The following is a 56946-nucleotide window of genomic DNA, read 5'->3' on the forward strand; positions in this document are numbered from 1 at the left end:
CGTCTCGACGACCGGCCCCGACGCCATGGCCGGAACATGCGTCGAGCCGCTGCGGGAATGCAGCAGAACGCCCGCCTCGCCGAGCGTGATCAGCGCCGTGCCGACACCCCTGGCGAGGAAGGCGTCGCCCGCCGCCCGCGCGCTGGCGAGATCGGTCACGGCGATGCCGGTGAGCAGCGAGGCCTCGCTCTCATTCGGCGTCACATAGTCGCAGAGCGCGTAGATCGCGTCGTCGACCGGCTCGGCCGGGGCGGGGTTGAAGATCGTGACGACGCCGGTGGCGCGCGCGATCTCGAGGCCGCGCCGGGCCGCCGCCACGGGCTGCTCGAGCTGGGTGATGAAGACGGCGGCGCCGCGGATCGCGTCCGCCGCCGCCTCGACGTCGGCGGCGCCGATGGTCGCCGCCGCGCCGGGCACGACGATGATGGCGTTCTCGCCGCTCGCCTCGTTCACATAGATGAAGGCGGCGCCGGTCGGCTGGTCGTCGAGCTCCGCGACGCGCGCGGTGATGCCCTCGGCCCGCCAGGTGTCGAGCGCGATCGCGCCGAAGGCGTCGCGTCCGACTTTCGAGATGAAGGTCACCGGGGCGCCGGCGCGGGCCGCCGCGACGGCCTGATTGGAGCCCTTGCCGCCCGGGCCCATCTTGAAGCCCGAGCCGGCGATGGTTTCGCCGATGCCCGGCATGCGGCCCGCCCGGAAGGCGAGGTCGGCCACGAAGATGCCGAGAATGGCAACGCCCTGTCGCGTGTCAGCCATGCTGCGTCTCCGGCTCAGCGCGCGTCAGGCGGGATCACGCCCTTCTTCAGGACGAAGCAGCCATAGAAGCGGCGCTCGCCGGTCTGGATGACGCAATAGGCGTTCTTGGCGCGCTCGTAGAAGGCGAAGCGCTCGATCGAGCCCATCGGCCAGGAGCGGCCCTCGGCGGCGTCGATCTCGGCCTGGACCTCGGTCTGCACGGGCGGAAGCGTCGCTCCGTCGCCGACGATCTCCATGCGCAGCGCCGGCTGGTCGACGAAGCTGTCGAGTGGCATGACCGAGAGGATGGCGCGCGCCGCCTCGGCGGCCGTGACGTTGTCGATGCGCAGCAGCTTGCCGAGCACGGTCTGCCGGGCGACGGAATCGGCCGGGAAATTGGTGTCGCAGATGATGAGGTCGTCGCCGTGGCCCATCGCCCTCAGGGCGTGGAGAACATCCGCGTTGAGGAGCGGGTCGATCGATTTCAGCATGAATTCCTCCGTTGATCATGCGTCCGCTTGGTGCGGATCTTGGCATGGCGCCCGATCAGCATTCCGACGCGGGCGGCAGTCTAGCGTGACAATCGTCGCGGCGTGAATGGGGCGCGCGTCGGTGGCGTGATTTCGTCCTCAGGCGCGTTCGTCGATGCGCTGATAGCGCGACGCGGCGAGCTGGTCCGAGATCTGGGTCGTCGCCTCGCGCAGGCTGGCGATCAGGCGCGGCCGGATCTCGTCGGTGACCCGCCGCTCCGGCGCGGAGACGCTGATCGCGGCGACCGGATAGCCGGTCTCGTCGAGGATGGCGGCGCCGATGCACATTGTGCCTTCCTCGTTCTCGCCGATCTCGATCGCGACACCGTTCGCCACGGCGTCGGCGAGTTGTCTTTCGATCGTCTTCAGCTGGGTGATGGTGCGCAGCGTGCGCTGCGGCAGCGCATCCGACAGCAACTGCGTCCGTTCGTCGGCCGGCAGCCGCGCCAGGATCGCCTTGCCGAGCGCGGTCGAATGGACGGGATCGCGGCTGCCGATCCGCGCCTGCATGCGCAGCGCGCGGGTCGATTCGATGATGTCGATATAGACGACGTGGTTGTCGGCCAGCACGGCGAGATTGGTCGTCTCGTTGAACTCGCGATTGATCTCGGTGAGCGCGGGCAGCGCGCAGTCGCGCAGGCGCTGGATGCTCTTGTCGGCGGTGGCGAGCGCCCGGAAGCGGATGCCGACGCTGTAGCGGTCGGTGCCGGCGTCATAGGTCAGGAAGCCCGCCGCGCTCAGCGTGCGCAGATAGCGGAACACGCTCGTCTTCGGCAGGTCCAGCTCGCTGGCGATCGTCGTCAGCGAGGCGGGATGTCCCTTCTGCGCGATGGCGTCGAGCACCTTCAGCGCCTTCAGCACCGGTCCGACGATGTAGCGGTCGTCCGCGGTCGTGGCCATTCGCGACTTCCTCCTGCTTTGCTCGCGGGAAACTAGCTTTTTTCCGCCGGACGAAACAAGCATCCGTTTACATGAAACGGGGCTTCTGGCTTGGTTTGGGGAAAGCCAAGCAGAGGAGTTCGCGTTGAGCATCCACAATCCGGCGACGGCCGGCCAGTCGTCCAAGTCGTTGACCTTCGATCGTTCCGTCGAGGAGATCCGCCGCAATTCCCAGTGGATCGCGGGCGGCGTCAACAGCAACTTCCGTCTCAACATCTCGCCGACGCCGCTCGTCTTCGAGAAGGCCGAGGGACCCTATCTGTTCGACGTCGATGGCAACCGGCTGATCGACTACTATCTCGGCATGGGGCCGATGATCCTCGGCCACAATCCGAAGGCCCTGACCGACGCCGTCACCGAGCAGATGAAACACGGCATCCTGTTCGGCGGCCAGTCGAAGGTCGAGACCGAGGCGGCCCGCCTCGTCTGCGAGATGGTGCCCTGCGCCGAGCGGATCCGGTTCGCCTCGTCCGGCTCCGAGGCCGACCAGGCCGCGCTGCGCCTCGCCCGCGCCGCCACCGGCCGCCAGGTCATCATCAAGTTCGAGGGCCATTATCACGGCTGGTTCGACAACGTGCTATGGTCGACGGCGCCTGCGCTCGACGCGGCCGGTCCCGCCGACAAGCCCGTGCCGGTCGCCGGCAGCAAGGGCCAGCTGCCGCAGTCGGCGGAGGGCCTCGAGGTCCTGCCGTGGAACAACCTGGCACTTCTCCAGGCCCGTCTCGCCAAGGGTGACGTCGCCGGCGTGATCATGGAAGCGACCATGTGCAACGCGGGCGCGATCCATCCGGCGCCCGGCTATCTCGAAGGCGTCCGCGAGGCCTGCACCAAGGCCGGCACCATCCTGATCTTCGATGAGGTGATCACCGGCTTCCGCCTCGGCGCCGGCGGCGCGCAGGCGCATTTCGGCGTCACGCCCGACCTCGCGACCTTCGGCAAGGCGATCGCCAACGGCTTCCCGGTGGCGGCACTCGCCGGTCGCGCCGACCTGCTCGACATGTTCGTTTCGGGCGGCGTCGTGCATGGCGGCACCTACAATTCGCAGCCGCTCTCGATGGCCGCGACCGTCGCCTCGCTGAAGTCGCTGACGCCGGAGCTCTACGCCACGATCGGCGTGAACGGCACACGTCTGATGGACGGCATGCGCGCCATCTTCGACAAGGCCGGCGTCAAGGCGGTCGTCACCGGCTATCCGCAGATCTTCCACGTCGCCTTCGGCCTCGATGCGCCGGCGGTCGACTATCGCGACCTCGCCCGTTCCGACAAGAAGGCCTATGTCGCCTTCACGACGGCGCTGCTGCGGCGGGGCGTCCGGGCGCTCGAGCGCGGCGCCTGGTTCATGTCGATCACGCATGACGAGGCGGTCGTCGACGCCACGCTGGCGGCGGTCGAGGGCGCCGTCGGCGAGCTCAAGGCTGGCGGCATTCTGTAGTTCGCAATTATAAATAATTCCGTGCAGTGAAGCGCGCCCGACTTGCCAGGATCGACATGGCGAGAGACGGTGTGTGCAACGCGAACAGATCCGCCGCGCCGATTACCGGAAAAAAAGCCGGAACGGCGCGGCGCGAAGCCAGGGAACAGAGCCGTTGCCGTCGCATTGCGCGGCGTGCGGCCTGAGCACGGACGGTGGATTTCATCGTCGAGAAGAGGGGAAGACCATGCGCGCTACCGCATTGAAATTCGCAGCCGGCCTCGGCGCCGTGACGCTCGCCATGTCGATGGCGCAGCCGGCCTTCGCCGGCAAGCTCCAGGACGTGCTGAGCCGGGGCAAGCTGATCGTCGGCACGGGCAGCACCAATCCGCCGTGGCATTTCCGCGATGAATCGGGCGAGCTCGTCGGCTTCGACATCGACGTCGCCAAGATCATCGCCAAGGGCCTGTTCGACGACGAGACCAAGATCGAGTTCGTCAACCAGGCGTCGGACGCCCGCATCCCGAACATCGTCACCGACAAGGTTGACATCACCTGCCAGTTCGTCACCGTGACGGCGGCGCGCGCCCAGCAGGTTGCCTTCACCGTCCCGTATTATCGCGAGGGCGTCAGCCTGATGATGCCGGCCGGCGGCAAGTATGCCGACTATGCGGCGCTGAAGGCGGCCGGCGGCGACGTGACCGTCTCCGTGCTCCAGAACGTCTTCGCCGAGGGCATGGTCAAGGCGGCGCTTCCCGACGCCAAGGTCGACCAGTTCGAGAGCGTCGACCTGATGTACCAGGCGCTGAACTCGGGCCGCGCCGACGCGGCCGCGACCGACTCGTCCTCGCTGCGCTACTACATGAAGCAGAACGAGGGCCGCTATGTGGACTCGGGCTACAGCTGGAACCCGCAGACCTATGCCTGCATCGTCAAGCAGGGCGATCCGGACTGGCTGAACTTCGTCAACGTCGCGCTGCGCGAGTCGATGACCGGCACGATGTTCCCGACCTACAAGGCGGCCTATGAGCGCTGGTTCGGTGAATCGCCGAGCGAGCCGAAGATCGGGTTCCCGGCCGAATTCCGCTAACAGCCGGCGAACGCCAACGTGAACTATACGCTGCATTTCGGTGCCGTATGGGCGAGCTTCGATCAGCTTCTGATCGGGCTCGCCATCGGCCTCGGGCTGGCGGTCGCCGCCGTGGCGATCGGAACCCTGATCGGCCTGCTGTCGGCCTTCGCCAGCGTGTCGCATTCACGCATCCTGCGCGGCATCAGCTGGATCTACGTCCTGCTGATCCGCAACATCCCGCTGCTCGTCCTGGTGCTGCTCGCCTATTTTGCGCTGCCCCAGGTCGGCATCCGGCTCGACAAATATGAGAGCTTCATCGCCTCGCTGGCGCTCTATGCCGGCGCCTATCTGACCGAGGTGTTCCGGGCCGGCCTGCTGTCGGTGCCGAAGGGCATCGTCGAGGCGGCGCGGGCGATCGGCCTGACGCGGCTGCAGACCAATCTCTTCGTGGTCGCGCCGGTGATGCTGCGCAATGCGCTGCCCTCGCTCGGCAACACCTTCATCGGCATGTTCAAGGACAGCTCGATCGCGGCCGCCATCGCGGTGCCGGAGCTGACCTTCGAGGCGCGCAAGATCAACGTCGACACGTTCCGCGTGGTCGAGACATGGACGGTCGCCAGCGGCCTCTATATCGCGACCTGCTTCACGATCGCCGCGTTGCTGCGCCGGCTCGAACGCCGCTTCCCCAAGTTCTGATCGGGCATGGTCATGGATGCATTCCTCGCCCAGCTCTGGATCGCACGGTGGCCGCTCTTCGACGGCTTCCTGATGACCATCGGCATCTCGGTCGGCGCGATCGTGTTCGGCACGATCCTCGGCTGCATCGTCGGGATCCAGCTCGTCTTCGGCTCGTTCCTGGTCAAGCTTCCCTTCCGCCTCTATGTCGACGTGATGCGCGGCACGCCGCTGCTCGTGCTGATCCTGGCGGCGTTCTACATCCCCGCGGTGATGGGGCTGTCGCTCAGCGCCTCGCAGGCGGGCACGCTGGCGCTTGGCCTCTTCGCCGGCGCCCATATCGGCGAGCTGGTGCGCGGTTCGCTGCAGGCGATCCCGCCCGGGCAGATCGAGGCGGGGCGCGCCATCGGGCTGCGGTTTCCGCAGATCCTGGCCAATGTGCTGCTGCCGCAGGCGCTCCGTTCGGCGCTACCGCCCTGGATCAACACCGGGGTCGAGCTGATCAAGGGCTCGAGCCTGCTCTCGATGATCGGCGTCGGCGAACTGCTCCTGAAGACCCAGGAGGTGATCGGCCGGACCTTCATGACCATTGAATTCTACGTGTTCGCCGGCATTCTCTACCTGATCGTCAACATCACCCTGGACGTGCTCGGCAAGTCGCTGGAACGCCGCCTCGGAGCCCGCCTATGATCCCAGACGAAAACGCGCGCCCGCTGCTGGAAATCCGCGACCTCCGCAAGAATTTCGGCGCGGTGGAGATCCTGAAGGGCGTCGATCTCTCGCTCCGGCCGAAGGAGGTCGTGTCGATCATCGGCTCGAGCGGCTCCGGCAAGACGACGCTGTTGCGTTGCGTCAACCTGCTGGAGGAGTTCCAGGGCGGCGACATCGTGCTCGACGGCGAGACGATCGGCTACAGGACGTCGGGCGGCAAGCGCGTCCGGCTCCGCGACGCGGAGCTGTCGCGCCAGCGTGCCATGACCGGCATGGTGTTCCAGAGCTTCAACCTGTTTCCGCACCTGACGGCCGCCGGCAACGTCATGCTTGGCCTGCGCAAGGTGAAGAAGCTCGGCAAGGAAGAGGCCTTCGCCATCGCCGAGAAGTGGCTCGGCCGGGTCGGCCTCGGCACCCGCCTCAACCATTATCCGAGCCAGCTTTCCGGCGGCCAGCAGCAGCGCGTCGCGATCGCCCGCGCGCTTGCCATGAACCCGAAGCTGGTGCTGCTCGACGAGGTGACCTCGGCGCTCGATCCGGAGCTGGTGCAGGAGGTGCTGACCACCGTCAAGGGCATCGCTGACGACGGCGCCACGCTCCTGATCGTCACGCACGAGATGCGGTTCGCCCGCGAAGTGTCCGACCGCATCGTGTTCATGGAGCAGGGCCGCATCGCCGAGCAGGGCACGCCGGAGGAGATCTTCGGCGAGGGCCGCAGCGAGCGCCTGAACGCCTTCCTGAAGAGTTCGCGGCACTGAGCCCTTGTCCGGCGCCGTGCGCGCCGGTCATGATCCGATTGGAAGCGAGGTTCGGGAACGAGCCTCGCTTTTCGTTCGTCTGGCCGAAGCGGCGCGGGGTGCCTCGCGGCGGATCGCGTGCTAGGCCTTTTCGACGCGCCGCGAACCGGCGCCGCATGGTGGACTTTGACGGAGATCGAGATGACGAAGGTAGCGTTCCTGGGCCTCGGCGTGATGGGCTATCCGATGGCGCGGCATCTGCAGGCTGGCGGTCACGAGGTGACCGTCTACAACCGCAACGCTGCCAAGTCCGCGAAATGGGTGGCCGAGTTCGGCGGCCGCAGCGCCGCGACGCCGAAGGAAGCGGCCGTCGGCCAGGACATCGTCTTCGCCTGCGTCGGCAATGACGACGACCTGCGCTCGGTCACGATCGGCCCGGACGGCGCCTTTGCCGGCATGGCGAAGGGGGCCGTGTTCGTCGATCACACCACGGCTTCGGCTGAGGTCGCGCGCGAGCTCCATGCCGAGGCGGCCAAGCTTGGCTTCGACTTCGTCGACGCCCCGGTCTCGGGCGGCCAGGCCGGCGCCGAGAACGGCGTGCTGACGGTGATGTGCGGCGGCGACGCGGCGGCCTTCGCCAAGGCCGAGCCGGTGATCCAGAGCTATGCCCGCGCCTGCCGGCTGCTTGGTCCGGTCGGTTCCGGCCAGCTCGCCAAGATGATGAACCAGATCTGCATCGCCGGCATCGTCCAGGGCCTGGCCGAGGCGCTGCATTTCGGCAAGCGCGCCGGCCTCGACGTCGAGGCGGTGGTCGACGTGATCTCCAAGGGCGCGGCGCAATCCTGGCAGATGGAGAACCGCTACAAGTCGATGAATTCAGGCAATTTCGAGTTCGGCTTCGCCGTCGACTGGATGCGCAAGGACCTCGGCATCTGCCTCGACGAGGCGCGCAACAACGGCGCCCGGCTGCCGCTGACCGCGCTGGTCGACCAGTTCTATGGCGACGTCCAGCAGATGGGCGGCAATCGCTGGGACACGTCGAGCCTGATCGCCCGGCTGGAGAAGTAAGCCCGGAACGACGGGTTAACGCGCCTCCGGCGCGTTAACCTCCCGTTAGCCATCCGTCGTCCCGGGACGCGCCCGGGGCGACGGCGAGCACGCCGCGCCTCAGACGCGGGCGTAGATGTCCTCGATGCGGACGATGTCGTCCTCGCCGAGATAGGAGCCGGTCTGCACCTCGATCAGCTCGAGCGGGATCTTGCCGGGGTTGGAGACGCGGTGGATGGCGCCGAGCGGCAGGTAGATCGACTCGTTCTCGTTCACCGTCCGGATCGTGTCGTTCAGCGTCACCTCGGCGGTGCCGCGGACCACGACCCAGTGCTCGGCGCGGTGGTGGTGCTTCTGCAGCGACAGCTTGGCGCCCGGCTCGACGACGATCTTCTTCACATGGAAGCGGTCGCCCCGGCAGATCGTCTGGTAGGTGCCCCAGGGTCGGTGGATCTTGATGTGCTCGTTGGCCTCGTTGCGCTTCTCCGCCTTCAGGCTGGCGACGAGGTTCTTGACGTCCTGGCTGCGGTCGGACGGCATGATCAGGATCGCGTCCTCGGAGGCGACGACGGTCAGGTTGTCGAGGCCGATGCCGGTGACGAGCGGGCCTTCGGAATGGACGAAGGCGTTGTGGCTGTCGATCAGCGCCACCGGTCCGGTGGTGACGTTGCCGTGCTCGCCCGGCGTGCGGCTGTCGCGCACCGCGTCCCAGCTGCCGATGTCGGACCACGAGAAGCGGCCCTCCATGACGGCGGCGCGGTCGGTCCGCTCCAGCACGGCATAGTCGATCGACTTCGCCGGGATCGCCGAGAAGCTCTGATCGTCGAGGCGGAGGAAGCCGAGGTCCTCATGCGCGCCCTTGATGGCGGCCTCGGCGCCGGCGACGATCTCGGGCTCGTATTTGGCGGCTTCCGACAGCATCAGCGCGGCCGGGAAGATGAAGTTGCCGGAGTTCCAGAGGAAGCCCTCGGCGACATAGCGCTCGGCGGTCTCGCGGTCGGGCTTCTCGACGAAGGAGGTCACCGCGAAGGCGCCCGGCGTCGTCAGCGGCTTGCCCGGCTTGATGTAGCCATAGCTGGTGCGCGGCTCGGTCGGCGTGATGCCGAAGGTGACGATGTGGCCTTCCTCGGCCGCGGCGGCGGCGGCGAGGCAGGCGTCCTGGAACAGCTTGACGTCGGGCACGAGATGGTCGGCGGCGAGCGCCAGCACCAGGCAGTCGTCGCCGTAGAGCTTCTGCGCATAGCGCGCCGCGACGATCAGCGCGGCGGCGGAATCGCGCCGCGCCGGCTCGAGGATGATGGTCGCGTTCATGCCGATCTCGGCCGCCTGGCGGCGGGCGAAGAAGCGGAAGGCGTCCGCCGTGATGACGATCGGATCGGTGCCGCCGGCGCTCTTCGACGGCAGGCGCATCAGCGTGTCCTGGTAGAAGGTGCGCTCGGAGCCGAGCGCCAGGAACTGCTTCGGCATGCTGTCGCGCGAAATCGGCCAGAGGCGCGTTCCAGATCCGCCCGCCAGGATTACCGGAACAATCTTCGAACCTGCCATAGTCATAGCCTCACATGCGCTTCTTCGCTCGGATGGATCGCTCGGCGACTGATGTCGCATGGCGAAGGTTACCAATTCAACGCGGAGCGCGGTTAACAGTTCGCGCCGGCCGGAAAACTGGGATGCGGCGGTCGTCTATTGCGGGGCGCCGTCGCCCTGAGCCGTCGTTTTGGCGCCGGATTGGCCACGCGGGCGCCGGTCCGGCCGGACGGGGCGGGCGCCTGCCGCCGGCGGCGCGGGCGCGGCCGGGCCCGGCGCGGGCGCGGCCGGATCGCGCCGGCGGCGCGCCCGGCGCGGCACGGCGCCCGCGACGCGGTTGAGCGCCAGCCAGAGATGCGCCGTGCCCCGGCCGTTGCGGGCGAGCGCCTTGAAGGCGGCGCCGACGTCACGCGCCGGCGTGGCGCTGTCGACGACCATCAGGACGTCGTCGGCATGCGGGATCAGAAGCAGCGTGTCGACCGCCGCCAGCACCGGCGGGCTGTCGATCACGACATGGTCGAAATTCCGCCTGGCGTCGTGCAGCAGCTGGTCGAGCCGGTTCGATTGCAGCAGCGTGTCGAGGTTGAGGCGGGGGTCGGCCGGGCCGGAGGCGATGGCGAGGTTGGGCGCGACGTCGTCGATCGTCAGCCCGGCGCCGCCGATGCCGCGTCCGGCGAGATAGTCGGCGACGCTGTGGCGGGGCGAGAGGCCGAGCTCGGTATGGATCGAGGGACGGCGCAGGTCGCCGTCGATCAGCAGCGTGCGGCGGCCGGAGACGCCGAGCGAGCGGGCGAGCGCGATCGCGGTCAGCGTCGCGCCTTCGCCTGGCGTCGCCGCGGTGACCAGCAGCACGCGCCCGGGGCGGGTGCCGCGCGCGCCGCGCTCGAGGCCGAGCTTCAGGCGCCGGATGGCCTCGCCATAGGGACCGTGCGGATGGGCGAGCGTCTCGGTCGCCGGCCCGTCGCCGGGCCGGTCGGCGCGGACGGGGATCGTCGGCAGCGCCGCGAGGACGGGAACGCCGGTGAACTGTTCCAGCGCCGCCTCGTCGGCGAAGCCGCCGGTGGCACCGTCGCGCAGGGCCGCCGCGCCGATGCCGAGCGCCAGCGCCAACAGGCCGGCGAGCGTCAGGATCAGCGGCTTGTTGGGCGAGGCGGGCGTGGCGGGGACGAGCGCGGCCGAGACGATGCGGCTGTCCGGCAGCTGCAGGTCGATCTCGGCCATGGCGGTGGTCGAGCTCGACGTCAGCTTGTCGACGACCTGGCGCAGCGCGGCGGCGTCGCCCTCGGCCTCGCGGAAATGCAGCACGATGTCGGCCGGCACGTCGCTGCCGGCCAGCCGCCGGCTCAGCCGGGCGCGCAGCTCCGTCTCGCTTTCGCGCGCCAGCACGGCCTCGGCGGCGATCCGGTCGATGACCGCCTGCGCTTCCTTGTCGATCTGGCGGTCGAGCTGGGTGAGCTTGGCCATCGTCGCCGTACCGGCGCCGTCCCCGTTGGTGCCGAGCTGCCGGCGGATCGCCGCGTGCTCGGCATTGAGGCGGACGAGGCGGTCCGAGTTCAGTTCGGCGATCAGCGCGTCCCATTCGCGCTTGCGGGCCCGCTCGCGCGACCGGCCGGCGAGCGCGTCGTAGCGCAGTCGCGTCGTCGCCTGCTCGGTGATGGCGGCGCGCAACTCGCCGAGCTCGGCCCGGAGCTCCGGATCCTGGATCGAGACGATGCTGTCGTCGAGGAAGCTGTCAAGCTTGCGCTCCATCTCGCGCAGCCCGACGCGCGTCGTCTCGAGCTGCTGCGCCAGGCGCTGCTGGACACTGGCGGCGAAGGCGACCTTGGCCTCGATCTGCGCGTCGATATAGGCGGCGGCGGTGGCGTTGGCGATCTCGGCCGCCTTCGCCGGATCGGCGGAGCGCGCCGTCACCGCGATGACATGGGTGGCGCCGCGGCGGGCGACGGTGATGGCTTGCTCGAGCCGCTTCAGCGTCGCCTGTTCGGCCTCGGTCTTGCCGAGCGGCGCCGGGGCCAGGCCGATCCAGGCGCCGAGCCGCGCCGGCAGGGACGGCCGCGCCGCGAATTCCGGGTCGTCGCCCAGGCCGAGCTTGGTCTGCACGGCGAGCAGCACGGCCGGCGAGCGCAGGATCTCGACCTCGCTCTCGATGCGGGCGCCGTCGGTCGGGCGGGGGGCGTCGTCCGCGTCCGTATCGAGCATGCTGCGCTGCCAGGGATCGACGATCACCAGCGCGGAGGTCTTGTAGATCGGCGTCAGCTGGCCGAGCAGCAGCAGGGTCAGCAGCATCACGGCGGCGACGACCGCGACGACCGTCCAGGCCTGGCGGCGGATCAGCCGGAACAGGCGCCAGGGATCGAGGGTGGGGGGGGGCGGGCGCAGCCGGTCCGCCGCGTTGCGATCCTGCGGGGCGCCGTGGCCATTGGCGTGCCGGTCGGCGCGCGAGGAGCCGGAAGGCCCGGCGATGTCGCCATCGTCATCGGCGGCGAGACGAATGCTTCTTCCGTCCAACATCCTGGCTCCCCCCCGGTTGCCGATCCGCTTCATGACGGTCGCGAGCGCTTGCGGGCGCCTTGGCGAGGGTGACGCAAGGGCAGGGGCGAGTCAACGCGGGCGGCCGCTGCGACACCCATCCGCGTTGCGAACAAAACGGGAAACATGCTCCAATCCGGGACGCTCCCGCTTTGATTCGACGGACGAACGATCCTCCATGACGGCTGCCCATCTCGCCCGGCTCAACACCGACCAGCGCCGCGCCGTCGAATTCGGCATCACCACGCCCGAGCGCGGGCCGCTGCTCGTCATCGCCGGCGCCGGTTCCGGCAAGACCAACACGCTGGCGCACCGCGTCGCGCACCTGATCCTGAACGGCGCCGATCCGCGCCGCATCCTGCTGATGACCTTCTCGCGCCGCGCGGCGAGCGAGATGGCGCGCCGCGTCGAACGGATCGCGGCCGCCGCGCTCGGCGACAAGGCGGGGATCATGGCCGACGCGCTCGCCTGGTCCGGCACTTTCCACGGCGTCGGCGCCAAGATCCTGCGCGAACACGCGCAGTGGATCGGCCTCGATCCGGCCTTCACCATTCACGACCGCGAGGATTCGGCCGACCTGATGAACCTAGTCCGCCACGAGCGCGGCCTGTCGAAGAAGGAAAGCCGCTTCCCCGCCAAGGGAACCTGCCTCGCCATCTATTCGCGCGTCGTCAACGCCGAGACGACGCTGGACGAGGTGCTGGTCCGGGTGTTCCCGTGGTGCGCCATGTGGAAGGACGAGCTGAAGGCGCTGTTCGCCGCCTATGTCGAGGCGAAGCAGACGCAGAACGTGCTCGATTACGACGACCTGCTGCTCTACTGGGCGCATCTGATGGCGGAGCCGTCGATCGCAGGCGAGATCGCCGAGCGCTTCGACCATGTGCTGGTTGACGAATACCAGGACACCAACCGCCTGCAGGCCTCCGTCCTGCTCGGGCTGAAGCCGAAGGGGGAGGGGCTGACGGTCGTCGGCGACGACGCGCAGTCGATCTATTCCTTCCGCGCCGCGACGGTGCGCAACATCCTCGATTTTCCCGCCCACTTCACGCCGCCGGCCGAGATCGTCACGCTGGAGCGCAATTACCGCTCGACCCAGCCGATTCTCGCCGCCGCCAACGGCGTCATCGGGCTGGCGACGGAACGCTTCACCAAGAACCTCTGGACCGAGCGCGACAGCGGCGCCAAACCGCAGCTCGTCACCGTGCGCGGCGAGGCCGAGCAGGCGCGCTATGTCGTCGAGACGGTGCTGGAGGCGCGCGAGCGCGGCGTGGCGCTGAAGGAACAGGCGGTGATGTTCCGCGCCGCGCATCATTCCGGCCCGCTCGAATTCGAGCTGACCCGGCGCAACATCCCCTTCGTCAAGTTCGGCGGCCTGAAGTTCCTCGACGCGGCGCATGTGAAGGATCTGCTCGCGGTCCTGCGCTTCGTCGAGAACCCGCGCGACCGCGTCGCCGGCTTTCGCGTCGCGCAATTGCTGCCCGGCGTCGGGCCGGGCACGGCCGGCAAGATGCTGGATGCGATGGCCGGCGCCGTCGATCCGGTCGCCGCGCTTTCCGACTTCAAGCCGCCGCAAAAGACGGCGGCCGACTGGCCGCCCTTCGTCGAGCTGATCGACGCGCTGAGGGGCCGCGGCATGGGCTGGCCGGCCGAGATCGAGGCGGTTCGGAACTGGTACGAGCCGCATCTGGAGCGCATCCACGAGGACGCGACGGTGCGGCTCGCCGATCTCGTGCAGCTGGAGCAGATCGCCGGCGGCTATGCCTCGCGCGAGCGCTTCCTTACCGAGCTGACGCTCGACCCGCCCGACGCGACGAGCGGCGAGGCCGGCGTGCCGCTGCTCGACGAGGATTATTTGATCCTCTCCACGGTGCATTCCGCCAAGGGGCAGGAATGGAAATCGGCCTTCGTCCTGAACGTCGTCGACGGCTGCATGCCGATCGATCTCTCGACCGGCACGGCGGAAGAAATCGAGGAGGAGCGGCGGCTGCTCTATGTCGCGATGACGCGGGCGAAGGACGAGCTGCATCTCGTCATGCCGCAGCGCTTCTTCGTCACCCAGCAGACGCGCGGCGGCGACCGCCATGTCTATGCGACCCGCACCCGCTTCATCCCGTCGTCGATCCTCTCGCTGTTCGAGCAGGTGATCTGGCCGCCCGTGGCGGCGGAAGCGCCGGGCGCCCCGGCCCAGCCGCGCGTGCCCGTCGACATCGCCGCCCGGATGCGCGGGATGTGGAAGTAGGGCCTACGCTCATGCTGGTGCAAGCTGCCCGTCCCGCATCATCCTGAGTGTCTGGCCCCCCCCCTCGCCACGCCGCCTTCCCTTCACCTCTCCCTGAGGGAGAGGTCGGAGCGAAGCTCCGGGTGAGGGTTTAGGAAACCATCCGGTGAGGCCGTAAACCCTCACCCGCCGGCCTTCGGCCGTCGACCTCTCCCTCAGGGAGAGGTGAAAGTAGAGTGTCCCCTGCATTTCGGGCCAGACACTGAGGAGGCCCGAAGGGCCGTCTCGAAGGACGCAGAGCGGCAGCGCCACGACCTCTTCACCTCTCTCATGGGGAGAGGTCGGAGCGAAGCTCCGGGTGAGGGGCTAGGGAACTCGCCGATGAGGCCTCACCCCCACCCGCCGGGCTTCGGCCGTCGACCCAGAGCCGACCGGCGCCGTCGGCTCCCTCTCCCGCGCGCGGGAGAGGGCCGGGGGAGGGTCTACGCCGCCTCCTCGGCCAGGAAGCCGCCCGACTGGCGCCGCCAGAGCGAGGCGTAGTGGCCGTCGAGCGCCAAGAGCTCCTCATGCGTGCCGCTCTCGATGATGCGGCCATGATCGAGAATGATCAGCCGGTCCATGCGGGCGATGGTCGAGAGCCGGTGGGCGATCGCGATCACCGTCTTGTCGGCCATCAGGCTTTCGAACTGCTCCTGGATCGCCGCCTCGACCTCGGAATCGAGCGCCGAGGTCGCCTCGTCGAGGATCAGGATCGGCGCGTTCTTCAGGATGACGCGGGCGATCGCGATGCGCTGGCGCTGGCCGCCGGAGAGCTTGATGCCGCGCTCGCCGACATGCGCCTCGTAGCCGGTGCGGCCGCGCCAGTCCTCGAGATTGCCGATGAACTCGTGCGCATGCGCCCGCCGCGCCGCCTCCTCGACGCCGTTCAGCGTCACATGCGACTGGCCGTAGCGGATGTTGTCGAGGATCGAGCGATGCAGCAGCGAGGTGTCCTGGGTGACGACCGAGATCTGCTCGCGCAGGCTTTCCTGCGTCACGGTGGCGATGTCCTGGCCGTCGATCAGGATGCGGCCGCCCTCGAGGTCGAAGAAGCGCAGCAGGAGGTTGACCAGCGTCGACTTGCCGGCGCCGGAACGGCCGACCAGGCCGATCTTCTCGCCCGGCTTGATGGTCAGCGACAGGTCCTCGATGATGCCGCCGGAGCGGCCATAGTTGAAGTTGATGTTGTCGAAGACGATGCCGCCCCTGGCGACCTTGAGCTCCTCCGCGCCGGGGCGGTCGGTCAGCCGCAGCGGCTTGGCGATCGACATCATGCCTTCCTGAACGGCGCCGATATTCTCGAAGATCGCGGTGACCTGCTGGGCGACGAAGCCGGCGATGTTGGCGATCTGCCAGGTCAAGGGCAGCACCATGGCGACGACGCCGACCTCGACCAGGCCGAGCGACCAGAGCCTGACCGCGATGGCACCGGTCGAGACGACGAGGACGGCGTTGTTGAGCGCCAGCGCCAGGCCGAACAGGGTGATCAGGCGCAATTGCCCGCGGAAGACGCTGGTGTGATAGTCGACCGCCTCGCGGACATAGTCGTCTTCCTCGCGGGCGCGGCCGAACAGCTTCACCGTGATGATGTTGGTGTAGCTGTCGACGATGCGGCCGGTGATCAGCGAGCGCGCCTCCGACATCTCGACCGAGCGGCCCTTCAGCCGAGGCACGAACACGCGCAGCAGCGTCGCGTAGCAGACGAACCAGACCAGTGTCGGCAGCATCAGCCATAGGTCGTTGTGGCCGAGCAGGACCAGCGCGCTGGTGCCGTAGACGGCGATGTACCAGACGGCGTTGATCGACGAGACGGCGCTGTCGCGCACCGACACGCCGGTCTGCATGACGCGGGTGGCGATGCGGCCGGCGAAATCATGCTGGAAGAACGACCAGCTTTGCCGCACCACGTGCCAGTGGCTCTGCCAGCGGATCAGGTTGGTGAAGCCCGAGGCGATGATCTGGTTGGTGATCAGGTTCTGCGCGAAGATCGCGGCCGGCCGCACCATCAGCATGAACAGCGCCATGCCGGCGAGGATGTGCCAGTGGTCGCTGAGCAGCGCCTGCGGCGAGACCTCGCTCAGAAGCGTGACGAGCTTGCCGATGAAGAAGGGAATCGCCGCATCGAGCAGCGCCACCGTCAGCCCGGCGACGAGCAGGGCGGCGAAATACCAGCGCACCTGGCGGATGAAAAACCAGTAGAAGGCGGCGAGCGTATCGGGCGGTTCGCCGGGCATGCCACGGGTGGTGGCCGGAATCCGTTCTTCGAAATAGCGGAACATGATGATCTCGACGGCAGGCGGGTGAGCGCGAAGGGAAGCGAACGTCGCGCCGCGGGGAGCGGGCGATGAACGCGTCCGGGCCGGAGAGCGCCCGGGCGTCGTCGAGAAGCCATGCTAGCCCGCTTTGTGGTGATTCTTAAGCGGATTTGCGGGATTTTTGGCGCGCTGGTGGCAAAATCAACTGTTGACGTTAGGTTATGGTGCATTAAGGTGTGTGTGCAACTTTAAGTTGCAAAAGTGGAGCTGTTTTCGCCCTGATGAGGTAGCTGATGGCTGCAATCTTTGATGTGCTCGGTTATGCGCGCCGCCTTATGGAGCACGGTGTCGGGCGCCGGCGGGCGATCCACCATGTGATTGCCGCACAGGCGTTGCTGGCTATGGTTGGCGTGGCCCAAAAGAGAGATCTGGATCGTCATCTGGTGGCGGTCCGCGCCGATATGGATCGGTTGCGGGCTGAAATTGACGCGAAGATCGAGAGGTCGAGCTTGCGGACACTGGTTCAGCTTGGTCTCGGAATGGTTGCCTGCTTCACGGTCATGACCGGCCTTCTGGCGCTCGTCCTGAAGTAGGGACGGGCTGATCGTTGGCTGTGTCCCTGTTCCTTGGCAAGGGCATCGCCGGCAGCGGTCTGGGCAAAGCTCTCCGTCCTCATTGACTCTTGTCCGGTTTGGAGTCGTATTAGAACAAATAGAGAACAAAGGCATGGATCGGATAGCGACGGACGGCGATGAGCACGGCGAAGGCGACCCTTTCCGCATTGCGGCAGCGCATTGCGGCGATCGAGGCGACGGCGGAGGGGGCCGGCGACGGCCTGGCCGTGGCCGGACCGGGCCGCATCGCGCTCGACCGTGATCAAGTCGACGCGGCGCTCGGCGGCGGGCTGGTGCGCGGCGCGCTGCACGAGATCCACGCCGCGACCGGCGCCGACAACATCGCCGCGAGCGGCTTCTCGCTGGCCCTGGCGCTCGCCGCCGCTCCCGCCGGGCGGCCGATCGTCTGGGTAAGGCAGGATTATGCCGCGCAGGAGGGCGGCGGGCTCCATGGCGATGGCCTCGCCGCGCTAGGGCTCGACCCGGCTGCGCTGATCCTGGTCAAGCTGCGCGATCCGCTCGCGGTGCTCCGCGCCGGCGGCGAGGCGGCCCGCTGCGGCGCGCTTGGCGCCGTCATCGTCGAGCCCTGGGGCGAGCCGAAGGCGCTCGACCTGACGGTACAGCGCCGTTTCCAGCTCGCCGCCGAGGCGTCGGGCGTGACGGTCTTCCTGCTTCGGCCCGGCGCGCGGCCGAAGCCCGACGGGGCGGAAACGCGCTGGCAGGTCGCTTCCGGCCCGGCCGCGCCGCTTGCGATGAACGCGCCCGGCCACCCGACCTTCGACCTGACCTTGTTGCGCCATCGCCACGGCCCCCCCGGCGGCCCGTGGCGGGTGGAGTGGAACCGCGATGCAAAGCTCTTCAAACCCCCGGCGCTATTGCGCGATCCGGCTGCCGTTCCTCGCCTCGAACCGGCTGCGCCGCCGGCCGAACGCGCCCTATTCCGGCTTGCCGGCTGAGCAGCCGCTCGTCATCGTCGAGAAGGCGAAGGGCGCGCTGGTGATCGCCGCGCCCGATGCGGCGGCGATCGACTTGGGCCTCGCCCCCGGCCTGTCGCTGGCCGAGGCGCGGGCGCGGCTCTCCGATCTCGTCGTCGCCGAGCACGACCCCGCCGCCGACGACGCGCTGGTCGAGGCGATCGCCGACTGGTGCGATCGCTACACGCCGCTCGTCGCCCGCCATGGCGCGCGCGGCCTGATGCTCGACATCACCGGCGTCGCCCATCTCTTCAAGGGCGAGGCGGCGCTGCTCGACGATCTCCTGACCCGCCTCGACGGGCTCGGCCTGACCGCCTTCGGGGCGATCGCCGGCGCCCCGGCGACGGCCCGCGCGCTCGCCCGCTCGCCGCGCCGCACCGTGGTCGAGCCGGGTCGCGAGGCCTCGGCCGTGCGGCCGCTGCCGATCACCGCGCTCGGGCTCGATCCGGCCCGGCTGCAGGCGCTGGCGCGCGCCGGGCTGAAGACGGTCGGCGACCTGATCGACCGGCCGCGCGCGCCGCTCGCCGCCCGCTTCGGCGCCGATTGCGTCGAACGACTGGAGCGGCTCGCGGGAATTTCCGAGCATCCGATCTCGCCGCGCCGGCCGGTGCCGGTGGCGCTCGCCGAGCGCATCTTCTTCCAGCCGATCGCGCTCGCCTCCGACATCGAGGCGACGCTCGCCCGCCTCGCCGCCGATGTCGCCTCGCTGCTCGAGACGCGCGGTGAGGGCGGCCGCTCCTTCGAGGCGAGTTTCTACCGCGTCGACGGCGACGTCCGCCGCATCACGGTCGCCACCGCCCGCCCGAACCGTGCGCCCAAGGCCATCGCGCGGCTGTTTCACGAGAAACTGGACGCGCTTTCCGATCCGCTCGAGGCCGGTTTCGGCTTCGATTTGATCCGGCTCGGCGCCTTCCGCACCGAGCCCTTCGTCGCCGCGCAGGCGAGCCTCGACGGCCACGCGCTCGACGACGAGGCGGTCGCCGACCTGGTCGATAGGCTCGGCGCCCGCTTCGGGCCGGAGCGCGTGCTCGGCTTCGTGCCCGAGGACACGCATATCCCCGAGCGGCGGACGCGTATGGTTCCCGTCTTCACGCTCGGTGGGGAGGGGCGCGCCAGTTGGGACGAGCTGCCGGCGGCCGGCGAGCCGCCGCTCCGGCCCCTGAGCCTGTTCGATCCGCCCGAGCCGGTCGAGGCGCTCGGCGAGGTGCCGGACGGGCCGCCGCTCTCCTTCCGCTGGCGCCGCGTGCTGCACCAGGTGGCCCGCGCCGAGGGGCCGGAACGGATCGCGCCGGAATGGTGGCGCGACGGCGCCGGCGGCCTCGACCGCGACTATTTCCGCGTCGAGGACCGCAAGGGCTGCCGCTTCTGGCTCTATCGCGAAGGCTTCTACGCCGCCGACCGGCCGCAGCCGCGCTGGTTCCTGCATGGGCTGTTCGCATGAGGATTTGGGTCCGGAAGGCGCGCTCCTATCCCCTCTCCCTGAGGGAGAGGTCGGCGGCCGCAGGCCGGCGGGTGAGGGTTTACGGCCTCGCGGACAAGTTTTCTCCGTCGTCCCGCCCGCTCGCCGTCATCCCGGGCAAGCGTAGCGCGACCCGGGATCCATTTCAGCCGCCGGCGGCAGACGGATGGATGGATCCCGGCTTTCGCCGGGATGACGGCGGAGGGGGCGTGTGCCGAGGATAGAAGCCAAATGAGCGCCTATGCCGAGCTCGCCGCTATGTCGAATTTCTCCTTCCTGGAGGGCGGCTCGCACGCGGCCGAGCTGATCGTCGAGGCGCATGCGCTGGGGCTGAAGGGGCTCGGGATCGCCGACCGCAACACCTTCGCCGGCATCGTCCGCGCGCATGATGCCTGGAGCAGCGAGGACTATGGCAACGCGTGCGCCGGCGGCTTCCGCCTCGTCGTCGGGGTCCGGCTCGTGTTTCGCGATCGGACCCCGGATATCCTCGCCTATCCGGCCGATCTTGCCGCCTATGGCCGGCTCTGCCAGTTGCTCAGCCTCGGCAAGCGGCGGGCGCCGAAGGGCGAATGCCACATCGATTTTTCCGACCTCGCGGCGCATGCCGAGGGCTCGCTCTTCATCCTGATGCCGCCGGCGCGGCTCGCCTCGGACAAGGGGGAGCTCGCCGCCGCGCTCGGCCGGCTCGCCGCGCTGGCGCCGGGGCGGACCTGGCTCGCCGCCGTGCTCTATCGCCGGGGCGACGACCGGCGCCGGCTCGCGAGCCTCTCGGCGCTCGCCTGGGATCACCGCGTCCGGATGCTCGCCGTCAACGACGTGCTCTACCACGCGGCCGAGCGACGGCCGCTGCAGGATGTTTTGACCTGCATTCGCGCGAAGACGACGATCGAGCAGGCGGGACGGATTCTGGCGATGAACGCCGAGCGGCACCTGAAGCCGGGCGTCGAGATGGAGCGCCTGTTCCGCGATTTTCCCGGCGCCGTGGCGGAGACGGCGCGCTTCCTCGCTGAGATCCGCTTCACCCTCGACGAGATCCAATACGAATACCCGCACGAGACCGTGCCGGACGGGATGACGCCGCAGGCGCATCTGGAGGCGCTGGCGCGGGCCGGAGCGGTGAAGCGCTATCCGGGCGGCGTGCCGGCGTCGGTCACGGCGACGCTCGACAAGGAACTCGCCATGATCGGGGCGCTCGGCTACGCGCCCTATTTCCTGACCGTGCACGACATCGTGGCCTTCGCCACCGGGCGCGGCATCCTCTGCCAGGGCCGCGGTTCCGCCGCCAATTCCGCCGTCTGCTATTGTTTGGGCGTCACCTCGGTCGATCCGAACGAGTACCAGCTGCTGTTCGAGCGCTTCCTCTCGCCCGAGCGCAGGGAGCCGCCCGACATCGACGTCGATTTCGAGCATGAGCGGCGTGAGGAGGTGATCCAGTACATCTACGAGCGCTATGGCCGCGACCGCGCCGCCATCTGCGGCACGGTGATCGCCTACCGGACGAAGAGCGCGATCCGCGAGGTCGGCAAGGCGATGGGCCTGTCGGAGGACGTCATTTTGGCGCTCGGCGGCACGGTCTGGGGCGGCGGCTGGGGCTCGGCCATGCAGGACAAGCATATTCGCGACGCGGGCCTCGACCCGCGCAATCCGATGATCGAGCGCGTGGTCCGCCTCGCGATGGCGCTGCGCGGCTTCCCGCGCCACCTTTCGCAGCATGTCGGCGGCTTCGTGCTGACCGAAAAGCTGTTGAACGACCTCGTGCCGAGCGGCCCGGCGGTGATGAAGGACCGAAGCTTCATCGAATGGGACAAGGACGACATCGACACGGTGAAGATGATGAAGGTCGATATCCTGGCGCTCGGCATGCTGACCTGCATCCGCAAGGCGTTCGACCTGATCGAGGAAGCGGGTGGCGCGCGCCACGCGCTGCACACCATCCCCTGGGAGGATCCGGCCGTCTACGACATGCTCTGCACGGGCGACTCGATCGGCGTGTTCCAGGTCGAGAGCCGGGCGCAGATGAACATGCTGCCGCGCCTCAGGCCGCGCGAGTTCTACGACCTCGTCATCCAGGTGGCGATCGTCCGGCCCGGGCCGATCCAGGGCGACATGGTGCATCCCTATCTGCGCCGCCGGCAGGGGATCGAGGACGTCACCTTCCCGTCGCCATCGCCGGAGCATGGCCCGGCCGACGAACTGAAGCAGGTGCTCGGGCGGACGCTCGGCGTGCCGCTGTTCCAGGAGCAGGCGATGAGCCTCGCCATGGTGGCGGCGCGCTTCTCGCCGGCCGACGCCAACGGGCTGCGCCGCGCCATGGCGACGTTCCGCCATCTCGGCACCATGCACAAATATGAGAGCATGATGGTCGAGGGCATGGTGCGGCGCGGCTATGAGCGCGATTTCGCCGAGCGCTGCTTCAACCAGATCAAGGGTTTTGGTGAGTACGGCTTCCCGGAGAGCCACGCCGCGAGCTTCGCCCGCCTCGTCTATGTCTCGGCCTGGATCAAGTGCCACCACCCGGCCGCCTTCGCCGCGGCACTCCTGAACTCGCAGCCGATGGGTTTCTATGCGCCGGCGCAGATCGTGCGCGATGCCGCCGATCACGGCGTGCCGATCCGGCCCGTCGATATCAATGCGAGCGAATGGGACAACACGCTGGAGCCGACGGAAAAGGGGCTGGCGCTGCGGCTCGGCTTCCGCCAGATCGACGGCTTTCGCGAGGATTGGGCGGTGCGGATCGCGGCAAGGCGCGGCGCCGGCTTCGCGGCGATGGACGATCTCGTCCGCTACACGGGGCTCGAACGGCGCGCCTATGAAAAACTCGCCGATGCCGATGCGCTGCGTTCGCTCGGGCTCGACCGGCGGCAGGGGCTCTGGGAGGTGCGCCGGCTGCCGGGTTCCGACGCGCTGCCGCTCTTCGCCGCCGCCGACGCGGCCGAGCTCGGCCGCGAGCAGGACGCGCCGCTGCCCGCCATGCCGCTCTCCGAGCATGTCGTCGCCGACTACCAGACGCTCCGCCTCTCCCTGAAGGCGCATCCGATGAGCTTTTTGCGCACGCGCTATGGCGGGGCGGGCATCCTCTCGGCCGCCGAGATCGGCGCGCTTTCCGACGGTGCCTTCGCGAAAACGGCCGGCGTCGTGCTGGTGCGGCAGCGGCCGGGCAAGGGCAATGTCGTGTTCATGACGCTCGAGGACGAGACCGGCATCGTCAACGTCGTCGTCTGGACGCGCCTGTTCGACACCTTCCGCCGCACCATCATCGGCGCCAAGCTGGTGCTGGTCGAGGGCAACATCCAGAGGAGCCCCGAGGGGATCATCCATCTCGTGGCGCGAAAGCTGGTCGACAGGACGGCCGACCTCGACCATCTGGCCGAGGACCGCCGGCCGAAACTCGACCCCGCCCGCGCCGACGAATTCGCCCACCCGAGCCGCCCGAGCCATCCCGGCAGCCACCCGCGCAACGTCCGCATCATCCCGAAATCGCGCGATTTTCACTGAGGGGGGAGGCTTCACTTCTCCCTCCCCCCTGTGGGGAGGGCCGGGGTGGGGGTACCGGCGCGGACTGGGGCTGGAACGCTCTGAGCGACGTGGATACCGGCTCGCGTGTAGAAAACGCGAGCCAACAAAGGGTGGCAGGCGGACCATCCTGAAGCAGCGAGGCGGTACCCCTCCCTGACCCTCCCCGCAAGGGGGAGGGGATGCACTTCATCCGGCAAGGTTCATGGACATTGAGGGAGAATACGCCTGCCTCAATGCTCCAGGTCGTAGACGAAAATGCCGTCCGTGCCGCCTTGTGCCGCGGCGACGATGGCGGCGCCGACCTTGGCGTGCTCGTCGTCGGCGAGGTAGCGGTCGCGCGCCGCGCCGTCGCGGAAGGTGACGATGAAGCCTTCCGAAAAGCCCTTGTCGAGGCCCTCGGGGCTCGTGTTGTTGCCGACCATGATGTTGATCAGCCCGTCGATGCGGGGCCTGAGCGCGAGCAGACCGTCGAGGATCGCCAGCTTCGCCTGGGGCGTGGTGTCGTCGCGGTAATTGATGAAGACGCAGTGGGTGATCATGATTCTGGAAAACCTCCGGCTCGCCGCAGCATAGGTGGGGCCGGCGCCGGCCGCCACCCGGCCGGGCAAGAGGCGAAGCAAGACCCTCTCCCGCGTGCGGGAGAGGGTTGGGGTGAGGGCCGGGACCCGGAGCTATTCCGCCGCGATGCGCATCTCGGAGGGGAGCGCCGCCGCGGGCGGGCCTTGCCGCTTGTCGTCGGGATGGTCCTCGTCGACCTCGTTGGGGGCGAAGAGGCGGTGGAACAGGCGGCCGACCAGGTGCGAGAGGTCGTCCATGATCGTGTAGACCGACGGGATGAAGACGAGCGACAGCAGCGTCGACAGGAACAGCCCGCCCATCACCGCGATCGCCATCGGCGCGCGGAACTCGCCGCCCTCGCCGAAGGCCAGCGCCGCCGGCAGCATGCCGGCGCCCATGGCGATGGTCGTCATGACGATCGGCCGCGCCCGCTTGCGGCCGGCGTCGATGATCGCCTCCTTGCGGTCCATGCCGTGCTTGACCTGCTCGACGGCGAAATCGACCAGCATGATCGAGTTCTTGGTGACGATGCCCATCAGCATCAGTAAGCCGATGATGACCGGCATCGAGAACGCGTTGTTGGTCAAAAGCAGCGCCGCCACCACGCCGCCAATCGAGAGCGGCAGCGAGGCGAGGATGGTCAGCGGCTGGAACACGCTGTTGAACAGCACGATCAGCACGACGAAGACGAGCAGGATGCCGGAGCCCATGGCGACGCCGAAGGCGGAGAACACCTCGGCCTGGGCCTCGGCATCGCCCGTCTCCTGCAGGCGCACGCCGGCGGGGAAGTTCTTGACGACATCCATCGTCTTGATCCGCTCGGTGCCCTGGCCCGACGTGTAGCCATGCGCCATGTCGGTGCCGACTTTGACCAGGCGCTCCCGGTCGTAGCGCTCGATCGTCGCCGGCCCCTGGCCGAAGCCGACATCGGCGACGGTCGAAAGCGGCACGGATCCGCCGGCCGCCAGCGGCACGCGCAGCGCCGACAGGATGGAGAGGTCCGAGCGGGCGATCCGGTCGAGCTCGACGCGGATCGGCACCTGGCGGCCGTCGACCGTGAACTTGGCGAGATTGGCGTCGGCGTCGCCCGTCGTGGCGACCCGGATGGTCTCCGAGATGCGGTCCGGCGCGATGCCGAGCGCCGAGGCTTCGTCGAGCTTCGGCACGATCCGGATCTCGGGTCGCGCGAAGGAGGAGAGGGCGACCGGATTCAGGAACATCGGGTCGGCCTTCATCGCCGCTTCGAGGTCGCCTGACGCCTTGGCCACGGCGTCGCCGTCGGGGCCGGTGACGGCGATCGTGGTGGCGCGGTCGCCGCGCTCGTTGACGACGTAGAAGCGAATGTCGGGAATGCCGGCAAGCGCTTCGGCGACGAGTGGCTTCATGTCCGTCTGGCTGACCGTGCGGTCGGCCTTCGGCACAAGCTCGAGGATGACGGCGGCGCGCCGCGTCTCCAGCGTGCCGGTCGGCGAGGTGCCGCCCATGACGAAGACGCTGCGGACCTGCGGCAGCGTCCGGAGCGCCGCCGTAATCTTGTCGGTGGTCGCGCCGGTCTGGTCGAGGCCCGTTCCGGGCGGCAGTTCGACCGAGATGGCGAGACGACTCTCGTCGCCCTCGGGGATGAATTCCGACGGCAGGAAGCCCATGGCCCAGATCGAGATGGCGAAGGTGGCGATGCCGGCGGCGAGCGTCACCCAGCGCATGCCACGGGCGAGCGTGCCCTTGAGCAACCCGGTATAGAGCCGCATGATCAGGCCGTCGTGCTCCTCCGCCGGGTGCGGCTGGCCGAGCCAGGCGCGCACGAGCGCGAAGCCGACCGCGACCGCCAGCGCGCCGAGCGCGATCTTGGTCCAGCCGATCGCCGCGACCCGTTCCGACAGCGTGCCGAGCAGCGGCACGCCGACGAGCGCCTCGGCCGTGATCTGCAGCACGAGCGCGCCGAGGCCGATCACCACCGCGAGCGGGATCAGCGCGCGGATGCGGCGGCCGAGATCGTTCAGGAAGCCGGCATAGACGGGCTGGCCGTCCGTGCCGTCGCCGAGATAGGGCGCGCGCATGAAATAGGCGGCCATCATCGGCGTGATCAGGCGCGCGACGAGCAGCGAGAAGAACACAGCGATCGCCACCGTCAGGCCGAACTGCTTGAAATACTGGCCGGCGATGCCGCCCATGAACGAGACAGGCGCGAAGATCGCCATGATCGTCGTCGAGATGGCGATGACGGCGAGGCCGATCTCGTCGGCCGCCTCCAGCGCCGCGCGGTAGGGCTTCTTGCCCATCCGGGTATGGCGGACGATGTTCTCGATCTCGACGATGGCGTCGTCGACGAGGATGCCCGTCACCAGCGTGATGCCGAGCAGGCTGACGAGGTTGAGCGAGAAGCCCAGCATCGACAGCGCCCAGAAGGTCGGGATCGCCGAGAGCGGCAGCGCGACCGCCGCGACCAGCGTCGCGCGCCAGTCGCGCAGGAACAGCAGCACCACGAGGATGGCGAGGATCGCGCCCTCGTAGAGCGTGTCCATCGCGCTCTCGTAGTTGCCGTAGGTGTAGTGGACGGTGTTGTCGATGATCGAGAAGGAGACGTCCGGGTTGGCGGCGTCGATCTCGGCGATCTTGGCGTTGACGACGTCGGCGACGGAGGCGTCGCTGGCGCCCTTGGCGCGGTAGACGGCGAGCGCCACGACGGGCTTGCCGTCGAGGCGGGCGAAGGATCTCGGCTCCTCCCAGTGATCCTCGATGGTGCCGAGATTGCCGAGCCGGACCTCGCGGCCGCCGGAGATCGCGATCCGCGCATTGGCGAGGTCGTCGATCGACTTGGCGCCGGCGAGCGTGCGGATGGTCTGTTCCTGGTTACCGACCTCGCTCTTGCCGCCGGCGAGATCGACATTGGTGATCTGGAGCTGGCGGTTGACGTCGGCCGCCGTGACGCCGAGCGCCATCAGCCGGTCGGGATCGAGGCGGATCTGGATTTCGCGCGTGACGCCGCCCATGCGCTCGACCCGGCCGACGCCCTTCAGCGCCTGCAGGTCGCGGATGACCTGGTCGTCGATGAACCAGGAGAGCTGCTCCGGCGAGAGCGTCGGCGCCAGCGCGCCATAGGTCATGATCGACTGCGCCTCGACGTCGATGCGCTGGATGATCGGCTCGTCGACGGTGCGCGGCAGGTCGCCCCGGACCTTGGCGATGGCGTCCTTGACGTCGTTGAGCGCGCGGTCGGTGTTGACCTCGAGGCGGAATTCGATCGCGGTCGAGGACTGGCCGTCCGTGATCGTCGAGCTGACATGCTTGACGCCGGTGATCGAGGCGACGGCGTCCTCGACCTTCTTGGTGACCTGCGTCTCCAGTTCGGCCGGCGCCGTGCCGGCGTCGGTGACGGTGACCGAGATCAGCGGCACGTCGATGTTCGGGAACCGCGTGATCGGCAGGTTCATGAACGAGACGATGCCGAAAGCGCACAGCACGACGAACAGCAGGATGGGCGGAACCGGGTTGCGGATCGCCCAGGCGGAGAAGTTCCAGCTCATCCCTTCGCTCCCTCGCTCTCGGCGCCGCGACCGGATCCGCTCTTTGCCTCGTCCTTGGCCTGGTCCTTGCCGTGATCCTTGGCTTCGGTTTGGGGCTCGACGGCGGTGACGGCGTCGCCGTCGCGCACGAAGGTGCCGGCGCGCAGCACCACGGCTTCGCCGGGGGCGATGCCGTCCAGGATCTCGACCAGGCCGCGGCCGGAAATGCCGGTCTGGATCGGGCGGGTCTGGATCCTGCCGTCGACGACCACCTGGGCCGTCACCTCGTCGCCGCTGGTCACGACGGCGGAGACCGGAATGCTCAGGCTTTCGCGCCGCGCGAGCTCGACCGTGCCGCGCGCGAAGGCGCCGGCGCTGACCTTGACGCCGGCGGGAAGCGCCACGCGCAGGCGGCCGAGGCGGCTCGCATCGTCGATCTTCGGCGCCACCAGGCGGACCGTGCCCGGAATTCCCTCGGGAACGCCCTGGACGGTGACCTTGACCGGCTGGCCGACGGCGATCTGCGCCAGCTCCGCCTCCGGCACCTGGGCCTCCAGCTCGATCGCGCCATCGGCGGCCAGGCGGAACAGCGGCTCGCCGCCGCCCGAGACGATGGCGCCGATGCGGGCTGAGCGCGACAGCACCAGGCCATCGGCTGGCGCCTTGATCTCGGTCTTGGCGACGCGCAGCAGCATTTCGCGGCGTAGCGCCTCGGTCAGTGCCTTGTCGGCCTCGGCCAGCGCCAGGCCCTGCTCGGCGGCGGCGCGGCGCGCGGCCGCGGTCTTGGCGGTCGAGTCGCGGACGTCGAGCGCGTCCTGGGCCACGATACCCTTTTGCTTCAGCGACAGGCCGCGATCGAGCGCGGCATTGGCCTGCGCCTCGATCGCCGAGGCCTCGGCGATCTGGCTCTTCGCCTGGGCGATCGCCGCGTCGTTGCGGGCGAGCGACGAGGCGTTCTGCGCCAGCTGCACGTCGAGCATGTCGGTCGAGAGCCGGGCGAGGACCTGGTCCTTCCTCACTCGGTCGCCTTCCTCTGCCAGGAGCTCCGTCAGCCGGTAGCCGTCGAGATCGACGCCGACGAGCACCTCCTCGCGCGGCACCAGCGAGCCGACGACGATCGCCGACTGGACGATCTCGCGGCTGGCGGCGGGAATGACGGTGATGGCCGGCGGCTTCGGCGCCGCGGCGGCCGGCGCCGGCTCCTCGGCCACGGCCGAGAACATCGAATCCGGCAGCGCGAGGGCGCCGGCGGCGATGGCGGCGACGAAAGCGGCCGAGGCCGCGAAACGGGTCATGCGCTTCATTGTTGTTTCGGCCGCGGGGGCGGCCGCCTCTGGTCGGTTGGGCCGGGGCGGTCTCTCGCCACCCTCGGGCCGTTCAGGCTTTCATTCCGAGCACGCCGGCGACGAGCCGCCGCAGCAGCGGCTCGACGCGGGCGAGGGTCAGGTCGGGGTCGTTGATCTGGCGCAGCGCGATGCCGTCGACGGCCGCCTGCAGCATGCTGATCGTCGCGTCGAGATCGGCGATCGGCGGCATCTCTCCCGCCTGGATCGCTGCCTCGAACACCTCGCGCATGATGTCGCGCACGCTGTCGTCGATCGCGGCGAAACGCTTGCCGATCTCGGAATTGCGCAGGCTCTCGGCGCTGATCTCGGCCATCAGCTCGCAGGCGCCGGGATCGCGCATATAGCCGAAATAACCCATGGCGCAGCCGACCAGCCGGTCGAGCAGCGGGCCGGGGCCGCGCATGGCGTGGACGATCTCGGCCGCGCCGCAGCGCTCTTCCTGCGCGATCGCCTCGATGATGGATTCCTTGGAGGGAAAATAGCGGTAGAGCCCGCCGGGGCTCATCCGCGCTTCGGCGCAGATCTCCTGCATCGAGGCGCCGCGAAATCCCGATCGCGCGAAGCAGGTGCGCGCGGCGTCTAGGATCTGCTGCCGGCGCGCGTCCTGCGCGCTCTCCCGCGTGGCGGAATCGGTCGGAACGGGGTGGACGATGCTGGCCATGGGCACCCGGTTTGCGATGCGAATGAATGTTCGCTCGCAGCAGATGCGGATGGGGTGCCGCTAAGTCAATCCGGAGATGGGGAGGGCTTCCGGATTTTTCCGCCCGTCGCTGTCGATTTTTCCGGAAGGACGGCCGATTGCGGCAAATGCGCAACAGGCGATGGGGTCCGCTGTTCCAGAATCCGGGTGGCCGGCTGTGCTTTCGCGATGCATTCCGGGCTCAAATGACCTAGACAGGAGCCCGTTCCGGCCGCCCTGGCCGGCCGGAGCGGGGGAGTGGGAGCCCGGGGAGGCACGAATGGATACGATCGACCGCGAGCTGGCGGCGTGGCTGGTGCATGCCGGTCTTGTGGAGGAGGGCGCGGCCATCCGGGCGGAGCCGCTGACCGGGGGCGTCGCCTCCGACATCTGGCGGGTCGAGGCCGGTGGCCGCCGCTTCGCCGTGAAGCGGGCGCTGGCGAAGCTGAAGGTGGCGCGCGACTGGCGCGCCCCGGTTTCGCGCAACGGCAACGAGGTCGAGTGGCTGCTCGAAGCCGGGCGGATCGTGCCCGACGCCGTGCCGCGCGTCCTGGCGCATGACGCCGCCGTCGGCGCCTTCGCCATGGATTTCCTGCGCCCGGAGGATCATCCGGTCTGGAAGAACGAGCTCAGGGCGGGCCGCGCCGATCCGGCCTTCGCCGCCGCCGTCGGCCGGGCGATTGCCGCCATCCATGGCGCGACCGCGCATTCCGCCACCCTCGCGGCGCGCTTCGATACCGACGCGATCTTCCATTCGATCCGCCTCGAGCCCTATCTCGAGGCGACGGCCGAGGCGCATCCCGATCTCGCGGACAAGCTGATGGCGCTGTCGCGCGACACGCTCGCGACGAAGATCGCGCTGGTGCATGGCGACGTCAGCCCGAAGAACATCCTGGTCGGGCCGAAGGGGCCGGTCTTCCTCGACGCCGAATGCGCCTGGTATGGCGATCCGGCCTTCGACCTCGCCTTCTGCCTGAACCACATGCTCCTGAAGTGCCTCTGGGTTCCGGAGGCCCGCGCCGCCTATCTCGCGTCGTTCGACGCGCTCGCGACGGCCTATCTCGAGGCCGTCGACTGGGAGCCGCGGGAAAAAATCGAGGCCCGTGTCGCGCGCCTGCTGCCGGGCCTGTTCCTGGCCCGCGTCGACGGCAAGTCGCCGGCCGAATACATCACCACCGACGCCGACCGGGACCGCGTCCGCCGGGTCGCGCGCCCGCTCATCGCCACCCCGCCGACGACGCTCGCCGCCATTCGCGACGCCTGGGAAGAGGAACTTTCGCAGTGAACGACACGACAATCACCAAGGTCATCGGACGTCGCATCTGGGATTCGCGCGGCCGGCCCACCGTCGAGACGGAAATCCAGCTCGCCTCCGGCGCGGTCGGCCGCGCCATCGCGCCGGCCGGCGCCTCGACCGGCACCGGCGAGGCGGTTGACCTGCGCGACGGCGGCGACCGCTTCGGCGGTCACGACGTCACCCGCGCCGTTGCCTCGGTGCAGGGCGAGATCGCCACGAAGCTGAAGGGCATGGACGCGGCCGACCAGGCCGGCATCGACGCGGCGCTGATCGCCCTCGACGGCAGCGAGAACAAGGGCCGCCTCGGCGGCAATGCGCTGATCGCGACCTCGATGGCGGTGCTGCACGCGGCGGCCGCCGGTGCCGGCCAGCCGCTCTGGCGCTATCTCGCCGGCGGCAGCAAGGTCCGCATCCCGGTGCCCGAGATCCAGATCTTCGGCGGCGGCGCGCATGCGGCGCGGCGCGTCGACGTGCAGGACTTCATGCTGATGTGCCCGGGCGCCTCTTCCTTCGCCGAGGCGCTCGACTGGACCGCCGAGGTCTATCGCGCCGCGGGCTTGCGCATGAAGAAGGCCGGCAAGCTGCAGGGCGTCGCCGACGAGGGCGGCTTCTGGCCGGCCTTCAACTCGAATGAAGAGGCGCTGGACGAACTGGTCGGCGCCATCGCCGATGCTGGCTTCACGCCGGGCGCGGATGTCGGCATCTCGCTCGACATCGCCGCTTCCGAGTTCGGCCGCAACGGCCGCTACAAGCTGGCGCTCGACGACAGCGAGCTCGACACCGGTGGCATGATCGACCTGCTCGGCCGCTGGCTCGACGCCTATCCGATCCTGTCGATCGAGGATCCGGTCGCCGAGGACGACGAGGCCGGTTTCATCGCCTTCACCGAGCGCTATGGCGACCGCTGCCAGGTGATCGGCGACGATTTCCTCGTTACCAACGCGGCGCGCGTCGCGGATGCGGCGGCGAAGGGAGCGGCGACCGCCGTGCTGGTCAAGCCGAACCAGGCCGGCACCGTCAGCGAGACGAAGGCGGCGCTCGAGGCGGGCAAGAAGGCCGGCTTCGGCACCATCGTCTCGGCCCGCTCCGGCGAGACCGAGGACGTCACCATCGTGCATCTCGCCGTCGGCTGGGATGCCGGCCAGTTCAAGGTCGGCTCGTTCTCGCGCTCCGAGCGCATGGCGAAGTGGAACGAGATGCTGCGTGTCGAGGAAGCGCTCGGCGCCGACGCGGTCTATGCCGGTCCCTCGGCGCTCGGCCTGCGCAAGGCCTGAGGCCAAAAAGAAAGCCTCCGGCCGCGTCGAGTGGCCGGAGGCTTCTGGATGCTAAGTCGATCAGTAGGTGGCGCGGCCGCCCGAGAGATCGAACACGGCGCCGGTGGTGAACGAGCATTCCTCGCTGGCGAGCCAGGTCAGGATCGAGGCGGCTTCCTCGACCTTGCCGAAGCGGCCCATCGGGATCTTCGACAGCATGTAGTCGATATGCGCCTGGCTGACCTGCTTCAGGATCGGCGTGTCGATCGTCGCCGGCGTGATCGCGTTGACCGTGATGTTGTCCTTGGCGAGTTCCTTGCCGAGCGACTTGGTGAAGCCGATCACGGCCGCCTTCGAGGCGGAATAGGCCGAGGCGGTCGGGTTGCCTTCCTTGCCGGCGATCGAGGCGACGTTGACGATGCGGCCATAGCCGTTCTTCTGCATCAGCGGCGCGACGAAGCGGTTGCAGTAGAACAGGCCGTGCACGTTGATCTCGAAGACGCGCTGCCATTCATCGATGGGATAGTTGACGACCATCTCGTTCTTGCCGGCGACGCCGGCCGAGCAGATCAGGATGTCGATCTTGCCGAGATGGCCTTCCGCGGCCTTGGCGGCGGCCTCGACCTGGTCGGGCTTGGCGATGTCGAGCTGGATGCCGTGCGCCTTCGGGCCGAGCGCGGCCTTGGCGGCTTCGATCCGCTCGGCGTCCACGTCCCAGAGACAAACCGTTCCGCCCTCGGAAACAATGCGCTCGGCCGTCTTGAAGCCGATGCCCGAGGCACCGCCGGTCACGATCGCGCCACGACCGGAGAAACGCTTGATATCTGCCATTCGTCCACTCTTCCCTCTTCGCGCGGCCCAGCCACGCACCTTCGCGGTGGCGATACTGGTAAGGCCCATACGGTCATCAGACAACCCGTCTTGCGCGCTTCCGCAGTGGCGCTCCCGGGTTGTTCGCTTATAAGGACAGGATCTTTCCCGCTTACGGACATGGTTCATGGCCCTCAACACGATTGAAGAAGCCGTAGCGGCGATCGCCGCGGGTGAACTGGTGGTCGTCGTCGATGACACGGATCGCGAGAACGAGGGCGATCTGATCATGGCCGCGTCGAAGGCGACGCCGGACAAGGTCGCCTTCATGATCCGCCATACCAGCGGCATCATCTGCGTGCCGGTGCTGGCCGACCGCGCCGAGGCGCTGCACCTGCCGCCGATGGTCGCCAACAACCGCGATCCGATGCGCACCGCCTTCACCGTGACGGTCGACTACAAGGTCGGCCTCACCACCGGCATCTCGGCCGAGGAGCGCGCCAACACCATCCAGGCGCTCGCCAACGACAATTGCACCGCGTCGGATTTCCTCCGCCCCGGCCACATCTTCCCGCTGATCGCCCGCGAGGGCGGCGTGCTGATCCGTTCCGGCCACACCGAGGCGGCGACCGATCTCGCCCGCCTCGCCGGGCTGGAGCCTGCCGGCGTGCTGGCCGAGGTGGTGAACGACGACGGCACGGTGAAACGCCTGCCCGAGCTGATCGAGTTCGCCAGGGAGCACGGGCTGAAGATCGTCTCGATCGAGGACCTGATCGCCTATCGCGCCCGCACCGAGAGCTTCGTCCGCGTCGTCGACAGCTTCCAGGTTCCGGTCGGCGGCCGCACCGCCACCACCTTCGTCTACGAGACGCCGTTCGATCCGCTGCAGCATCTCGCCATCGTCTTCGGCGACGTCGCCGAGCAGCCCGACGTGCTGGTGCGCATCCACCGCGCCAACCCGATCTCCGACCTGATCTCGCGCGGGCCGGATTCGAAGGGCTGGCTGGAGACGACGCTGCGCAAGGTCGGCGCCGCCGATCGCGGCGTCTTCGTGCTGATCCGCGACCCGATGGTGGTGCGGCCCGACGGCTCGGCCGCCGGCGACGGCGAGGAGCGCCACATGTCGGCGCGGCAGCGCAAGGAGCGCTGGCGCGAGATCGGCGTCGGCGCGCAGATCCTGCGGGATCTCAAGGTGCGCTCGATCCGCCTCCTGTCGTCGCAGGAGCGGCAATATGTCGGCCTGCAGGGCTTCGGCATCGAGATCACCGGCTGGGAGCCCGCCGCCGGATAGGACTTCGGCCGCATCGCGGAACTCCACCCAGCGTTGTCGCATTGAATGGGGGAGCGACCTTCGGGCCGCAAATCCATGGAGGGACTACGATGCTGAATTGGGCGATCTTCTTTCTCGTCGTTGCGCTGGTGGCCGCCATTCTGGGTTTTGGCGGTATTGCCGGAACGGCGATCGGCATAGCGAAGATCATCTTCGTGGTCGCGATCATCCTGTTCCTGATCTCCGGCGTGATGCACCTGATGCGCCGCGCCTGATCTTCCCGGCGCGAAGAAAAAAGGCCCCGCGATCTCGCGGGGCCTTTTTCATGGCAGGGGGACAGGGGCAGGGGGACAGGGGCAGGAGGACAGCGGCAGGGATCAGCCGGAGCGGGCCGCCAAGGCGCGCTCGATTTCCCGGGCCGAGCGCTGCGCGGTCTCGACCGGGGGCAGGGGCACGCCGCCGCTCATCACTTCCTCGAGGCGGGCGCGGGCGCGCGAGACGCGGCTCTTCACCGTCCCGACCCGCACCTGGCAGATCTCCGCCGCTTCCTCGTAGGAGAAGCCGCTGGCGCCGATCAGCACGAGCGCCTCGCGCTGCTCGTCGGGCAGGAGCTGCATGGCGCGCAGGAAGTCGTCGAGCTCGAGATGGCTCTGCTGGGCGCCGAGATCGGCCAGCCGCGCCGCATGGACGCCCTCGGCATCCTCGACCTCGCGCCGCCGCTTGCGGCCTTCCGAATAATACTGGTTGCGCAGGATCGTCACGAGCCAGGCATGCAGGTTGGTTCCCGGCTGGAACTTGTCGCGATTGGCGAGCGCCCGCATCACCGTTTCCTGCACGAGATCGTCGGCGCGGTCGCGATTGCCGCTCAGGGAGCGGGCAAAGGCGCGCAGCATGGGAAGGGCTTCGACCAGTTCATTCTTCATGACGCTCTTCCTGGCAATGCCTGTCTTCGGCGCAATGCAATGGGCTTGGCATCAGTCGTCGGCCGGCTTGCCCCCAGGGCGGGGCCGCGGCCGCAAGGTTCATCCACGCCGCTTGGCGCTGTCGGAAGCCGCGGGAACCGGCGCGTCGTCGAGACGATCCAGCAACGACATGATGTCGTCGGGAAGCGGCTCGCTGAGGGCGCTGTCGAAGACGCGGCGCAATTGCCGGCCGATCCAGTCTTCCTTGTCGCCCTGCGTGCTCGGTTCCGATGGGGAAACCGAGCGCATCTCGGCATCCTTCAACATGTTCGTCTTGTCCATCTTTTTTCCCTGAGTGCCCAAGGGCCCCGTCCTTCCGATACCGTGCAGTGCGCCTGCCGGATTGCCAATGCGGAAAGGCCGGGAATGGTTCCAGATTTTTTTGGGAACCGAATGCAACTTGCCACGTTCTGACCGGTATCGAGTTCAACGAGGGGGAAGCTATGCCCGAAAGTCTGTCGCAGGCCCTGGCGCCGCATCTGCCACTGCTGCGGCGCTATGCTCGCGCCCTGACGGGAGGGCAAATCAGCGGCGACGCCTATGTGCGGGCCTGCCTGCAGGCGATCGTCGACGACCCCAGCGTTCTCGCCCGCGACATCCATCCCAAGGTCGCGCTCTACCGGCTGTTCCATGCCATCTGGTCCGGCACCCAGCTCGGCCCCGACGCCGAGATCGCGGGACTGAGCCGGCAGGAATCGACGGCGCAGCAGCGGCTCGCCACCCTGACGTCCGAAAGCCGGCAGACGCTGCTGCTGACCACGATGGAAGGCTTCTCCGACGCGGACGCGGCGGCGGTGATGGGCATCGACGTCAGCCGCATTCATCCGCTCTTGGAGGATGCGCTGGCCGAGATCGACCGCCAGACGCGCACGCGCGTGCTGATCATCGAGGACGAGCCGCTGATCTCGATGGACCTTTCCGGCATCGTGCAGGAGCTCGGCCATGACGTCGCCGCCGTCGCGCGGACGCGCGACGACGCGGTCGAGGCGGCGGTGCGCGAGCAGCCCGGGCTGGTGCTCGCCGACATCCAGCTCGCCGACGGCTCTTCGGGCATCGACGCGGTCAAGGACATCCTGTCCGGCTTCAGCGTTCCGGTGATCTTCATCACCGCCTTCCCACAGCGCCTTCTGACCGGCGAGCGCCCCGAGCCCACCTTCCTGCTGACCAAGCCGTTCGACCCCCGCACCGTGAAGGCGGCGATCAGCCAGGCGCTGTTCTTCAACTCCACGGCGTCGATGGCGGCCTGATCCGGATCGGCCTGCTCCGTCCTGCCCGCCGGCGGGGAGCGGGCCGCTTGGCTGGTCAGGCAGGGGCGCGGCCGCCCCGCCAGGCGCCCGGTCTCCGTGGGGCCGCCCCGCGCCCGCCCGTTGCGACGGGGATCCTCGCCCGAACGTCTTCGATCCGGAAGGACAATCGATGGATTGGTTGATGCCCCTTGTGCCGGGCGGGCTGGTCGGCCAGGAAGAAATCCTGCTGCGCGCGATCCCGCGCGCCCTGATCGCCGCCAGCACGCTCGCCATCGCGATCGCGGCCATCGTCTTCCTCGTCCGGCGACGCGACCTGCCGGGCGTCTACAAGCGCGTGGCGCTCGCCTTCGTGCTGCTGCTGCTCTGCATCACGCTGGTCTATGGCGTGGCGACCTATGCGCTGTGGTGGCCGTCGCCGAGTTTCCAGCCCGTGTTCGACAGCGTCGCCGCGGTGATCGCGCTGGTCGCCGTGTTCCTGATCCGCTTCGCGCTGCCGGTGTTGCTGGCGCTGCCATCGCCGCGCCAGCTCGAGCGCAACAACCAGCACCTCAAATCGGAGATCGACGCGCATATCGACACGATGCGCGAGCTGACCGAGATCCGCAGCGATCTCGAGGAGAAGGTGCGCGACCGGACGCGCGAGCTGAAGGAGATCAACCAGCGCTTCGAGGCGGCGCTGTCCGGCTCCGACATCGCCGTCTTCACGCAGGATCGCGACCTGGTCTTCACCTGGGCCTACAACAATCCGCGCTTCGAGATCGGATCGGACCAGGTCGTCGGCAAGACGGATGCCGACCTGTTCTCGGACGAGGTCGCCGGCCAGGTCGTGGCGGCCAAGCGCGCGGTGCTGGCGAGCGGGCAGCGCGCGACGCTCAACGTCGTCGTCGAGACAGCCGACGGTGGCTCCCAATATCTCCGGCTGTCGATCGAGCCGCTGCGCGACGGCGCCGGCGACACGATCGGGCTGACCTCGGCCGTCGTCGACCTGACCGAGCGGCACGATTATGAGACTCGCCTGCACGCGCTGACCACCAGCCTCGCGCAGGCCAATGCGCGCTTCGACCTGGCGCTGCGCGGTTCGGCGATCATGGTGTTCACCCATGACGCGGACCTGCGCTACAACTGGATCTACAATCCCGCGACAGGCCTCGTTCCCGAAGACATGCTCGGCCGAACCGACGCCGCGATCTGGCCGCCCGATGTCGGCAGGCCGATCATCGCCATGAAGCGCGAGGCGGTGGCCACCGGGCAGCCGCAGCATGGCGAGATCGTCATGCCGCTGGCCGGGGCCGACCGTCATTTCCAGGTTCGCATCGAGCCGATCCTCGCCGGCGACCACGCGATCGTGGGCCTGGCCGGCGTCGTCGTCGACGTCACCGAGACCCATCTGCAAGAGGCGCATCTGCGCCTCGTCATGCGCGAGCTGACGCATCGCTCGAAGAACCTGCTCGCCGTGATCCAGGCGATGGCGCGGCAGACGGCGGCGCGCTCGGACGATCCGCACACCTTCGTCGCCCGCTTTTCGGCGCGGCTGCGCTCGATGGCCGCGTCGCATGATCTCCTCGTCGCGCAGGAGTGGCATGGCGCGATCCTGCACGATCTCGTCGACGTCCAGATTGGCCAGGCGATCGATCCGGGCTCGGAGCAGCTCAAGGTCGAGGGGCCCTTCATCAGCCTCCGGCCCGACGCGGCGCAGAACATCGGCCTCGCCCTGCACGAGCTGACGACGAACGCGTCGAAATATGGCGCGCTCTCGGTGCCGGGCGGCCGCATCACGCTGCGCTGGTCGATCCGCGACGGCAACCGCTTCCACCTGCGCTGGGAGGAGACGAACGGCCCCGTCGTCGTGCCGCCGGAGAAGACCGGCTTCGGCGTGACGCTGCTGGAGCGCACCGTCGGCCAGGCGCTCGACGGCGGGGTGAAACTCGCCTTCGCGCCCGGCGGCGTGGTGTGCGACATCGACATCCCGGCGAGCCACGTCCTCGCCTGAGGCGGGAAGCCGGCAAAAAGAAAGGGAGCCGGAGGCTCCCTGTCGCGTCGTCGGCGGTCCGGGCCTATCGCTTGCGCGAGAGGCCGCCGAGCAGGCCCATGGCGAAGGCGAGCGCGACGCTGGTCGTGCCGACCTCCTGGACCTGGCGGCGGTTGCTGCGCCAGTTGGCCACCAGCAGCACGATCAGGCCGAGGATCAGGAAGGCGCCGCCGACCACGAGCTTCGCCACCAGCGAGCCATAGGAGAGCGTCAGCGCCTGATAGCCGGCCGCGACGCCGAAGCAGAGGCCGATGATGATGAACACGCCGGCGACGGCGAGAAGGCCGGCCCGCTTCAGCGTTCGCATCGTGGCCTGCGTGGCGGCGGCGGCCGCCACGCTCGTCAGGGCCTGGAACAGGCCGCTCATCGCCGGCCTATCAGCGCGCCGATGAAGAGGCCGATGCCCGCCGCGATCAGCACGGCCGGGACGGGGTTCTTGGTGATGTGGCTTTCGATGTCCTCGGCCGCCTGATGGCCCCGCCGGCGCGCTTCCTCGGCCGAGGCGCGGAAGGTCTCGCCCGCCCGGCCGGCCGCGTCATGCAGGGCTTCCGCCCCGGCGCTGGCCTGCTGCGAACCGAACTTGCGGATGGTCTCGGTGAGCGAGGCCAGTTCGGCCTGGATGGCCTTGACCTGGTCGGAGAGGTCGGAACCGTCAGTCTTGGTCACCATTTCGGCACTCCTGTACGTTGTTCAAGACTCGTTGGACTTGTCGAGCGGCTTATCCAACATATGAGGCTTGCCCGGCGATAAGTCGATATGCGTCAGCGCCGTGGCGAGCTCTATGGTTAGGTTTCGGTAAGCCTCGCGCTCGGCCTCCGGCACGAGGCGGGCGAGGCGTTGTACCGCACGCTTCCAGTGCAGCAGGGTCTCCGTCTTCTGGTCGTCCGTCAGTACATTGTCCGACACGATGTCGCGCGGTCGCTGGAAGCCGGCATAGCCGAGATACGCACTCATACGCTTTCTTCCCCTGGATGATCCAAGCGACCCGCACTGAAAACGGGTGCTTCGGCCAATGGTTCCCGAGGGCGTTGCAGCGTTTCGTCATGACGCGCGGCTGTTGCCGAAATGCACGCGCCGCGCCGGAGGGCCGGCGCGGCGCGGTCAGGCCAGGGCGCGGCCGGCGTCGGAGCCATGCCGGCGCCGGCGATGCTGCACGATCAGCATGACGAGGATGGCCGTCGCGATCACGGCGAAGGAGACGGCCGTGGTGACGGTGCCGAGCGCATAGATCACCGGTGTCGTGACGGTGGTGGTGAGGCCGCGCAGCGTCAGCGGCAGCGTGTTGACGGCGCCCACCGTCTGCGACGAGCGGGCGATCTCGTCGAAGGAGAGCGTGAAGCCGAACAGCGCGACGCCGATCAGCGACGGCGCGATCATCGGCAGCACGACATGGCGGAAGGTCTGCCAGGACGAGGCGCCGAGATCGCGCGCGGCCTCCTCATAGGCCGGGTTGAAGCGGTTGAAGACGGCGAACATGATCAGGAGGCCGAAGGGCAGCGTCCAGGTCAGATGCGCGCCGAAGCCGGAGGTGAACAGGCCCATCAGGGTCTGGAAATTGTCCTGGATGGCGATGCCGAGATTGCCGAGGAGATTGGTCCAGGCGGTGGCGTTGTCGATATCGACGTAGCTGTCGACGAGGTGGTCGCCGAGGCCGGAGATGCCCTGGTTGAACAGCTGGAACTCGAGCGCGATGCCGAGCGAGACGACGATCGACGGCAGGATGAGGCTGGCGATCGCCGTGAAGAACAGCAGGTTCGCCCCCTTGAAGGGGCGGCGGAAGGCGTAGCCCGCCATCACCGAGATCACCACCGTCGCCAGCGTGACGGCGAGGCCGAGCTTCAGCGAGTTCTTGAGCGCGTCGACGACGTTGGGCACGCCGATGCCGGCCCACAGATTGTGGAACCAGTGCAGCGACACCCCGTTCATCGGGAAGGTCATGCCGCCGTTCGGGCCCTGGAACGACAGCACCAGGATGGTGAGGGTCGGGCCGTAGAGGAACAGCGTGTAGAGGGCGAAGACCGCCGACAGGAGATAGAAGGCGCGGGAGCGTCCCTCGGTCATTTCAGAGCTCCTTGCGGATGTCGACGAAGCGCAACAGCGTCCAGATGATCATCAGGACGATCACCAGCAGCACGACGGCGTTGGCGGCGGCGATCGGGAATTGCAGCGCGTTGATCTGGGCCTCGATCACCTTGCCGGCCGAGGCGATCTGCTGGCCGCCCATGATGCCGATCGAGATGAAGTCGCCCATCACCACCGTGATGACGAAGATCGAGCCGATGGCGATGCCGGTCTTGGAGAGCGGGATGATGACGTTCCAGAGCGTCTGCCAGCCGCTCGCGCCGGTGTCGTAGGCGGCCTCGACCAGCGATTTGTCGATGCGCGACATCGAGTTCAGGATCGGCACGATCATGAACACCGTGTTGAGGTGGACGAGGGCCAGCACGACGGAGAAATCGGAATAGAGCAGCCAGTCGATCGGCTCGGCGATGATGCCGGCCGACATCAGCGACTGGTTGACCAGGCCGTTGCGGCCGAGCAGCGGGATCCACGAGATCATGCGGATGACGTTCGAGGTCCAGAACGGGATCGTCGTGATCAGCGCCAGGATCAGCCGCGCATTGTTCGACTTGACCTCGAAGACGAGGAAATAGGCGATGGTGAAGCCGAGGACGAGCGTGATCAGCCAGACCATCAGGCAGAATTTCAGCGTCGACAGATAGGTTCGGAAGGTGGTGCAGAGCTCGGGCAGCGACGAGAAACACTTGTCGAAGGCGGTGGCGTAGTTGTCGCCGACGAAGGCTGGCTCGATCGAATAGCCCGTATAGGTCCAGAAGCTGACCGCGACCGTCACCAGGAGCGGCAGGACGAAGAAGATCAGGAACACGATCGCGAGCGGCGCGGCCTGCCAGTAGGGTGCCCAGCGCGATTTCATTTCCAGCATGTCGGGGCAGGCTCCGTTGTGGGGCGCATGAGGAGGGGGCTTGGGCCGGACCGGCGAATGCCGGCCCGGCAGCGGCTACCCGCGGAAAGGCGGTCGGCGTCTCCCGCGGGCGAGGCCGTGAAAGCCGCTCAGGCGGCGATGAACTCGTTCCACTTCTGGATCATGTAGGCGTTCTCATCCATGATCGAGTTCCAGCAGGCGACGGCGCCCATGCGGGTGTTGTAGGAGCCGCCGTCGCGGACCGTGCCGGCCTTTTCGAGCAGGCCGCCATCCGGACCGAGGATGTCCTTCTCGGCCGGCTTGCCTTCCATCCAGAACGCCCACTCATAGGGCTCCATGCTCTGCTGCGCGGTATCGAGCACGGCGGCGTAGTAGCCCTGCCGGTTCAGATGCGCGCCAGCCCAGCCGTCGAGGAACCAGTTGATGAACTCGTAGGCGGCGTCGAGCTTCTTGCCCTTCAGCGTCCGCGGCAGGCCGAAGCCGGAGGCCCAGGCGCGGTAGCCTTCCTTGAGCGGCTGGAAGGTGCAGGGGATGCCCTTGAGGCGGACGGCGGTGACGGCCGGCGACCACATCGACTGCACGACGGTCTCGCCCGAGGCCATCAGGTTGACGCTCTCGTTGAAGTCGGACCAGAAGGCGCGGAACTGGCCGGCCTTCTTGGCCTCGATCAGGGTGGCGATCGTCTTGTCGATCTCCTCCTTGGTCATGTTGCCCTTGTCGCCATACTTCACGACGCCCATCGCCTCGTTGACCATGGCGGCGTCCATGATGCCGATCGAGGGGATGTTGAGGATCGAGGCCTTGCCCTTGAACTCGGGATTGAGCAGCTCCGACCAGCTTTCGATCGGACGCTTGATCAGGTCGGGGCGGATGCCGAGCGTGTCGGCGTTGTAGGTGGTCGGGATCAGGGTGATCCACTCGGTCTGTTCCTTGGCGAACTCCTTGCCGCGCTGCTTCTCGAGATACAGGACCTTGTGCGGCGCCGTGCCCTGGTCGCCGATCTTCTTGCCGTCGATCTCGCCCTTGGTGATGGCGGTCGCCAGCTTGTCGACCAGCTTCACCTTGTTGGCGTCGATCGCCTGGAAATTGCCGGACGGGATCAGGTTGCGCAGCGCGAAATACTCGGTATCGACCAGGTCGAACGAATCCGGCTGGGTGATGATGCGCTTGGTGACGTCGTCCGTGGTGACGGTGACGTATTCGATGTTGATGCCGGTGACTTCCTTCGCCTTGGCGGCGATCGCCGGCGACTGGTTGGTCGCGGTCGAGAGATAGCGGAGCGTGATCGGTTCGTCGGCATGCACCGCCGGGAAGCCGGTCACCGCGGTGGTGCCGAGGAAGCCGGCCGTGATGGCGGAGCCCTTCAGCAGCGTGCGGCGCGAGATGCCGCCCTTGGTGTTGTTCTTGTCGTCCATTCCCTTGGTCTCCTCTGGTTTTGTCGCAGGAAACCGCGCGCTCAGGCGGCGGCGGAAAGTTCGTGGATGTCGGCGGGGTCCCAGTGTACCGTGACGGTGTCGCCGGCTTCGAAGGGGCGCTGGTAGAAGGCGCGCTCGGGCACGATTGCGGTTAGGTCGAGGCCGGTATCGGTGGCGAGGCTGATGTAGACGACGGTGCCCTGGTACTCGACGTCGCGCACCGAGGCGGCAAGGCCGTCGCCGCCCTCGGCCGAGACGCTCATCCGGTCGGCGCGGACGCTGACGGTGCGGCCGTCGATCGGCAGGACGTTGTGGCCGCCGATGAAGCGGGCGACGAATTCGGTCGCCGGGGCGTTGAAGATCTCGCGCGGGGTTCCGGCCTGCTCGATCTTGCCGTTGTTCATGATGACGATCAGGTCGGCGAGCGCCATCGCCTCTTCCTGGCTGTGCGTCACATGGATGAACGAGATGCCGAGCTCGCGCTGGAAGCGTTTCAGCTCGGTGCGGACCTTGATCTTGAGGAAGGGGTCGAGGGCGGAGAGCGGCTCGTCGAGCAGCAGGATCTGCGGGTCGGTGACGAGGGCGCGGGCGAGCGCGACGCGCTGCTGCTGGCCACCGGAGAGCTGGCTCGGCAATCGCTCGGCATAGCGCTCCATGTCGACGAGCTTCAGCGCCTCGGTCGCCTTGATCGAGCGGTCGACCTTGCCGACGCCCTTCATCTTCAGCGAGAAGGCGACGTTGTCGCGCACCGAGAGATGCGGGAACAGCGCGTAGGATTGGAACATCATCGCCGTTCCGCGCTTGGCGGGCGGCAGGGCGTTGACCACGTCGTGGCCGAGCGCGATGTCGCCGTCCGAGACGCTTTCGTGGCCGGCGATCATCCGGAGCGTCGAGGACTTGCCGCAGCCCGATGGCCCGAGCAGGCAGCAATAGGTTCCGGCCTTGATCTTGAGGTTGATCGCGTCGACGGCGACCGTGTCGCCGTAGCGTTTGGTGACCGAGGCCAGTTCAAGATCCGCGGGGCGTGCCATCTCTGTCTCCGATTGATCCTGCGGAGAAGGATGGCAAGTCGCGTGCCAGCGGCGGGAATCCGCCATTTCCCCGTTTCTCCGGTGGTCGCGGACGGGCATCGGCGCTTGGATCGAATGATCAAAAAAAGAACTTGCCTAGAAAATGAGCTGCGTCCGGGAGCGTTGCCCGGACGCTGCCTGGCGCCCGATGAGTCGGGTTGCGAATTTTCGATGCGGAATCAGCCGCGCGCGGTTGCCCGTCGGCCCTCCGGCTGGCGCGAAGTTGAGCAAAGGCGCAGTTTGGAAGGGCTCAAATCGAGCCTTGACGGTCTCCGGAAAATTTGTCCAGATGATCAAGACTTCGAGGGCGGCTCCGAACAAAAATAACGAGGGGCGGACCGCATCGTCGGATCGATGCCGGACGGCATGGCGCCGGCCGGAATGGGACCCAGGGCCGCGCGCGGCCGACAGGGAGGGACGCATATGCCCACGCATGTGCCGGACGTTGCATCGGGCCGTCTGTCGCCCGACGAGTACATCAGCAATTTTCTCGACATCCACCCGCCGCTCGATCGCCACCAGGCGCTGGTCGAGTCCGACCGCTGCTATTTCTGCTATGACGCGCCCTGCGTGCAGGCGTGTCCGACCTCGATCGACATCCCGCTCTTCATCCGCCAGATCCTGACCGACAATCCGGAAGGCTCGGCGGAGACGATCCTGTCGCAGAACATCCTCGGCGGCATGTGCGCCCGCGTCTGTCCGACCGAGACGCTCTGCGAGGAGGCCTGCGTCCGCGAGGCGGCCGAGGGCAAGCCGGTCAAGATCGGCCTGCTGCAGCGCTACGCCACCGACGTGCTGATGGAAGCGCGCGATGGCGAGCAGCCCTTCGCGCGCGCCGAGCCGACCGGCAAGCGCGTCGCCGTCGTCGGTGCCGGGCCGGCCGGCCTTTCCGCCGCGCACCGGCTCGCCATGCATGGCCACGACGTCGTCATCTATGACGCGCGCGAAAAGGCCGGCGGCCTCAACGAATACGGCATCGCCGCCTACAAGACGCCGGACGATTTCGCCCAGAAGGAGGTTGATTTCATCCTGTCGATCGGCGGCATCACCATCGAGCACGGCAAGGCGATCGGCCGCGACATCAGCCTGTCGGAATTGCGCGCCAACTATGACGCCGTGTTCCTCGGCATGGGGCTCGCCGGCGTCAACGCGCTCGGGCTCGCCGGCGAGGAATTGGAAGGCGTCGCCGACGCGGTCGACTACATCGCGGATCTGCGCCAGGCCGAGGATCTCGGCACGCTTCCCGTCGGCGCCCGCGTCGTCGTGGTCGGCGGCGGCATGACGGCGATCGACGTCGCCGTGCAGTCGAAGCGCCTCGGCGCCCGGGAGGTCACCGTCGTCTACCGGCGCGGACAGGCCAAGATGGGCGCGTCGGAATATGAACAGGATCTCGCCCAGACCGACGGCGTGCTGATCCGCCACAATGCGAAGCCAAGCCGGCTGGTCACCGAGGCCGGCCGGGTCACGGGCATCGAGTTCGAGGAGACTCGCGAGGAGGGCGGCAGGCTGGTCGGCACCGGCGTCGTCTTCACGCTTCCCGCCGACACCGTCTTCAAGGCGATCGGCCAGACCCTCGTTCCCGCGGCCTTGAACGGATCGGCCGAGACGATCGCGCTGGAAAATGGCAAGATCCGTGTCGACGAGGAGCGGCGCACGACGCTTCCAGGCGTCTGGGCCGGCGGCGATTGCGCCGCGACCGGAGAGGATCTGACGGTAGCCGCCGTCGCGGACGGCCGCATCGCCGCCGAATCGATCCATCTCGCGCTCTCGACCCCTTCCGCTGCGGCCTAGGAGGAACCCATGGCCAATCTCACGTCGACCTTCGCCGGCATCAAGTCGCCCAACCCGTTCTGGCTCGCCTCCGCGCCGCCGACCGACAAGGCCTACAACGTCGTCCGCGCCTTCAAGGATGGCTGGGGCGGCGTCGTCTGGAAGACGCTCGGTACCGATCCGCCGGTCGTCAACGTCTCCGGCCCGCGCTACGGCGCGATCCATTCGAACGATCGTCGCCTGATCGGTTTGAACAACATCGAGCTGATCACGGACCGGCCGCTCGAGGTCAATCTGCGCGAGATCAAGCAGGTCAAGCGCGATTGGCCGGACCGCGCGCTTGTCGTCTCCCTGATGGTTCCCTGCGAGGAGCATTACTGGAAGGACATCCTCGCCAAGGTCGAGGAGACCGAGGCGGACGGCGTTGAGCTGAATTTCGGCTGCCCTCACGGCATGAGCGAGCGCGGCATGGGCTCCTCGGTCGGCCAGGTGCCGGAATACATCGAGATGGTGACGCGCTGGTGCAAGCAGCATTCGCGCATGCCGGTCATCGTCAAGCTGACGCCGAACATCACCGACATCCGCTATCCCGCCCGCGCCGCCCAGGCCGGCGGCGCCGACGCCGTGTCGCTGATCAACACCATCTCGTCGATCATCGGCGTCGACATCGACAGCTTCGCGCCGATCCCGACCATCGACGGCAAGGGCAGCCATGGCGGCTATTGCGGTCCGGCGGTGAAGCCGATCGCGCTCAACATGACGGCCGAGATCGCCCGCGACGCGCAGACGCGCAACCTGCCGATCTCCGGTATCGGCGGCATCACCACCTGGCGCGACGCGGTCGAGTTCATGGCGCTCGGCGCCGGCAACGTGCAGGTCTGCACCGCCGCCATGACCTATGGCTTCCGCATCGTGCAGGAGATGATCTCGGGCCTGTCCGACTACATGGACAAGCACGATTTCGAGACGATTGACGACATCGTCGGCCGCGCCGTCGGTAACGTCACCGACTGGCAGTACCTGAACCTGAACTACGTCGCCAAGGCGAAGATCGACCAGGATCTCTGCATCAAGTGCGGCCGCTGCCACATCGCCTGCGAGGACACCTCGCACCAGGCGATTACGTCGATGGTCGACGGCATCAGGCATTTCGAGGTGATCGACGCCGAATGCGTCGGCTGCAATCTCTGCGTCAATGTCTGCCCGGTCGATAATTGCATCACCATGGAGCAGATGGTCGAGGGCGTCGATCCGCGCACCGGCTTTGCGATCACCGATCAGTACGCCAACTGGACGACGCACAAGAACAACCCGATGTCGAAGACCTTCGTCCCGGCCGAGCCGGCGGAGTAGCCATCCGAATGCGGATCGGCCGCGCTTCGGGCGCGGCCGATCTTCGAAGCGCAGGTCAGGCCGAGACCTTGCGGCCCTCGCGCGCCAGATACTGGTGCACGAAGGCGATCGCCATGCTGCCCTCGCCGACGGCGGCGGCGACGCGCTTGACCGGGCTCAGCCGGACGTCGCCGCAGGCGAAGACGCCGGGAATGCTCGTCTCGAGCAGATAGGGATCGCGGTCGCGCGGTCCCTGGCCCGTCTTCCTGAGATCGTCGCCGGTGAGCACGAAGCCGCGCGCGTCGCGGGCGATCTCGCGCGGCAGCCATTCGGTCTCGGCGTCGGCGCCGATGAAGCTGAAGACGCCGCCGCAATCATGCCGGCCGGTTTCGCCGCTCTGGCTGTTCTGGATATCGATTGCCGTCAGGCTGGTCTCGCCATGGACGGCGACGATTTCGGAATGCAGCAGCGTTGCGATGTTCGACTTGGCGCGGATCTGGTCGATCAGATATTGCGACATGCTCTTTTCCAGCGAGTCGCCGCGCACTACGAGCGTCACCGTGTTGGCGTGGTTGGCGAAATAGAGCGCCGCCTGGCCGGCCGAATTGCCGGCGCCGACGAGGTGGATGTTGAGGCCGTGCGTGGCGCTGACCTCGCTGCGCGCCGCGCCGTAATAGATGCCCTTGCCGATGAAGCGGTCGAAGCCCTCGATGGCGAGCCGGCGCCAGCTGACGCCCGTCGCCAGGATCAGGGTGCGCGCCTGCACGATCTCGCCACCGTCGAGGGTGATGCGGTGCGCCGCCGGCTCGATCTTCTCGACCGCCCGCGTCACCAGGATCTCGGCGCCGAGGCGGCGCGCCTGCTGCAGCGCGCGGTTCGCCAGTTCGTCGCCGGAGACGCCGCTCGGAAAGCCGAGATAGTTCTCGATCCGCGACGATGTGCCGGCCTGGCCGCCCGGGGCCTCGCGCTCGATGACGATGGTGCGCAGCCCCTCCGACGCGCCATAGACCGCCGCCGCGAGCCCCGCCGGCCCGCCGCCGACGATCGCGACGTCGTATTCGGCGACGCGCGGCCGCGTCTGCAGCCCGAGGCGGTCGGCGAGTTCGCGCACGCTCGGGCGGAACACCGTGTCGCCGTTGGCGAAGCGCAGCGCCGGGCATTCGCTGTCGGACGGGCAGGGGCCGGACCACTGCGCCGCCAGGTCGGGGGCATCCGGCGTGACCCAGCTGAAGGAAATCTGGTTGCGGGCGAGGAAGCGGCGGAGCTGGCCGCCCTCGGTGTCGAAGCGCTGGCAGATAAGGGTCACGCGCGGCTTCTGCGGCTCGGCGTTCAGGCTCTGCAGCCCGCCGAGACGCTCGCGCGCCAGTGCGCTGACCTTCTGCGCGACTTCCGGAGCGACGGCGGCGATCGCGTGATAGTTCTGCAGCTCGATCCGGATCACCCGCGACGGCTCGGCGGCGCGGTAGCTGCCGGGAAAGGGCGAGCCGAGGGCGATCGGCACTTCGCCGAAGATCTGGCCGGGGTTGCGCCAGCCGAGCGTGCGCTCGACGCCGTCGAAGCTCTTCACCACCTCGAACTTGCCGGAAAGCACGGCATAGAGCGCCGGCTCCTCGCCGGCGTGGACGGCGAATTCGCCGGCCGCGAGCCGGATGTCGGCCGCGGTCCGGGCCAGCCGGTCCAGTTGTTCGAGCGCGAGGGAGGAGAAAAGCGGAACGTTTGCTACGTCGTCGATCGTCAGCATGGTTGGCGCCCGAAACCCGGCGTGACCCTACGTCACGTCGGCCGCCCTTGATTAGCAGCGCGATGGCAGATGCGCCAGTTGCAAACCACGCGCGGCGCTGGGTTTCGGCCGGGTCGGGCGCGCCGCCGCTATTTCGGCAGCAGGCCGTTCAGGACGATCGCTTCCAGCGTCCGCGTCGCGGTGTCGAAATGGCGGTTGCCCTCGGCCGCCTCGCCCAGCGTGGCGCGGACCTGGACGTCGAAATCGGCGTAGTGCTGGGTCGTCGCCCAGATCAGGAAGATCAGGTGATACGGGTCGATCGGGGCGAGCCGGCCCTCGGCGATCCAGCGCCGGATCACCTCGGCCTTGGCGTCGACCAGCGTCTTCAGCCGCGTCTCCAGCGCCGCGCCGATGATCGGCGCGCCCTGCAGGATCTCCATCGCGTAGAGCCGCGACGCCTTCGGGTTGTCGCGCGACATCTCCAGCTTGCGGTCGATATAGGCGCGGATCTCGGCGATCGGATCGTCGCTTTCGCCGAGCGATTCCAGCGGCTGCAGCCAGAGTTCCAGCGTCCGCCGCAGGATGGCGAGGTAGATGTCGTCCTTGCGGCGGAAATAATAGAGCAGGTTCGGCTTGGTCATGCCGGCGCGCTCGGCGATCTGGTCGACGGTGGCGCCGCGGAAGCCGTAGCTCGAAAACACCTCGAGCGCGGCGTCGAGGATGCGGCCCTCGTTCTCTTCCTGGATGCGCGTCCGCTTCTTGGTCTGGCGCGCGCGGGCGGTGTTGGCAGGCGTCAGGGCGGCGCGTGTCATGACGGTTCGGACTTTCCCGTTCGATCTTCGCGGCGCGCCAGTCATCCGGCACGTCGTGGCCTGCGCGCGGCCACCGGGCGGTGCCGTCAGCGCTGCTGCGCGAGTTTCGGCCGATTCCGCTCCGATATCAACGGCTTCGCGCCGCGCTTGCGGCTAGAAGCTCGGCGGGGTGCAGGCGGAGACCAGTTCCAGATCCTCCTCACCGGCGTTGCGGAAGGCGTGCGGTTTGCGGCTGTCGAAGAAATAGGCGTCGCCGGGGCCGAGCTCGTAGCGCGCGCCGTCGACCTCGAGCAGCATGCGGCCACGGATGATGAGGCCCGCTTCCTCGCCCTGGTGCGACAGCATCGCCTTGCCCGAGACGGCGCCCGGCTTGTAGCGCTCGTGCAGCATCTGCAGCGAGCGGCCCTCGAGATTGGCGCCGACCTGGCGATAGGAGATCTTGCCGCCGCCGATCTCCTTCAGTTCCGCCGCGCGGAACACCACCTGCTCGGCCGGCGGATGTGTCTCGGCGAAGAACTCCGACAGGCTGTAGGGGATGCCGGAGAGGATCTGGCGCAGGCCCGAGACGGACGGGCTGATCCGGTTCGCCTCGACCATCGACACGGTGGCGTTGGAGACGCCGGCGCGCTTCGCCAGCGCGCGTTGCGACAGGCCGTGCCGGATCCGCAATTCGCGCAGCCGGGCGCCGACGTCGATGTCGAAATGGGAGGCGTTCATGTGTTCAGGATATAGAACGTTCTTAACGGCGGCAACCGTTTGACCGGCATTGACCCTACGGCTACGTTCGAGAAAGTGACCGGCCGCGCTCGAAAATCGGCCGTAGAGGGATATCCAGCATCATGAACACGGCGCCTATTCCGAACAATCTCGAAGCCTTCTGGATGCCGTTCACGGCGAACCGGCAATTCAAGCAGAATCCGCGCATGCTGGTCGGCGCCAAGGACATGCACTACACCTCGGCCGATGGCCGTCAGATCTTGGACGGCACCGCCGGCCTCTGGTGCGTCAATGCCGGCCATGGCCGTCCCAGGATTGTCGAGGCGGTGTCGAAGCAGGTCGCCGAGCTCGACTATGCGCCGGCCTTCCAGATGGGCCACCCCAAGGCGTTCGAGCTGGCCGCGCGCCTCTCCGCCATGATGCCCAAGCCGCTCGACCATGTGTTCTTCACCAATTCCGGCTCGGAATCGGTCGATACCGCGCTGAAGATCGCGCTCGCCTATCACCGCGCCAAGGGCAACGGCACCAAGTTCCGCCTGCTCGGCCGCGAGCGCGGCTATCACGGCGTCGGCTTCGGCGGCATCTCGGTCGGTGGCATCTCCGGCAACCGCAAGACCTTCGGCACCATGCTGACCGGTGTCGACCACATCCGCCACACGCATGATCCCGCCCGCAACGCCTTCACCCGCGGCGAGCCGGAATTTGGCGTCGAGTTCGCCGACGACCTGGAAAAGGTCATCGCGCTGCACGACGCCTCCAACATCGCGGCGCTGATCGTCGAGCCGGTGGCGTGTTCGACCGGCGTGCTGATCCCGCCCAAGGGCTATCTGAAGCGCCTGCGCGAGATCTGCGACAAGCACGACATCCTGCTGATCTTCGATGAGGTCATCACCGGCTTCGGCCGTCTCGGCACGCCCTTCGCGGTCGATTATTTCGACGTCATTCCCGATCTTGTGACCACCGCCAAGGGGCTGACCAGCGGCGTCGTGCCGATGGGCGCGGTGTTCGCCTCGAAGAAGATCTATGATGCGTTCATGAACGCGCCGGAAAACACCATTGAGCTGTTCCACGGCTATACCTATTCGGCGCATCCCGTGGCCTGCGCCGCCGCGCTCGCCACCCTCGACGTCTACGAGGAAGAGGGGCTGCTGACCCGCGTCGCCAGCATCAGCCAGTACTGGGAGGACGCGCTGCACAGCCTGAAGGGCCTGCCGCATGTCATCGACATCCGCAATATCGGCCTGATCGGCGCGATCGAGCTGGAGCCGATCGCCGGCAGCCCGACCAAGCGGGCGTTCCAGGCCTTCCTGAAGGCCTATGAAAGCAATCTGATGATCCGCACGACGGGCGACATCATCGCGCTGTCGCCGCCGCTGATCATCGATGAGAGCCATATCGATCAGATCGTCGAGACGCTGTCGAGCGTGCTCAAGCAGATCGACTGAGGGCTCGGGAGGACGACATGGACACGATTGCGTTGAGCACCATCACCAACCTGGTCGACGGCAAGCCGTCGCCTTCGACGTCGACGCGCAGCCAGCCCGTCTACAATCCCGCCACCGGCGAGGCGGCGGCGACGCTGCCGCTGTCGACGGCGGCGGAACTCGATGCCGCCGTCGCCTCGGCCAAGGCGGCGTTCCCGGCCTGGGCCGACACGCCGCCGATGAAGCGCGCGCGGATCATGTTCAAGTTCAAGGACCTGCTCGAGCAGAACGCCGATCGCATCGCCCGCGCCATCTCGGCCGAGCACGGCAAGACGCATGACGACGCGCTCGGCGAAGTGCAGCGCGGCCTTGAGGTGGTCGAGTTCGCCTGCGGCATCCCGCATCTGCTGAAGGGCGAGTATTCGAAGAATGTCGGCCCGGCGATCGACACCTATTCCGACCGCCAGGCGCTCGGCGTCGTCGCCGGCATCACGCCGTTCAACTTCCCCTGCATGGTGCCGCTCTGGATGTATCCGGTGGCGATCGCCTGCGGCAACACCTTCATCCTGAAGCCGTCGGAGCGCGATCCTGGCGCCGCCATGGTGGTGGCCGAGCTGCTTTACGAGGCGGGCCTGCCGCCGGGCGTGCTCAACGTCGTGCATGGCGACAAGGAGGTCGTCGACGCGATCCTGCATCATCCCGACATCAAGGCGGTGTCCTTCGTCGGCTCGACGCCGATCGCCGAATATGTCTACGCCACCGGCACCAAGGCCGGGAAGCGGGTGCAGGCGCTGGGCGGCGCCAAGAACCACATGGTGGTGATGCCCGACGCCGACATGGACAAGGTCGCCGACGCGCTGATGGGCGCCGGCTACGGTTCGGCAGGCGAGCGCTGCATGGCGGTCTCGGTCGCCGTGCCGGTCGGCCAGAGGACCGCCGACGCGCTGGTCGAGACGCTGGCGCCGCGCGTGCGCGCGCTGAAGATCGGCCCGGCGACGGATCGCGACGCCGAGATGGGCCCGCTGGTCACCAAGCAGCACATGGACAAGGTGCTCGGCTATATCGACAAGGGCGTCGCCGAGGGCGCGAAGCTCGTCGTCGACGGCCGCGGCTTCAAGCTGCAGGGCTACGAGAACGGCTATTTCGTCGGTGGCACGCTTTTTGATCATGTGAAGAAGGACATGACGATCTACCGCGAGGAGATCTTCGGTCCTGTGCTCGCGGTCCTGCGGGCCGGTTCCTATTCCGAGGCACTCGAGCTGATCAATGCCCATGAATTCGGCAACGGCACCGCGATCTTCACCCGCGACGGCGATGCCGCGCGCTCCTTCGCCGACAAGGTGGAAGCGGGCATGGTCGGCATCAACGTGCCGATCCCGGTCCCCGTCGCCTATCATTCCTTCGGCGGCTGGAAGCGCTCGCTGTTCGGCGACCACGCCATCTACGGGCCGGAGGGCGTCCACTTCTATACCCGCCTGAAGACGGTGACGACGCGCTGGCCGGATGGAATCAAGTCCGGCGCGGTCTTCAACTTCCCGACGATGTGACTAAGGTGTCGTCAGGAAAGCTCTCTGAGTCCCGCATCGCCGTGACCACGGCAGTGCTTTCGGCCGCGACGCCTCAGGGCGTCGCGGATGCGTGCGAGTTATCTCCTGCTCCGGCCGGAAGACACGGCCTGGGGCGCTAACGACGAAAGCGAACTGCATGACGGCCCCGACCGACAATCTCCGCATCAATGGCGACCGCCTTTGGGACAGCTTGATGGAGATGGCCAAGGTCGGGCCGGGCATCGCGGGCGGCAACAACCGCCAGACGCTGACCGATGCCGACGCCGAGGGGCGCGATCTCTTCAAGTCGTGGTGCGAGGCGGCGGGGCTGACGCTCGGCGTCGACCAGATGGGCACCATGTTCGCCACCCGTCCGGGCACGGATCCCAACGCGCTGCCGGTCTATGTCGGCAGCCATCTCGACACCCAGCCGACCGGCGGCAAGTATGACGGCGTGCTCGGCGTGCTCTCTGGCCTCGAGGTCGTTCGCTCGATGAACGATCTCGGCATTCGCACCAGGCATCCTGTCGTCGTCACCAACTGGACCAACGAGGAAGGCGCGCGCTTCGCCCCGGCCATGCTGGCTTCGGGAGTCTTTGCCGGCGCGCTGACGCTCGACTACGCCTATGAGCGCCGGGATCTCGAGGGCAAGAGCTTCGGCGACGAACTGAAGCGCATCGGCTGGGTCGGCGACGAGGCGGTCGGCGCCCGCAAGATGCACGCCTATATCGAGTACCACATCGAGCAGGGCCCGATCCTCGAGGCAGAGAAGAAGCAGATCGGCGTCGTCACCCATTGCCAGGGCCTGTGGTGGCTCGAGGTGACGCTGACCGGGCGCGAGGCGCATACCGGCTCGACACCGATGAACCTCCGCGTCAATGCCGGCCTCGCCATGGCGCGCATCTTCGAGATGGTGCAGCGGGTGGCGATGGAGAACCAGCCGGGCGCCGTCGGCGGCGTCGGCCAAGTCAGCTTCACGCCCAATTCGCGCAACGTGCTGCCGGGCAAGGTCGTGTTCACGATCGACATCCGCAGCCCCGACCAGGCCAAGCTCGACGGCATGCGCGCGCGCATCGAGACCGAGGCGGCCGAGATCGCGGCGGCGCTCGGCGTCGGCTGCTCGATCGAGGCGGTCGGCCATTTCGATCCCGTCACTTTCGATCCGACGCTGGTTTCGCGCGTGCGGAGCGCCGCCGAGCGGCTCGGCTACAGCCACATGAACATCATCTCGGGCGCCGGCCATGACGCGTGCTGGGCCGCCAAGGTGGCGCCGACGACGATGATCATGTGCCCTTGCGTCGGCGGTTTGTCGCATAATGAGGCCGAGGAGATCAGCCCGGAATGGGCGGCCGCGGGCGCGGACGTGCTGCTGCACGCGGTTCTGGAGACTGCCGAAATCGCCGGCTGAGGCCGGTTCAAGAACAACGAGCCGCAAAGTCGGCCGGGAACATCAGAGGGAAATGACATGTCGACGGTTATCAAGGGCGGAACGATCGTGGCGGCGGATCGCAGCTACGCGGCCGACATCCTGATCGAAGGCGAGACCATCCAGACGATCGGTCCGGATCTGTCCGGCGACACCGTCGTCGACGCCACGGACGCCTTCATCATCCCCGGCGGCATCGATCCGCATACGCATCTCGAAATGCCCTTCATGGGCACCACGGCGGCCGAGACCTGGGAGAGCGGCACCTTCGCCGCGCTCTCCGGCGGCACCACCACGGTGGTCGACTTCGTCATCCCGGGCGAGCCCGGCATGCTGGCGGCGCTGGAGGAATGGGAAGGCCGCGCCACGCGTCAGGCCTCGTCCGACTATTCCTACCACATGTGCGTCACCGGCTGGTCGGAGAAGCATTTCGACGACATGGCCAAGGTGGTCGAGCGCGGCATCAACACCTTCAAACACTTCATGGCCTACAAGGGCGCGCTGATGGTGAACGACGACGAGATGTTCGCGTCGTTCCAGCGCTGCGCCGCGCTCGGCGCGCTGCCGCTGGTGCATGCCGAGAACGGCGACATCGTCGCCGCCTTGCAGCAGAAATATCTGGCCGAGGGCACCACCGGACCGGAGGGCCACGCCTTCTCGCGGCCGCCCGAGGTCGAGGGCGAGGCGACCAACCGCGCCATCATGATCGCCGATGCCGCCGGCGTGCCGGTCTATATCGTGCACGTCTCCTGCGAGCAGAGCCACGAGGCGATCCGCCGGGCCCGCCAGAAGGGCATGCGCGTCTATGGCGAGCCGCTGATCCAGCACCTGACGCTGGACGAGAGCGAATATTTCAACCGCGACTGGGACTATGCGGCGCGCCGCGTGATGTCGCCGCCCTTCCGCAACAAGATCCACCAGGACAGCCTCTGGGCCGGCCTCGCGGCGGGCTCGCTGCAGGTGGTCGCGACCGACCATTGCGCCTTCACCACCGAGCAGAAGCGTGTCGGCCTCGGCAATTTCGCCAAGATCCCGAACGGCACCGGCGGCGTCGAGGACCGGCTCTCCGTGCTCTGGACCAAGGGTGTCGAGACCGGCCGGCTGACGCCGAACGAGTTCGTCGCCGCGACCTCGACCAACATCGCCCAGATCCTCAACATCTACCCGCAGAAGGGCGCGATCCTGCCGGGCTCCGACGCCGATCTCGTCGTCTGGGATCCGAAGCTTTCCAAGACCATCTCGGCGGCGAACCAGAAGTCGATCATCGACTACAATGTGTTCGAGGGCGTCGAGGTGCGCGGCCTGCCGCGTTACACGATCTCGCGCGGCGAGGTCGTCTGGGCCGACGGCCAGAACTCGCAGCCGCAGCCCGGCCGCGGCAAGTTCATCCGGCGCCGGCCGTTCCCGGCCGTGAACGCAGCGCTTTCGAAGTGGAAGGAAGTCACCGCGCCGCGGGCGGTGAACCGTTCGCCCGAGCATATGCCGATCGGCGTCTGAGGTAGGGCATGAGCGCCGTGTTCCAGCCTTTCGAGGAGAGAGCCGACGGTCTGCCCCAAGCCGGAAACGCCGCATCCGTCATCGATATCCGTGGGCTTTCGCTCACCTTCGAGACGAATGATGGCCCGGTCCAGGCGCTCTCGAACATCGATCTCGACATCAAGCGGGGCGAATTCGTCTCGTTCATCGGCCCGTCCGGCTGTGGCAAGACCACGCTGCTCCGGGTCATCGCCGATCTCGAGCGGCCGACCGGCGGCTCGATCACGGTCAACGGGGTTTCGCCCGAGGAGGCGCGGCTCGCCCGCGCCTATGGCTATGTCTTCCAGGCGGCGGCGCTCTATCCCTGGCGCACCATCGCCAAGAACGTCGCGCTGCCGCTCGAGATCATGGGACTGCCCCGTGCCGAGCGCGAGCGGCGGATCGCCGACAATCTCGCGCTGGTCAATCTCGCCGGCTTCGAGAAGAAATATCCCTGGCAGCTCTCCGGCGGCATGCAGCAGCGCGCCTCGATCGCCCGCGCGTTGGCAGTCGAGCCGGAGCTGCTGCTCATGGACGAGCCCTTCGGCGCGCTGGACGAGATCGTCCGCGACCATCTGAACGAACAGCTGCTGAAGCTGTGGGCCAAGACGCAGAAGACGGTCGTCTTCGTCACCCACTCGATCCCGGAAGCCGTGTTCCTCTCGACCAAGATCGTGGTGATGTCGCCGCGTCCCGGCCGCGTCACCGACGTGATCGACTGCGGTTTCCCGCGCGACCGGACGCTCGACATCCGCGAGACGCCCGCGTTCCTCGAAGTGGCGGCCCGCGTCCGCGACGGCCTGAGGGCGGGGCACTCCTATGAGGATTGACGCGCCCTTTGCCCGGCCTTTTTCAGCGCGGCACCAGGCCCTCCAGCTCCGGCAGCAGGACGACGCTCTCCTGCTCGTTCGGATCGGTGCGGGCGATGATGGCGACGCAGGGCTCGGTGCCCCGGTTCACGGCGAGATGCGGCATGTCGGCGGGGATGTAGAACATCTCGCCGGCCTTGACGACGACGTGGCTCTCCAGCCGCTCGCCGAACCAGGTCTCCGCCTCGCCGGCGAGGATGTAGATCGCCGTCTCGTGGTGCTCGTGCTTGTGCGCGCTGGCGCGGCCGCCGGGCGGGATGGTGAGCAGCATCATGCAGAGGCCGCTCGCCCCCACCGACTCGGTCGAGATGCCCTCGACATAGGTGAAGCCCTGTTTGCCCAGATAGCTGCCGCTGGGACGGATCACCCGGCAGGTCCGTTCGATGGTCGCGCTCATGTCGCCTCCACGCTGCAAGCTACCGGAAGATATGGGACGGAGGGCGCCG

General features: G+C 68.0%; 48 protein-coding genes (1 of these 48 cut by a window edge). 24 read left to right on the forward strand and 24 right to left on the reverse strand.

Annotated elements, in window-relative coordinates; all coding sequences use genetic code 11:
* The 3 genes from G539_RS0105405 to G539_RS0105415 all read right to left on the reverse strand — a co-directional run.
* Positions 1-756, reverse strand: partial view of a ribokinase gene (locus G539_RS0105405; protein WP_029074294.1) — the 5' portion only. It extends 183 nt beyond the left edge of the window; 756 of the gene's 939 nt are visible here — the first part of the coding sequence; the start codon lies at positions 754-756; its stop codon lies beyond the left edge, outside the window.
* 14 nt (positions 757-770) lie between these two features.
* Entirely contained in the window at positions 771-1226 is a 456-nt protein-coding gene (locus G539_RS0105410; RefSeq protein ID WP_029074295.1) for an RbsD/FucU family protein, read from the reverse strand.
* Positions 1227-1364: 138 nt separating this feature from the next.
* Positions 1365-2165, reverse strand: a complete 801-nt coding sequence (locus tag G539_RS0105415; RefSeq protein WP_029074296.1) for an IclR family transcriptional regulator — start codon at positions 2163-2165, stop codon at positions 1365-1367.
* Between the two features lie 124 nt (positions 2166-2289).
* Here G539_RS0105415 and G539_RS0105420 point away from each other — a divergent pair, with 124 nt between their 5' ends.
* The 6 genes from G539_RS0105420 to G539_RS0105445 all read left to right on the forward strand — a co-directional run bounded on the left by G539_RS0105420 (position 2290) and on the right by G539_RS0105445 (position 7878).
* Complete coding sequence (locus G539_RS0105420; protein WP_029074297.1) at positions 2290-3636, forward strand: aspartate aminotransferase family protein; 1347 nt, start codon at positions 2290-2292, stop codon at positions 3634-3636.
* A 226-nt stretch (positions 3637-3862) separates the two neighbouring features.
* The gene (locus G539_RS0105425; protein ID WP_035830437.1) at positions 3863-4705 is read left to right on the forward strand and encodes a transporter substrate-binding protein; all 843 of its coding nucleotides are present in this window, start codon (positions 3863-3865) and stop codon (positions 4703-4705) included.
* 18 nt (positions 4706-4723) lie between these two features.
* Positions 4724-5383, forward strand: a complete 660-nt coding sequence (locus G539_RS0105430; protein ID WP_029074299.1) for an amino acid ABC transporter permease — start codon at positions 4724-4726, stop codon at positions 5381-5383.
* 12 nt (positions 5384-5395) lie between these two features.
* Positions 5396-6052: an amino acid ABC transporter permease gene (locus G539_RS0105435; RefSeq protein ID WP_084639893.1), complete on the forward strand. Its 657-nt coding sequence runs from the start codon at positions 5396-5398 to the stop codon at positions 6050-6052.
* Positions 6049-6831, forward strand: a complete 783-nt coding sequence (locus G539_RS0105440; RefSeq protein ID WP_029074301.1) for an amino acid ABC transporter ATP-binding protein — start codon at positions 6049-6051, stop codon at positions 6829-6831. Before G539_RS0105435 ends, G539_RS0105440 begins: the two co-directional genes overlap by 4 nt.
* A 180-nt stretch (positions 6832-7011) precedes the next feature.
* Positions 7012-7878, forward strand: a complete 867-nt coding sequence (locus G539_RS0105445; protein WP_029074302.1) for an NAD(P)-dependent oxidoreductase — start codon at positions 7012-7014, stop codon at positions 7876-7878.
* A gap of 99 nt (positions 7879-7977) precedes the next feature.
* Here G539_RS0105445 and G539_RS0105450 read toward each other — a convergent pair whose 3' ends face one another.
* Together G539_RS0105450 and G539_RS0105455 are read right to left on the reverse strand one after the other, a co-directional pair.
* Positions 7978-9408 carry a mannose-1-phosphate guanylyltransferase/mannose-6-phosphate isomerase gene (locus G539_RS0105450; RefSeq protein ID WP_084639839.1) on the reverse strand — a complete coding sequence of 477 codons (1431 nt, stop codon included), beginning with the start codon at positions 9406-9408 and terminating at the stop codon, positions 7978-7980.
* A gap of 129 nt (positions 9409-9537) precedes the next feature.
* The gene (locus tag G539_RS0105455) at positions 9538-11892 is read right to left on the reverse strand and encodes a Wzz/FepE/Etk N-terminal domain-containing protein (protein WP_029074304.1); all 2355 of its coding nucleotides are present in this window, start codon (positions 11890-11892) and stop codon (positions 9538-9540) included.
* 196 nt (positions 11893-12088) lie between these two features.
* Between G539_RS0105455 and G539_RS0105460 the strand changes: the two genes are divergently transcribed.
* On the forward strand, positions 12089-14149 hold the full coding sequence (locus G539_RS0105460) for an ATP-dependent helicase (protein WP_029074305.1): 2061 nt from the start codon (positions 12089-12091) through the stop codon (positions 14147-14149).
* Between the two features lie 461 nt (positions 14150-14610).
* On the opposite strand, the gene G539_RS0105465 is transcribed toward G539_RS0105460, so the two are convergent.
* The gene (locus tag G539_RS0105465; protein WP_029074306.1) at positions 14611-16446 is read right to left on the reverse strand and encodes an ABC transporter ATP-binding protein; all 1836 of its coding nucleotides are present in this window, start codon (positions 16444-16446) and stop codon (positions 14611-14613) included.
* Positions 16447-16715: 269 nt separating this feature from the next.
* On the opposite strand from G539_RS0105465, the gene G539_RS0105470 reads away from it, so the two are divergent.
* The 4 genes from G539_RS0105470 (at position 16716) to G539_RS0105485 (ending at position 22964) form a co-directional block, all read left to right on the forward strand.
* A complete protein-coding gene (locus G539_RS0105470) occupies positions 16716-17015 on the forward strand; it encodes a hypothetical protein (RefSeq protein ID WP_029074307.1) in 300 nt (99 codons plus the stop codon).
* A gap of 158 nt (positions 17016-17173) precedes the next feature.
* A complete protein-coding gene (locus G539_RS0105475; protein WP_029074308.1) occupies positions 17174-17992 on the forward strand; it encodes an ImuA family protein in 819 nt (272 codons plus the stop codon).
* Positions 17883-19451, forward strand: a complete 1569-nt coding sequence (locus G539_RS0105480; protein WP_084639841.1) for a Y-family DNA polymerase — start codon at positions 17883-17885, stop codon at positions 19449-19451. The genes G539_RS0105475 and G539_RS0105480 overlap by 110 nt, the downstream gene beginning before the upstream one ends.
* A gap of 249 nt (positions 19452-19700) precedes the next feature.
* Positions 19701-22964: an error-prone DNA polymerase gene (locus G539_RS0105485; RefSeq protein ID WP_029074310.1), complete on the forward strand. Its 3264-nt coding sequence runs from the start codon at positions 19701-19703 to the stop codon at positions 22962-22964.
* A gap of 251 nt (positions 22965-23215) precedes the next feature.
* On the opposite strand, the gene G539_RS0105490 is transcribed toward G539_RS0105485, so the two are convergent.
* The 4 genes from G539_RS0105490 to G539_RS0105505 all read right to left on the reverse strand — a co-directional run bounded on the left by G539_RS0105490 (position 23216) and on the right by G539_RS0105505 (position 29053).
* Positions 23216-23524: a Dabb family protein gene (locus tag G539_RS0105490; protein ID WP_029074311.1), complete on the reverse strand. Its 309-nt coding sequence runs from the start codon at positions 23522-23524 to the stop codon at positions 23216-23218.
* Positions 23525-23656: 132 nt separating this feature from the next.
* On the reverse strand, positions 23657-27067 hold the full coding sequence (locus tag G539_RS0105495) for an efflux RND transporter permease subunit (protein ID WP_029074312.1): 3411 nt from the start codon (positions 27065-27067) through the stop codon (positions 23657-23659).
* Positions 27064-28341, reverse strand: a complete 1278-nt coding sequence (locus G539_RS23755) for an efflux RND transporter periplasmic adaptor subunit (protein ID WP_245576807.1) — start codon at positions 28339-28341, stop codon at positions 27064-27066. Before G539_RS23755 ends, G539_RS0105495 begins: the two co-directional genes overlap by 4 nt.
* A gap of 82 nt (positions 28342-28423) precedes the next feature.
* Positions 28424-29053, reverse strand: coding sequence for a TetR/AcrR family transcriptional regulator (locus G539_RS0105505; protein ID WP_029074313.1), 630 nt, complete (start codon positions 29051-29053; stop codon positions 28424-28426).
* 298 nt (positions 29054-29351) lie between these two features.
* Between G539_RS0105505 and G539_RS0105510 the strand changes: the two genes are divergently transcribed.
* Both G539_RS0105510 and eno read left to right on the forward strand, forming a co-directional pair.
* Positions 29352-30356, forward strand: coding sequence for a phosphotransferase family protein (locus G539_RS0105510; RefSeq protein ID WP_029074314.1), 1005 nt, complete (start codon positions 29352-29354; stop codon positions 30354-30356).
* Positions 30353-31642, forward strand: coding sequence for a phosphopyruvate hydratase (eno, locus tag G539_RS0105515; protein WP_029074315.1), 1290 nt, complete (start codon positions 30353-30355; stop codon positions 31640-31642). Before G539_RS0105510 ends, eno begins: the two co-directional genes overlap by 4 nt.
* Before the next feature lie 60 nt (positions 31643-31702).
* Here the strand turns inward: eno and G539_RS0105520 are convergent, their stop codons facing one another.
* Positions 31703-32452: an SDR family NAD(P)-dependent oxidoreductase gene (locus G539_RS0105520; protein ID WP_029074316.1), complete on the reverse strand. Its 750-nt coding sequence runs from the start codon at positions 32450-32452 to the stop codon at positions 31703-31705.
* Positions 32453-32618: 166 nt separating this feature from the next.
* On the opposite strand from G539_RS0105520, the gene ribB reads away from it, so the two are divergent.
* Positions 32619-33722, forward strand: coding sequence for a 3,4-dihydroxy-2-butanone-4-phosphate synthase (ribB, locus tag G539_RS0105525; RefSeq protein WP_029074317.1), 1104 nt, complete (start codon positions 32619-32621; stop codon positions 33720-33722).
* A gap of 89 nt (positions 33723-33811) precedes the next feature.
* On the forward strand, positions 33812-33976 hold the full coding sequence (locus tag G539_RS26585; RefSeq protein ID WP_029074318.1) for a DUF1328 domain-containing protein: 165 nt from the start codon (positions 33812-33814) through the stop codon (positions 33974-33976).
* A gap of 102 nt (positions 33977-34078) precedes the next feature.
* On the opposite strand, the gene G539_RS0105535 is transcribed toward G539_RS26585, so the two are convergent.
* Entirely contained in the window at positions 34079-34624 is a 546-nt protein-coding gene (locus G539_RS0105535; RefSeq protein ID WP_029074319.1) for a sigma-70 family RNA polymerase sigma factor, read from the reverse strand.
* Positions 34625-34723: 99 nt separating this feature from the next.
* Entirely contained in the window at positions 34724-34945 is a 222-nt protein-coding gene (locus G539_RS0105540) for a NepR family anti-sigma factor (RefSeq protein WP_029074320.1), read from the reverse strand.
* Positions 34946-35106: 161 nt separating this feature from the next.
* Between G539_RS0105540 and G539_RS0105545 the strand changes: the two genes are divergently transcribed.
* Both G539_RS0105545 and G539_RS26060 read left to right on the forward strand, forming a co-directional pair.
* Positions 35107-35910: a response regulator gene (locus G539_RS0105545; RefSeq protein WP_029074321.1), complete on the forward strand. Its 804-nt coding sequence runs from the start codon at positions 35107-35109 to the stop codon at positions 35908-35910.
* Between the two features lie 181 nt (positions 35911-36091).
* Complete coding sequence (locus G539_RS26060; RefSeq protein WP_169516614.1) at positions 36092-37900, forward strand: sensor histidine kinase; 1809 nt, start codon at positions 36092-36094, stop codon at positions 37898-37900.
* 64 nt (positions 37901-37964) lie between these two features.
* On the opposite strand, the gene G539_RS0105555 is transcribed toward G539_RS26060, so the two are convergent.
* The 7 genes from G539_RS0105555 to G539_RS0105585 form a co-directional block, all read right to left on the reverse strand.
* Entirely contained in the window at positions 37965-38306 is a 342-nt protein-coding gene (locus G539_RS0105555) for a hypothetical protein (RefSeq protein ID WP_029074322.1), read from the reverse strand.
* Positions 38303-38608 (reverse strand): ElaB/YgaM/YqjD family protein, encoded by a 306-nt coding sequence (locus G539_RS26065; RefSeq protein WP_051231126.1) that lies wholly within the window; start codon positions 38606-38608, stop codon positions 38303-38305. Before G539_RS26065 ends, G539_RS0105555 begins: the two co-directional genes overlap by 4 nt.
* A gap of 21 nt (positions 38609-38629) precedes the next feature.
* Positions 38630-38893, reverse strand: coding sequence for a hypothetical protein (locus tag G539_RS0105565; protein WP_029074323.1), 264 nt, complete (start codon positions 38891-38893; stop codon positions 38630-38632).
* Between the two features lie 147 nt (positions 38894-39040).
* Entirely contained in the window at positions 39041-40000 is a 960-nt protein-coding gene (locus G539_RS0105570) for an ABC transporter permease (protein WP_029074324.1), read from the reverse strand.
* Position 40001: 1 nt separating this feature from the next.
* Positions 40002-40883, reverse strand: a complete 882-nt coding sequence (locus tag G539_RS0105575; protein ID WP_029074325.1) for an ABC transporter permease — start codon at positions 40881-40883, stop codon at positions 40002-40004.
* 128 nt (positions 40884-41011) lie between these two features.
* Complete coding sequence (locus G539_RS0105580; RefSeq protein ID WP_029074326.1) at positions 41012-42298, reverse strand: ABC transporter substrate-binding protein; 1287 nt, start codon at positions 42296-42298, stop codon at positions 41012-41014.
* A 41-nt stretch (positions 42299-42339) separates the two neighbouring features.
* Complete coding sequence (locus tag G539_RS0105585) at positions 42340-43329, reverse strand: ABC transporter ATP-binding protein (RefSeq protein WP_029074327.1); 990 nt, start codon at positions 43327-43329, stop codon at positions 42340-42342.
* A gap of 462 nt (positions 43330-43791) precedes the next feature.
* On the opposite strand from G539_RS0105585, the gene G539_RS0105590 reads away from it, so the two are divergent.
* Positions 43792-45159 (forward strand): NAD(P)-dependent oxidoreductase, encoded by a 1368-nt coding sequence (locus G539_RS0105590; protein ID WP_029074328.1) that lies wholly within the window; start codon positions 43792-43794, stop codon positions 45157-45159.
* A 9-nt stretch (positions 45160-45168) separates the two neighbouring features.
* Positions 45169-46491 (forward strand): NAD-dependent dihydropyrimidine dehydrogenase subunit PreA, encoded by a 1323-nt coding sequence (gene preA / locus G539_RS0105595; RefSeq protein ID WP_029074329.1) that lies wholly within the window; start codon positions 45169-45171, stop codon positions 46489-46491.
* Positions 46492-46546: 55 nt separating this feature from the next.
* Here the strand turns inward: preA and G539_RS0105600 are convergent, their stop codons facing one another.
* From G539_RS0105600 to G539_RS0105610, 3 genes are all read right to left on the reverse strand, one after another.
* Positions 46547-48211 carry an FAD-dependent oxidoreductase gene (locus G539_RS0105600; RefSeq protein ID WP_029074330.1) on the reverse strand — a complete coding sequence of 555 codons (1665 nt, stop codon included), beginning with the start codon at positions 48209-48211 and terminating at the stop codon, positions 46547-46549.
* 128 nt (positions 48212-48339) lie between these two features.
* Complete coding sequence (locus tag G539_RS0105605; RefSeq protein WP_051231127.1) at positions 48340-49002, reverse strand: TetR family transcriptional regulator C-terminal domain-containing protein; 663 nt, start codon at positions 49000-49002, stop codon at positions 48340-48342.
* 153 nt (positions 49003-49155) lie between these two features.
* A complete protein-coding gene (locus G539_RS0105610; RefSeq protein WP_029074332.1) occupies positions 49156-49719 on the reverse strand; it encodes a cupin domain-containing protein in 564 nt (187 codons plus the stop codon).
* A 122-nt stretch (positions 49720-49841) separates the two neighbouring features.
* Here G539_RS0105610 and aptA point away from each other — a divergent pair, with 122 nt between their 5' ends.
* The 5 genes from aptA (at position 49842) to G539_RS0105635 (ending at position 56461) form a co-directional block, all read left to right on the forward strand.
* Positions 49842-51164: an omega-aminotransferase AptA gene (aptA, locus tag G539_RS0105615; protein WP_029074333.1), complete on the forward strand. Its 1323-nt coding sequence runs from the start codon at positions 49842-49844 to the stop codon at positions 51162-51164.
* Positions 51165-51181: 17 nt separating this feature from the next.
* A complete protein-coding gene (locus G539_RS0105620) occupies positions 51182-52690 on the forward strand; it encodes a CoA-acylating methylmalonate-semialdehyde dehydrogenase (RefSeq protein WP_035830441.1) in 1509 nt (502 codons plus the stop codon).
* A 157-nt stretch (positions 52691-52847) separates the two neighbouring features.
* Positions 52848-54098 (forward strand): Zn-dependent hydrolase, encoded by a 1251-nt coding sequence (locus tag G539_RS0105625; protein ID WP_029074335.1) that lies wholly within the window; start codon positions 52848-52850, stop codon positions 54096-54098.
* Between the two features lie 57 nt (positions 54099-54155).
* Positions 54156-55613, forward strand: a complete 1458-nt coding sequence (gene hydA / locus G539_RS0105630) for a dihydropyrimidinase (protein ID WP_029074336.1) — start codon at positions 54156-54158, stop codon at positions 55611-55613.
* An 8-nt stretch (positions 55614-55621) separates the two neighbouring features.
* Positions 55622-56461, forward strand: coding sequence for an ABC transporter ATP-binding protein (locus G539_RS0105635; RefSeq protein WP_051231128.1), 840 nt, complete (start codon positions 55622-55624; stop codon positions 56459-56461).
* 22 nt (positions 56462-56483) lie between these two features.
* On the opposite strand, the gene G539_RS0105640 is transcribed toward G539_RS0105635, so the two are convergent.
* Positions 56484-56897 (reverse strand): cupin domain-containing protein, encoded by a 414-nt coding sequence (locus G539_RS0105640; protein WP_029074338.1) that lies wholly within the window; start codon positions 56895-56897, stop codon positions 56484-56486.
* Positions 56898-56946 lie beyond the last annotated feature (49 nt).

The sequence above is a fragment of the Kaistia adipata DSM 17808 genome (genome assembly GCF_000423225.1).
GTDB lineage: Bacteria > Pseudomonadota > Alphaproteobacteria > Rhizobiales > Kaistiaceae > Kaistia > Kaistia adipata.

Excerpts from the sequence above, each read along its gene's own strand:
- G539_RS0105575 (WP_029074325.1), bottom strand. The coding sequence starts at position 40,883 with ATGCTGGAAATGAAATCGCGCTGGGCACCCTACTGGCAGGCCGCGCCG.
- G539_RS0105600 (WP_029074330.1), bottom strand. The coding sequence starts at position 48,211 with ATGCTGACGATCGACGACGTAGCAAACGTTCCGCTTTTCTCCTCCCTC.
- G539_RS0105605 (WP_051231127.1), bottom strand. The coding sequence starts at position 49,002 with ATGACACGCGCCGCCCTGACGCCTGCCAACACCGCCCGCGCGCGCCAG.
- G539_RS0105465 (WP_029074306.1), bottom strand. The coding sequence starts at position 16,446 with ATGTTCCGCTATTTCGAAGAACGGATTCCGGCCACCACCCGTGGCATG.
- G539_RS0105450 (WP_084639839.1), bottom strand. The coding sequence starts at position 9,408 with ATGACTATGGCAGGTTCGAAGATTGTTCCGGTAATCCTGGCGGGCGGA.
- G539_RS0105470 (WP_029074307.1), top strand. The coding sequence starts at position 16,716 with ATGGCTGCAATCTTTGATGTGCTCGGTTATGCGCGCCGCCTTATGGAG.
- G539_RS0105460 (WP_029074305.1), top strand. The coding sequence starts at position 12,089 with ATGACGGCTGCCCATCTCGCCCGGCTCAACACCGACCAGCGCCGCGCC.
- G539_RS0105480 (WP_084639841.1), top strand. The coding sequence starts at position 17,883 with ATGCAAAGCTCTTCAAACCCCCGGCGCTATTGCGCGATCCGGCTGCCG.
- G539_RS0105510 (WP_029074314.1), top strand. The coding sequence starts at position 29,352 with ATGGATACGATCGACCGCGAGCTGGCGGCGTGGCTGGTGCATGCCGGT.
- aptA (WP_029074333.1), top strand. The coding sequence starts at position 49,842 with ATGAACACGGCGCCTATTCCGAACAATCTCGAAGCCTTCTGGATGCCG.
- G539_RS0105580 (WP_029074326.1), bottom strand. The coding sequence starts at position 42,298 with ATGGACGACAAGAACAACACCAAGGGCGGCATCTCGCGCCGCACGCTG.
- preA (WP_029074329.1), top strand. The coding sequence starts at position 45,169 with ATGGCCAATCTCACGTCGACCTTCGCCGGCATCAAGTCGCCCAACCCG.
- G539_RS0105570 (WP_029074324.1), bottom strand. The coding sequence starts at position 40,000 with ATGACCGAGGGACGCTCCCGCGCCTTCTATCTCCTGTCGGCGGTCTTC.
- G539_RS0105535 (WP_029074319.1), bottom strand. The coding sequence starts at position 34,624 with ATGAAGAATGAACTGGTCGAAGCCCTTCCCATGCTGCGCGCCTTTGCC.
- G539_RS0105435 (WP_084639893.1), top strand. The coding sequence starts at position 5,396 with ATGGATGCATTCCTCGCCCAGCTCTGGATCGCACGGTGGCCGCTCTTC.
- G539_RS0105490 (WP_029074311.1), bottom strand. The coding sequence starts at position 23,524 with ATGATCACCCACTGCGTCTTCATCAATTACCGCGACGACACCACGCCC.
- G539_RS0105440 (WP_029074301.1), top strand. The coding sequence starts at position 6,049 with ATGATCCCAGACGAAAACGCGCGCCCGCTGCTGGAAATCCGCGACCTC.
- G539_RS0105520 (WP_029074316.1), bottom strand. The coding sequence starts at position 32,452 with ATGGCAGATATCAAGCGTTTCTCCGGTCGTGGCGCGATCGTGACCGGC.
- G539_RS0105445 (WP_029074302.1), top strand. The coding sequence starts at position 7,012 with ATGACGAAGGTAGCGTTCCTGGGCCTCGGCGTGATGGGCTATCCGATG.
- G539_RS0105585 (WP_029074327.1), bottom strand. The coding sequence starts at position 43,329 with ATGGCACGCCCCGCGGATCTTGAACTGGCCTCGGTCACCAAACGCTAC.
- G539_RS0105485 (WP_029074310.1), top strand. The coding sequence starts at position 19,701 with ATGAGCGCCTATGCCGAGCTCGCCGCTATGTCGAATTTCTCCTTCCTG.
- G539_RS23755 (WP_245576807.1), bottom strand. The coding sequence starts at position 28,341 with ATGACCCGTTTCGCGGCCTCGGCCGCTTTCGTCGCCGCCATCGCCGCC.
- G539_RS0105540 (WP_029074320.1), bottom strand. The coding sequence starts at position 34,945 with ATGGACAAGACGAACATGTTGAAGGATGCCGAGATGCGCTCGGTTTCC.
- G539_RS0105635 (WP_051231128.1), top strand. The coding sequence starts at position 55,622 with ATGAGCGCCGTGTTCCAGCCTTTCGAGGAGAGAGCCGACGGTCTGCCC.
- G539_RS0105415 (WP_029074296.1), bottom strand. The coding sequence starts at position 2,165 with ATGGCCACGACCGCGGACGACCGCTACATCGTCGGACCGGTGCTGAAG.
- G539_RS0105620 (WP_035830441.1), top strand. The coding sequence starts at position 51,182 with ATGGACACGATTGCGTTGAGCACCATCACCAACCTGGTCGACGGCAAG.
- G539_RS0105590 (WP_029074328.1), top strand. The coding sequence starts at position 43,792 with ATGCCCACGCATGTGCCGGACGTTGCATCGGGCCGTCTGTCGCCCGAC.
- G539_RS0105640 (WP_029074338.1), bottom strand. The coding sequence starts at position 56,897 with ATGAGCGCGACCATCGAACGGACCTGCCGGGTGATCCGTCCCAGCGGC.
- ribB (WP_029074317.1), top strand. The coding sequence starts at position 32,619 with ATGGCCCTCAACACGATTGAAGAAGCCGTAGCGGCGATCGCCGCGGGT.
- G539_RS26065 (WP_051231126.1), bottom strand. The coding sequence starts at position 38,608 with ATGGTGACCAAGACTGACGGTTCCGACCTCTCCGACCAGGTCAAGGCC.
- hydA (WP_029074336.1), top strand. The coding sequence starts at position 54,156 with ATGTCGACGGTTATCAAGGGCGGAACGATCGTGGCGGCGGATCGCAGC.
- G539_RS0105545 (WP_029074321.1), top strand. The coding sequence starts at position 35,107 with ATGCCCGAAAGTCTGTCGCAGGCCCTGGCGCCGCATCTGCCACTGCTG.
- G539_RS26060 (WP_169516614.1), top strand. The coding sequence starts at position 36,092 with ATGCCCCTTGTGCCGGGCGGGCTGGTCGGCCAGGAAGAAATCCTGCTG.
- G539_RS0105410 (WP_029074295.1), bottom strand. The coding sequence starts at position 1,226 with ATGCTGAAATCGATCGACCCGCTCCTCAACGCGGATGTTCTCCACGCC.
- G539_RS26585 (WP_029074318.1), top strand. The coding sequence starts at position 33,812 with ATGCTGAATTGGGCGATCTTCTTTCTCGTCGTTGCGCTGGTGGCCGCC.
- G539_RS0105555 (WP_029074322.1), bottom strand. The coding sequence starts at position 38,306 with ATGAGCGGCCTGTTCCAGGCCCTGACGAGCGTGGCGGCCGCCGCCGCC.
- G539_RS0105625 (WP_029074335.1), top strand. The coding sequence starts at position 52,848 with ATGACGGCCCCGACCGACAATCTCCGCATCAATGGCGACCGCCTTTGG.
- G539_RS0105455 (WP_029074304.1), bottom strand. The coding sequence starts at position 11,892 with ATGTTGGACGGAAGAAGCATTCGTCTCGCCGCCGATGACGATGGCGAC.
- G539_RS0105505 (WP_029074313.1), bottom strand. The coding sequence starts at position 29,053 with ATGGCCAGCATCGTCCACCCCGTTCCGACCGATTCCGCCACGCGGGAG.
- G539_RS0105495 (WP_029074312.1), bottom strand. The coding sequence starts at position 27,067 with ATGAGCTGGAACTTCTCCGCCTGGGCGATCCGCAACCCGGTTCCGCCC.
- G539_RS0105610 (WP_029074332.1), bottom strand. The coding sequence starts at position 49,719 with ATGAACGCCTCCCATTTCGACATCGACGTCGGCGCCCGGCTGCGCGAA.
- G539_RS0105425 (WP_035830437.1), top strand. The coding sequence starts at position 3,863 with ATGCGCGCTACCGCATTGAAATTCGCAGCCGGCCTCGGCGCCGTGACG.
- G539_RS0105475 (WP_029074308.1), top strand. The coding sequence starts at position 17,174 with ATGAGCACGGCGAAGGCGACCCTTTCCGCATTGCGGCAGCGCATTGCG.
- G539_RS0105565 (WP_029074323.1), bottom strand. The coding sequence starts at position 38,893 with ATGAGTGCGTATCTCGGCTATGCCGGCTTCCAGCGACCGCGCGACATC.